Annotated in this window: 45 protein-coding genes and 1 pseudogene; 22 read left to right on the forward strand and 24 right to left on the reverse strand. The window is 68.8% G+C overall.

The window, feature by feature from the left end:
* Positions 1 to 166 (reverse strand): annotated as a pseudogene (locus BM436_RS38800) (IS481 family transposase); the annotation flags it as partial.
* Positions 167 to 476: 310 nt separating this feature from the next.
* Between BM436_RS38800 and msbA the strand changes: the two are divergent.
* Positions 477 to 2297, forward strand: a complete 1821-nt coding sequence (gene msbA / locus BM436_RS32195) for a lipid A export permease/ATP-binding protein MsbA (RefSeq protein ID WP_093560564.1) — start codon at positions 477 to 479, stop codon at positions 2295 to 2297.
* 7 nt (positions 2298 to 2304) lie between these two features.
* Here msbA and BM436_RS32200 read toward each other — a convergent pair whose 3' ends face one another.
* The gene (locus tag BM436_RS32200) at positions 2305 to 3405 is read right to left on the reverse strand and encodes an AI-2E family transporter (RefSeq protein WP_093560566.1); all 1101 of its coding nucleotides are present in this window, start codon (positions 3403 to 3405) and stop codon (positions 2305 to 2307) included.
* Positions 3406 to 3478: 73 nt separating this feature from the next.
* Complete coding sequence (locus tag BM436_RS32205) at positions 3479 to 4330, reverse strand: c-type cytochrome (RefSeq protein WP_093560568.1); 852 nt, start codon at positions 4328 to 4330, stop codon at positions 3479 to 3481.
* A gap of 81 nt (positions 4331 to 4411) precedes the next feature.
* Between BM436_RS32205 and BM436_RS32210 the strand changes: the two genes are divergently transcribed.
* The 3 genes from BM436_RS32210 to ctaD are packed head-to-tail and all read left to right on the forward strand — an operon-like array spanning position 4412 to position 8243.
* Complete coding sequence (locus tag BM436_RS32210) at positions 4412 to 4783, forward strand: c-type cytochrome (RefSeq protein ID WP_229490928.1); 372 nt, start codon at positions 4412 to 4414, stop codon at positions 4781 to 4783.
* A gap of 2 nt (positions 4784 to 4785) precedes the next feature.
* Entirely contained in the window at positions 4786 to 5733 is a 948-nt protein-coding gene (locus tag BM436_RS32215; RefSeq protein WP_093560570.1) for a cytochrome c oxidase subunit II, read from the forward strand.
* A complete protein-coding gene (gene ctaD / locus BM436_RS32220; RefSeq protein ID WP_093560571.1) occupies positions 5730 to 8243 on the forward strand; it encodes a cytochrome c oxidase subunit I in 2514 nt (837 codons plus the stop codon). The genes BM436_RS32215 and ctaD overlap by 4 nt, the downstream gene beginning before the upstream one ends.
* Positions 8244 to 8249: 6 nt before the next feature.
* Here the strand turns inward: ctaD and BM436_RS32225 are convergent, their stop codons facing one another.
* Positions 8250 to 9008, reverse strand: coding sequence for a DUF481 domain-containing protein (locus tag BM436_RS32225; protein ID WP_093560572.1), 759 nt, complete (start codon positions 9006 to 9008; stop codon positions 8250 to 8252).
* Between the two features lie 148 nt (positions 9009 to 9156).
* Complete coding sequence (locus BM436_RS32230; RefSeq protein ID WP_093560573.1) at positions 9157 to 9915, reverse strand: SDR family oxidoreductase; 759 nt, start codon at positions 9913 to 9915, stop codon at positions 9157 to 9159.
* 108 nt (positions 9916 to 10023) lie between these two features.
* Here BM436_RS32230 and BM436_RS32235 point away from each other — a divergent pair, with 108 nt between their 5' ends.
* A complete protein-coding gene (locus BM436_RS32235; RefSeq protein ID WP_093560575.1) occupies positions 10024 to 10956 on the forward strand; it encodes a LysR family transcriptional regulator in 933 nt (310 codons plus the stop codon).
* Between the two features lie 168 nt (positions 10957 to 11124).
* Here BM436_RS32235 and BM436_RS32240 read toward each other — a convergent pair whose 3' ends face one another.
* Positions 11125 to 11595, reverse strand: coding sequence for an Lrp/AsnC family transcriptional regulator (locus tag BM436_RS32240; protein WP_093560577.1), 471 nt, complete (start codon positions 11593 to 11595; stop codon positions 11125 to 11127).
* A 96-nt stretch (positions 11596 to 11691) separates the two neighbouring features.
* Between BM436_RS32240 and BM436_RS32245 the strand changes: the two genes are divergently transcribed.
* Positions 11692 to 12027, forward strand: a complete 336-nt coding sequence (locus BM436_RS32245; protein ID WP_177307699.1) for a hypothetical protein — start codon at positions 11692 to 11694, stop codon at positions 12025 to 12027.
* 3 nt (positions 12028 to 12030) lie between these two features.
* Here BM436_RS32245 and BM436_RS32250 read toward each other — a convergent pair whose 3' ends face one another.
* The 8 genes from BM436_RS32250 to BM436_RS32285 form a co-directional block, all read right to left on the reverse strand.
* Positions 12031 to 13071, reverse strand: coding sequence for a prenyltransferase/squalene oxidase repeat-containing protein (locus BM436_RS32250; protein ID WP_177307701.1), 1041 nt, complete (start codon positions 13069 to 13071; stop codon positions 12031 to 12033).
* A gap of 2 nt (positions 13072 to 13073) precedes the next feature.
* The gene (locus tag BM436_RS32255) at positions 13074 to 14198 is read right to left on the reverse strand and encodes a hypothetical protein (RefSeq protein WP_093560581.1); all 1125 of its coding nucleotides are present in this window, start codon (positions 14196 to 14198) and stop codon (positions 13074 to 13076) included.
* On the reverse strand, positions 14195 to 14383 hold the full coding sequence (locus tag BM436_RS32260; protein ID WP_093560583.1) for a hypothetical protein: 189 nt from the start codon (positions 14381 to 14383) through the stop codon (positions 14195 to 14197). The genes BM436_RS32255 and BM436_RS32260 overlap by 4 nt, the downstream gene beginning before the upstream one ends.
* Before the next feature lie 10 nt (positions 14384 to 14393).
* Complete coding sequence (locus BM436_RS32265) at positions 14394 to 15224, reverse strand: polyprenyl synthetase family protein (protein WP_093560585.1); 831 nt, start codon at positions 15222 to 15224, stop codon at positions 14394 to 14396.
* A 154-nt stretch (positions 15225 to 15378) separates the two neighbouring features.
* Positions 15379 to 16677: an NCS2 family permease gene (locus BM436_RS32270; protein ID WP_093560587.1), complete on the reverse strand. Its 1299-nt coding sequence runs from the start codon at positions 16675 to 16677 to the stop codon at positions 15379 to 15381.
* A 37-nt stretch (positions 16678 to 16714) separates the two neighbouring features.
* On the reverse strand, positions 16715 to 18526 hold the full coding sequence (locus BM436_RS38605; RefSeq protein ID WP_093560589.1) for an ATP-binding cassette domain-containing protein: 1812 nt from the start codon (positions 18524 to 18526) through the stop codon (positions 16715 to 16717).
* A gap of 162 nt (positions 18527 to 18688) precedes the next feature.
* Entirely contained in the window at positions 18689 to 20560 is a 1872-nt protein-coding gene (locus BM436_RS32280; protein WP_229490930.1) for a phytase, read from the reverse strand.
* Positions 20560 to 23088, reverse strand: a complete 2529-nt coding sequence (locus tag BM436_RS32285) for a TonB-dependent receptor (protein ID WP_093560591.1) — start codon at positions 23086 to 23088, stop codon at positions 20560 to 20562. Before BM436_RS32285 ends, BM436_RS32280 begins: the two co-directional genes overlap by 1 nt.
* Before the next feature lie 165 nt (positions 23089 to 23253).
* On the opposite strand from BM436_RS32285, the gene BM436_RS32290 reads away from it, so the two are divergent.
* The 3 genes from BM436_RS32290 (at position 23254) to BM436_RS32300 (ending at position 27307) form a co-directional block, all read left to right on the forward strand.
* A complete protein-coding gene (locus BM436_RS32290) occupies positions 23254 to 24162 on the forward strand; it encodes a GGDEF domain-containing protein (protein WP_093560593.1) in 909 nt (302 codons plus the stop codon).
* The gene (locus BM436_RS32295; RefSeq protein WP_229490932.1) at positions 24159 to 25184 is read left to right on the forward strand and encodes an AraC family transcriptional regulator; all 1026 of its coding nucleotides are present in this window, start codon (positions 24159 to 24161) and stop codon (positions 25182 to 25184) included. The genes BM436_RS32290 and BM436_RS32295 overlap by 4 nt, the downstream gene beginning before the upstream one ends.
* A 101-nt stretch (positions 25185 to 25285) precedes the next feature.
* Complete coding sequence (locus tag BM436_RS32300; RefSeq protein WP_093560595.1) at positions 25286 to 27307, forward strand: sensor histidine kinase; 2022 nt, start codon at positions 25286 to 25288, stop codon at positions 27305 to 27307.
* 18 nt (positions 27308 to 27325) lie between these two features.
* Here BM436_RS32300 and BM436_RS32305 read toward each other — a convergent pair whose 3' ends face one another.
* The gene (locus BM436_RS32305; RefSeq protein WP_093560597.1) at positions 27326 to 28447 is read right to left on the reverse strand and encodes a hypothetical protein; all 1122 of its coding nucleotides are present in this window, start codon (positions 28445 to 28447) and stop codon (positions 27326 to 27328) included.
* A gap of 204 nt (positions 28448 to 28651) precedes the next feature.
* Here BM436_RS32305 and BM436_RS32310 point away from each other — a divergent pair, with 204 nt between their 5' ends.
* The 3 genes from BM436_RS32310 to BM436_RS32320 are packed head-to-tail and all read left to right on the forward strand — an operon-like array spanning position 28652 to position 32113.
* Positions 28652 to 29002 (forward strand): STAS domain-containing protein, encoded by a 351-nt coding sequence (locus tag BM436_RS32310; protein WP_093560599.1) that lies wholly within the window; start codon positions 28652 to 28654, stop codon positions 29000 to 29002.
* Complete coding sequence (locus BM436_RS32315; protein WP_093560601.1) at positions 28999 to 29967, forward strand: MBL fold metallo-hydrolase; 969 nt, start codon at positions 28999 to 29001, stop codon at positions 29965 to 29967. The genes BM436_RS32310 and BM436_RS32315 overlap by 4 nt, the downstream gene beginning before the upstream one ends.
* A gap of 25 nt (positions 29968 to 29992) precedes the next feature.
* Positions 29993 to 32113 carry a SpoIIE family protein phosphatase gene (locus BM436_RS32320; protein ID WP_093560603.1) on the forward strand — a complete coding sequence of 707 codons (2121 nt, stop codon included), beginning with the start codon at positions 29993 to 29995 and terminating at the stop codon, positions 32111 to 32113.
* A gap of 85 nt (positions 32114 to 32198) precedes the next feature.
* Here BM436_RS32320 and BM436_RS32325 read toward each other — a convergent pair whose 3' ends face one another.
* Both BM436_RS32325 and BM436_RS32330 read right to left on the reverse strand, forming a co-directional pair.
* Positions 32199 to 32795 (reverse strand): OmpA family protein, encoded by a 597-nt coding sequence (locus tag BM436_RS32325; protein WP_229490934.1) that lies wholly within the window; start codon positions 32793 to 32795, stop codon positions 32199 to 32201.
* Positions 32792 to 33256 (reverse strand): FecR family protein, encoded by a 465-nt coding sequence (locus BM436_RS32330; RefSeq protein ID WP_093560607.1) that lies wholly within the window; start codon positions 33254 to 33256, stop codon positions 32792 to 32794. The genes BM436_RS32325 and BM436_RS32330 overlap by 4 nt, the downstream gene beginning before the upstream one ends.
* Before the next feature lie 39 nt (positions 33257 to 33295).
* On the opposite strand from BM436_RS32330, the gene BM436_RS32335 reads away from it, so the two are divergent.
* Positions 33296 to 33733, forward strand: coding sequence for an ATP-binding protein (locus tag BM436_RS32335; RefSeq protein ID WP_093560609.1), 438 nt, complete (start codon positions 33296 to 33298; stop codon positions 33731 to 33733).
* An 8-nt stretch (positions 33734 to 33741) separates the two neighbouring features.
* Here BM436_RS32335 and BM436_RS32340 read toward each other — a convergent pair whose 3' ends face one another.
* Both BM436_RS32340 and BM436_RS32345 read right to left on the reverse strand, forming a co-directional pair.
* Positions 33742 to 35220, reverse strand: coding sequence for a methyl-accepting chemotaxis protein (locus BM436_RS32340; RefSeq protein ID WP_093560611.1), 1479 nt, complete (start codon positions 35218 to 35220; stop codon positions 33742 to 33744).
* Positions 35221 to 35316: 96 nt separating this feature from the next.
* Positions 35317 to 38016, reverse strand: a complete 2700-nt coding sequence (locus BM436_RS32345; protein ID WP_177307702.1) for a PAS domain S-box protein — start codon at positions 38014 to 38016, stop codon at positions 35317 to 35319.
* Between the two features lie 187 nt (positions 38017 to 38203).
* Here BM436_RS32345 and BM436_RS32350 point away from each other — a divergent pair, with 187 nt between their 5' ends.
* Together BM436_RS32350 and BM436_RS32355 are read left to right on the forward strand one after the other, a co-directional pair.
* A complete protein-coding gene (locus BM436_RS32350; protein WP_229490936.1) occupies positions 38204 to 40942 on the forward strand; it encodes a polysaccharide deacetylase family protein in 2739 nt (912 codons plus the stop codon).
* Entirely contained in the window at positions 40942 to 42141 is a 1200-nt protein-coding gene (locus BM436_RS32355; protein WP_093560616.1) for a glycosyltransferase, read from the forward strand. Before BM436_RS32350 ends, BM436_RS32355 begins: the two co-directional genes overlap by 1 nt.
* Here BM436_RS32355 and BM436_RS32360 read toward each other — a convergent pair.
* The gene (locus BM436_RS32360) at positions 42138 to 43559 is read right to left on the reverse strand and encodes an MFS transporter (protein ID WP_229490938.1); all 1422 of its coding nucleotides are present in this window, start codon (positions 43557 to 43559) and stop codon (positions 42138 to 42140) included. The genes BM436_RS32355 and BM436_RS32360 overlap by 4 nt on opposite strands.
* Before the next feature lie 128 nt (positions 43560 to 43687).
* Here BM436_RS32360 and BM436_RS32365 point away from each other — a divergent pair, with 128 nt between their 5' ends.
* Complete coding sequence (locus BM436_RS32365; protein ID WP_093560618.1) at positions 43688 to 44584, forward strand: LysR family transcriptional regulator; 897 nt, start codon at positions 43688 to 43690, stop codon at positions 44582 to 44584.
* Between the two features lie 19 nt (positions 44585 to 44603).
* On the opposite strand, the gene BM436_RS32370 is transcribed toward BM436_RS32365, so the two are convergent.
* Entirely contained in the window at positions 44604 to 45674 is a 1071-nt protein-coding gene (locus tag BM436_RS32370) for a flavodoxin family protein (protein ID WP_093560620.1), read from the reverse strand.
* Between the two features lie 327 nt (positions 45675 to 46001).
* On the opposite strand from BM436_RS32370, the gene BM436_RS32375 reads away from it, so the two are divergent.
* Genes BM436_RS32375 through BM436_RS32385 form a run of 3 tightly spaced genes read left to right on the forward strand, consistent with a single transcriptional unit; the run spans position 46002 to position 49758 of the window.
* Positions 46002 to 47402: a class I SAM-dependent methyltransferase gene (locus BM436_RS32375; RefSeq protein WP_093560641.1), complete on the forward strand. Its 1401-nt coding sequence runs from the start codon at positions 46002 to 46004 to the stop codon at positions 47400 to 47402.
* 6 nt (positions 47403 to 47408) lie between these two features.
* Entirely contained in the window at positions 47409 to 48743 is a 1335-nt protein-coding gene (locus BM436_RS32380; RefSeq protein WP_229490940.1) for a sensor histidine kinase, read from the forward strand.
* 25 nt (positions 48744 to 48768) lie between these two features.
* Positions 48769 to 49758: a response regulator gene (locus tag BM436_RS32385; RefSeq protein ID WP_093560622.1), complete on the forward strand. Its 990-nt coding sequence runs from the start codon at positions 48769 to 48771 to the stop codon at positions 49756 to 49758.
* An 8-nt stretch (positions 49759 to 49766) separates the two neighbouring features.
* Here the strand turns inward: BM436_RS32385 and BM436_RS32390 are convergent, their stop codons facing one another.
* A complete protein-coding gene (locus BM436_RS32390) occupies positions 49767 to 51092 on the reverse strand; it encodes an amidohydrolase (RefSeq protein ID WP_093560624.1) in 1326 nt (441 codons plus the stop codon).
* A gap of 121 nt (positions 51093 to 51213) precedes the next feature.
* Between BM436_RS32390 and BM436_RS32395 the strand changes: the two genes are divergently transcribed.
* Positions 51214 to 51561 (forward strand): hypothetical protein, encoded by a 348-nt coding sequence (locus BM436_RS32395; protein ID WP_093560626.1) that lies wholly within the window; start codon positions 51214 to 51216, stop codon positions 51559 to 51561.
* Positions 51562 to 51585: 24 nt separating this feature from the next.
* A complete protein-coding gene (locus BM436_RS32400) occupies positions 51586 to 51933 on the forward strand; it encodes a GFA family protein (protein WP_093560628.1) in 348 nt (115 codons plus the stop codon).
* Between the two features lie 19 nt (positions 51934 to 51952).
* On the opposite strand, the gene BM436_RS32405 is transcribed toward BM436_RS32400, so the two are convergent.
* On the reverse strand, positions 51953 to 54358 hold the full coding sequence (locus tag BM436_RS32405; protein WP_177307704.1) for a S8 family serine peptidase: 2406 nt from the start codon (positions 54356 to 54358) through the stop codon (positions 51953 to 51955).
* 250 nt (positions 54359 to 54608) lie between these two features.
* On the opposite strand from BM436_RS32405, the gene BM436_RS32410 reads away from it, so the two are divergent.
* Positions 54609 to 55172, forward strand: a complete 564-nt coding sequence (locus BM436_RS32410) for an RICIN domain-containing protein (RefSeq protein WP_093560632.1) — start codon at positions 54609 to 54611, stop codon at positions 55170 to 55172.
* A gap of 191 nt (positions 55173 to 55363) precedes the next feature.
* Here the strand turns inward: BM436_RS32410 and BM436_RS32415 are convergent.
* Positions 55364 to 55528, reverse strand: a 165-nt coding sequence (locus tag BM436_RS32415; RefSeq protein WP_177307706.1) for a transposase, incomplete at its 5' end; no start/stop codon positions are given.

Raw genomic sequence — 55528 nt, forward strand, 5'->3', positions numbered from 1 at the left:
CCCGATGCGAACGGTCTTGCACGTCATCGCGCTTGAGCCACTTGGCGGCGGTCGCCTTGGTGATGTTGAACACCTTTGCCGCCTCGTGGGCGGTCAAGCCGGAGGCTTTGATCTCCTGGCGGATTTTCGGCGTTGTGCGGGCCTGCGGATGAATGCGTGTGCTCATGCTCTCTGACGCTCAGGTGTGCTGCTGCGGTGGGTTGGCGACCGCTTCGGAAAACCAGCGATCAACTCGTCAAGCACGGCCTTGGCACGGAGCAGAGGCATGCTGCGACGGGGGATATGATCGCATGAAACTAAACAGCTAACATGTCGTGATTCGGATCGTGCAATTTTATTCGCTCCTGTTGATGTTGGTGGAGTTTAAGCGATATCGGATGGACAGCGCCGCAGGCCGGAGGATAGGCCAGAACCCCATGTGCCGCGGCGAGGAACACGGTTACAATGCTGTCTTTAGCCCACAACCAAGTTTCCTAGTGCAAAGCCGTCAACTCTACCTCCGTCTGCTGAACCAGTTCCGTCCCTATCTCGGCGCCATGATCGCCACGCTGGTCGCGGTCGGCGTGGCGTCGGCCACCGACGTGTTGCTGATAGCGCAGTTGCAGAACGTGGTGGACGGCGCCGGCGGCGCGATGGGCGCCGCGATGGGACCGCCCACCGGCCTGCTGGGCATGGTGCGGGGCTGGATGGATTACCTGCTGCCGGACAAGTCGGCGCAGGCGGCGCTGTGGAGCATCCCGCTGGTGATCGTGTTGCTGGCGTTCCTGCGCATGGTCAGCAGCTTCTCGGGCGACTATGGCTCGGCGTGGCTGAGCAGCCGTGTGCAGGCCAATCTGCGCGAGGCCATGTTCGCCCGCATCCTGCGCCTGCCCAACCGCTATTACGACCAGTCCTCCACCGGCACCACCTTGTCGCGCGTGGCCTACGACGCCAGCCAGGTGGCCCAGGCCGGCCTGAGTGTGGTCAACGTGTTCGTGCGCGATTCGGTCGCCACCATCGGCTACCTGGTCTCGCTGATCACCATCGACTGGCAACTGGCCTGCTTCTGTTTCGGCCTGCTGCCACTGGTGGCGTTGGTGGTCACGGTGGCGGGCCGGCGCATGCGCCGCCTGGCCGAAGGCGCGCAACAGGCCATGGGCGAGCTGACGCGGGTGCTGGACGAGAGCATCGGCGGCCAGCGCGTGGTGAAGATCTTCGGCGGCCAGCCGTTCGAGGAGCGGCGCTTCCACAAGGTGGTGAAACACAACCGCCACCTGGCCGTGAAGCACGCGGCCACCGCCGCGCTCAACTCGGGCGCGATCATGATGCTGGTGGGGATCACGCTGTCGGCAGTGATCTACTTCGCGCTGCTGCGCGCCCGCGCCGGCGCGCTGACGCCGGGCGCCTTCGTGGCCTTCATGGGTTCCCTGATGGCGATGCAGTCGCCGATCAAGAACCTCACCAAGATCAACGAGCCGCTGCAGCGCGGACTGGCCGCCGCCAAGTCCGTGTTCGGCCTGATCGACGCGCCGGCCGAGGTGGACCAGGGCACGCGCGAACTGAAACGGGCCGAGGGCCGCATCGAGATGCAGGCGGTCGGCTTCCACTACAACGCCGCCGATCCGGACGCCGCGCCCGCGCTGCGCGAGGTCTCGCTGGACATCGCGGCCGGCGAGACGGTCGCGCTGGTGGGCGGCTCGGGCAGCGGCAAGACCACGCTGGCCGGCCTGCTGCCGCGCTTCTACGACGTGGGTAGCGGTGCCATCCTGCTCGATGGCCACGACCTGCGCGAATACAAGCTGGCCGACCTGCGTTCGCAGATCGCGCTGGTGAGCCAGGATGTGGTGCTGTTCAACGACACGCTGGCCGCCAACATCGCCTATGGCGACGCGGCGCCGGACCTGGCCCGCATCGAGGCGGTCGCGCGCGCGGCCTATGCGCACGACTTCATCCAGAAGCAGCCGAGGGGATATTTGACCGAGGTGGGCGAGAACGGCTTGCGCCTGTCCGGCGGCCAGCGCCAGCGCCTGGCGATCGCCCGCGCGCTGTACAAGAACGCGCCCATCCTGATCCTGGACGAGGCCACCAGTGCGCTGGACACCGAGTCCGAGCGCCAGGTGCAGGCCGCGCTGGAGGTGCTGATGCGGGGCCGCACCACGCTGGTCATCGCGCACCGCCTGTCGACGATCGAGAAGGCGGACCGCATCGTGGTCATGGAGTCCGGCCGCATCGCCGAAACGGGCAGCCACGAGGCGCTGCTGGCCAAGGGCGGCCACTACGCCCGCCTGTACCAGACGCAGAAGCAGGTCCCCGCCTAGCGGCCCGCTAGTCCTTGGCCTCCGCCGTTTGCTGGGCCGGCGGCTTGACGCGGTCGCCCAGCACATCCTGCACGTACAGCATGACGACCAGCACCATCAGCACGGCCGTCATCGGCGTGGCCAGGGCCACGCCCGCCATGCCGAACACGGTGCCGAACATCAGCTGCATGGCGATGGTCAGCGCGGGCGGGATCGAAATGGTGCGCTGGTCGATCAGCGGCTCCACCAGGTAGCCCTGCACCAGTTGTATGCCGCCGAACAGCAGCAGCACGTACAGCGCCTGTTCAGGGCTGGACGAAAAGGCGATCAGCAGCGCGGGCACGCCCGCCATCAACGGTCCCAGGTAGGGAATGAAATCCAGCAGCCCGGCGATGATCCCCAGCAGCAGCGCCAGCGGCACGCCCAGCAAGGCCAGGCCCACGCTGGTCATGATGCCCGCCACCAGCATGGACAGCGACTTCCCCAGCAGCCATTTGGACAGGGTGGCGCCGATTTCGGCCAGCACTTCGCGGGCACGTGCGCGCTTGTGCGGCGGCACCAGCCTGACCATGCCGTCGATGTACAGCTGCGGCTTGGCCGCGAAGTAGATGCCGGCGAAGAGAATGATGGCGACGTTGCCCAGCGCGCCCAGCACGCCCGAGAAGAACAACCCGGCGTTGGGCACCATGGCGGCGAGCTGGCGGCCGATCTGCGCCGTGCTGGGCATTTCGGCCAGCAGGCTGCGCAGGCGCGGATAGCGCTCCAGTTCAGCACGCACTTGTTCCAGCGACGTGGGCACCACCTTCGCCAGGTGCGCTGCCTGCTCGGACAGTTGCGGCGCCATCAGCCAGCCGCCCGCGCCCAGGAGTCCGAACAGCAGGAACACCACCAGCGCCAGCGACAGCGTGTGCGAACGGACGCGCAGGCGGCGCTGGACGATGCCGCTCAGCGCCTGCAGCAGCACGGCGAACAACACGCAGGCGAAGATCAGCAGCAGCGCGTCCGCCGCGAACCACAGCCCGGCCAGCGTCAGGAGGAAGAGGGCGGCGATGCCGTCCATCAGCACCACGCGGTGCAGGAACCCGCGCTGGCTGGTATCGGCCGCCTGTGGTGTGTGCTCGTCGCTCATGGCTAATGATTGCGCATTTTCGCAAGCGGTGACGCACAGTGCGCTTTCGGGCCCGGCCCGCGACGATACAGCGCTAACGCAGGGTTTGCAGATAGGCCGCGATGTCGCGCGCGTCCGCCTCGGACACGCCAAGGTTGGGCATGGCGGTGCGCGGGTCGGTTCGCTGCGGATCGCGTATCCAGCCCACCATGCCGTCGAAGGAGTTGGGCACCCGGCCCGCGATGAAGCGGCGCGCGGCCACGCCCGCCAGGGGCGGACCAACGTAGACGCGGGAGCCCGTCACGCCGGGGATCAAGTGGCAGGCGTGGCAGGCGTACTGGGTGAGGGCGACGCGGCCGCGCGCGGGATCGGGTATGGCCGCCGGCGCCGGCGTGGCATCCTGGGCCGGCGGCGCGTCCCCACGCGCCATGGCCGCGTAGGACCGGGTGTCTAGCCTGGGCAGCTCCGCGAGGAAGGTCACCACGGCCCACAGCTGCTGCTCGCTCAGGTGATATTCCCAGGCCGGCATGCCGCTCATCTTGATGCCGTGCCGGGTGATCCAGTACAGTTCCTTGGGCTGCCAGCGCCGGGCCGCGTCGACCAGCGGCCCCGGCACCGGTTGCATGCTTTTGCCGAACGGTTCCTGCGCCACGCCAGGCGCGCCGTGACAGGCCTGGCAGTGGGCGACGTAGAGCGAGGCGCCCTGGCGTATCAGCGCCGGCGTGGAGGCGGGCGGCGGCGGCGCGGCGCTGGCCCGGCGCCGCACCCAGGCGTGCATGGTTTGCTCCAGCACCGTGTGCGTGATCTGGAAGTGCTGGTCGGTTGAACTCACGTTGTACCAGCCGCCGAACGCCATTCCCCCTCCCACCAGCGCCGCGAGCGCGGTCAGTCCGGCGACGGTGGCGGCCATGGTTTGCAGGATCAGGCGGCGGCGGTTCGATGGCATGGCACCCCTGTTCTATTGAATAAAAAGCCATAGTGCATTTCTTGTATTATAGCTATTCCTTCAGTTTTGCCAGGAACCGCTGTGCAGCCGTATCCGACTATTCTCGCGCTGATACTGGGCACGGTCATGCTGGCCGGCTGCGGCGACGGCGTGCCCGCGACCAGGGTTCCGGGGGGCAACGCCGAGTTGGGCAAGCGGCTGATCGAGCGTTATCAGTGCGCGTCCTGCCACCGCATCCCCGGCGTGGCGGGACCGAACGGCGACACCGCGCCCGCGCTGGACACCTTCGGCCGCGCCAGCTATCTCGCCGGCCACGTGCCGAACTATCCGGACGCCTTGCAGCGCTGGATCGTCGACCCGCCGGCGGTCAAACCCGGCACGCTGATGCCGGCCATGGGCGTGGCGCCCGGCGACGCACGCCACATGGCCGCGTATCTCTACACGTTGCGCTGACCATGCATTCGGTCCTCGATCCCGCCGGCCCGGACGCCGCCCTCATCGCGCGGATGTCGTGGCTGCTGATTGCGGGCGCGGGGGCGATCTTCCTGGCCGTGATGGTTCTGATGGCGCTCGGCCTGCGACGCAAGGCCGGCGCCATCCGCGCCGCGTGGTGGCTGGGCGGTGGCGTGCTACTGCCTTTGGTGGTGTTGACGGCGCTTTATGTCTACAGCACTTGGCGCAGCGCGCAATTGACGGATCAGACCTCGCATCGGGCCATGGTGGTGTCGGTGACCGCGAAAATGTGGTGGTGGGAGGTGCGTTACAAGGGCGCGGCGGGCGAAGACGTGGTGCTCGCCAATGAACTGCATATTCCGGTCGGCCGGCGGGTCTACCTGGCCCTGGCCAGCAGCGACGTCATACACAGCCTCTGGATACCCGCGCTGGCCGGCAAGGTGGACATGCTGCCGGGGCGCGTGAACGGTCTCACGGTGTTGGCCGGCAAGCCGGGGTTGTACCTGGGCCAGTGCGCGGAGTATTGCGGCGAACAGCACGCGCGCATGGCATTGCATGTGGTGGCCGAGCCGCCGGCGGACTTCGACGCGTGGCTGGCGCGCCAGGCGCTGCCGGCGGCCGTGCCGCTCAGCGCGCCGGGGGATGCCCAAATCGATACCGGGCGCCAGGCCTTCCAGCAGCGCTGCGCCGCCTGCCACGCGGTGCGCGGCCCAAGCCGGGGCGAGGGCGGTGCGGCGGCCACGCCGGGCGGCGTGTCGCTTGGACCGGACTTGACCCACGTTGGCAGCCGGCTTTATCTCGCGGGCGGCACGCTGGCCAACAGCCGCGCCGCGCTGGCGAAATGGATAGCCGATCCGCAGGCCCACAAGCCCGGCGCGCGCATGCCCGCCGCCGGCATGGATGCCGCGACCATCGAGGCGCTGGCCGCCTATCTGGAGCATCTCAAATGAGCGCCACGCCGCCGCTGCCCAACAAGCTTCCGCGTCCCCCCGGCGAACTGGAGGCGCTGAAACGCGCCTGGAAGACCCCCACCGGCTGGCGCTATCTCACCACGGTCAACAACACCAACATAGGCCGCCTGTACCTGGGCACCGCGCTGCTGTTCTTCCTGCTGGCCGGCGTGCTGGCGCTGTTGATGCGGCTGCAACTGGCGGTCCCGAACAACACGCTGCTCAGCGCATCCACCTACAACCAGGTGTTCACCATGCACGGCACGGTGATGATGTTCCTGTTCGCCATACCCGTGGTGGAGGCCTTCGCCGTCTACCTGCTGCCCAATATGCTGGGCGCGCGCGACCTGCCGTTCCCGCGCCTGTCCGCCTACGCCTTCTGGGCCTATGCGATAGGCGGCCTGGCGTTCTTCTGCACGCTGTTTTTCGGCCTGGCGCCGGACGGCGGCTGGTTCATGTACCCGCCGCTCACCGGCAAGCAATACTCGCCCGGCCTGGGCGCGGACTTCTGGCTGCTGGGCATAGGCTTCATCGAGATCTCGGCCATCGCCGGGGCGATAGAACTGATCGTCGGCATTCTGTTCACGCGCGCGCCCGGCATGACACTGCGGAAGATGCCGGTGTTCGCCTGGTCCATGCTGGTGGTGGGCGCGATGATCGTGTTCGCCTTCCCCGCCGTGATCGCGGGCACCGCCCTGCTTGAGCTGGAGCGCGCCTACGACTGGCCGTTCTTCATCGCCGAGCGCGGCGGCGACCCGCTGTTGTGGCAGCACCTGTTCTGGTTCTTCGGCCATCCCGAGGTGTACATCATCTTCCTGCCCGCCGCCGGCATGGTGTCCACCATGCTGCCGTCCATCGCCGGCACGCCGCTGGTGGGGCGGGGCGCCGTCGTGGCCTCGCTGCTGGCCACGGGCGTCATCAGCTTCGCGCTGTGGGCGCACCACATGTTCACGGCGGGACTGGGCCTGTTCTCGGCCAGCCTGGTGTCCGCCGCCAGCATGCTGGTGGCGATCCCGGCCTCGGTGCAGGTGTTCGCCTGGATCGCCACGCTGTGGCGCGGCGCGGTGCGCTGGTCCGCGCCCGCGCTGTTCATGCTCGGCTTCCTGTGCATCTTCGTGCTGGGCGGACTCACCGGCGTGATGGTGGCCGTGCTGCCATTCGACTGGCAGGTGCACGACACCTATTTCATCGTCGCCCACCTGCATTACGTGCTCATAGGCGGCATGCTGTTCCCCGTGTTCGCCGGCATGTACTACTGGCTGCCGCTGCTCAATGGCCACCGCATGTCCGAGCCCTTGGCGCGCTGGGTGTTCGGCCTGATGTTCGGCGGCTTCAACCTGGCGTTCTTCCCCATGCACGTCACGGGCTTGCTGGGGATGCCGCGCAGGGTCTACACCTACACATCGGCAATGGGCTGGGACGGCCTGAACATGGCGTCCACCATAGGCGCTTTCGTCTTCGCGGCCGGCGTGCTGCTGTTCACGGTGGACATGGTGCGCACGCTGCGCAAGCCGGAGCGTGACAAGGGCAACCCCTGGAGTGCCGCGACGCTGGAATGGCTGCCCAGCGAGGACTACGGCACGCGCAGCATCCCGAACGTCACCAGCGACGATCCGCTGTGGGAACAGCCCTCGCTGCCGGAGGAGGTGGAGCGGGGCGCGCATTGGCTGCCGGGGACGGCCACCGGGCTGCGCGAAACCATCATCACCACGGCGGACGACGCGCGGCCCTGGTATGTGCAGGTGCTTCCCGGCGACAGCTGGTGGCCCTTCGTGGCGGCGGCCGGCACCGCCGGCTTCTTCCTGCTGTTGACGGTGAAAATGACGGTGCCGGCCTGGCTGTGCGGCGTGGCGGCCGTGGTGGCGGTGGTCGCCTGGCTATGGCAGACCGACAAGCCGCCGCCGCTGGCCATGGCGCAGGCGGCCGAGGGCGTCAGTCTGCCGGTGGGATCGGCCGGCCGCGCGTGGCACTCGTGGTGGGCCACCATCATCATGCTGGTGGTGGACGGCGCCATCTTCGCCTCGTTCGCCTTCGCCTATCTGCACCTGTCGATGAAGCTGGAGGTGTGTCCGCCGCCGGGGGCGGTGATGGCGGAGCCGTTCTGGCCCGCGCTGTCGGCCGGGCTGCTGCTGGCGGGGTCGGGACTCATGGCGCTGGCCAGCGGCGCGGTGCGCCAGCCGGGGGGCAAGCAGCGCGGCCTGCGCTGGCTGGTGGCCGGGGCGCTGGCCTGCATGGTGGGGTCGTTCTGCTGCGAGCTGCTGGGCCAGCCGCTGGCGCCGACGCGGGACGCGTGGAGCGCGGCGGTGGCCGTGATTGTCGCCTACCAGGGATTGCACGTGCTGCTGCTGATGCTGGTCGGGCCCTACCTGATCGCCCGCTCCGCGCACCGCCACCTCACGCCGTCCAGCCGCGCCACGATGGACAACTGCGTGCTGGTCTGGCACTACACCACGCTGCAGGGACTGGCCGCCGCGTTCGCGCTGCACGCGGCGCCGGCCTGGATGAACTAGCGGGGATTAGAAGGAATAAACCAGCGTCAGCGAGGTCTGGGTATCGGTGTTCTTCTTGTCGTCCGGGACACTGGTGTCGTTGCGGGCGATGAAGGCCGCCTTCATCTGCATGGTGCCGTTGATCTTGGTGCTCAGCGCCGATTCCGCCTGCGAGTGCATGTTCGCCGTGCCTTTTTCCACGCTGACGGTCTGCGTGAACATCGCCGATGGGCTGACCTGCCAGCGCACGGCGGCGGCGCCGCGCACCGTCAGGCCGTTCTCGGATTCGCCGGTGGCGCGCGTGCCGCTGAAATAGCCCGGGCCCAGTTCCACGTCCAGCGACTTGTCGCGCGACTTGTACCAGCGCGAGCTGTGACCGACGGAGAGCGAACTGTAACGGGTGTAGGCGCCGAAGCGGTCGTCGACGTGGGAACCGAGCACGAACAGCTTCTTGTTCGGGTCCAGCAGGCGGTACGCGGCCTTGGCGGACACGGTGAAGCGTTCGGCCGAGCGGGCGCGCCGCTTGTCGCCGTTCTGGGCCAGCGTCTCGTCTTCCTTGAAGTAGCCGCTGAACAGATACTCGTTGCTCCACTCTTCCAGTTCCTGGCGGGCGTCGATCTTGCCCGTGATGGAGGTGCCGACCGTGTTGCCGGTGGTGGTGATGGCGCCCAGTTCCGCGGAGGTGTTCCAGGTGCGGTCGGGGATGTCTTGAGCGGCTGCGCCGCCGTGCGCGACGGCCAGCGTCAGCGCGAGCAGGGGGATCGAGTGCTTGGAGATCAGTGTCATGTGCGAGTGTGCCGCCGCCGCGCGGCCTGCATGGCAGGCCGCGTGGCGCAGGCAATCCGGTCAATTACGATGAGCCCGCATTGTACCCGAATGGTACCGGTCACATCGCACACGATACGTAACGAATTGTCACGGCGCGGCCATCCCCTCAAGCCGCGAAGCCGCCGTCGATGTGCAGGCTGGCGCCGGTGACGAAGGCCGCCTCCGGGCTGGCGACATAGGCCACCATGCCGGCGATTTCGTCCGCGTGGCCGTGGCGAGGGATCGCCATCAGGCCGTGCATCACCTTGGCGAAGTCGCTGGTTTCCGGGTTCATGTCCGTGTTCACCGGGCCGGGTTGCACATTGTTGATGGTGATGCCGCGCGGCGCCAGGTCGCGCGACAGGCCCTGCACCAGGCCAAGCAGCGCGGATTTGCTCATCGCGTAGACGGCCCCGCCGGCGAAGGGCATGCGCACGGCGTTGGTGCTGCCGATGTTGACGATGCGGCCGCCCTGGCCCATGAACGGCAGCACCGCCTGCACGGCCACGAACACCGCGCGCACGTTCACCGCCACCGTCAGGTCGAAGTCGGCCAGCGCGAACTCGCCCACGTCGCCCATGCGCAGCACGCCGGCGTTGTTGACGAGGATGTCGATTTTGCCGAAATCGCGCGCCACCTGGCCGATGGCCGCCGTCAGCGCGGCGGCGTCGCCCGCGTCGGACTGGATGGCGATGGCGCGGCCGCCTTCCGCCTCGATGTCGGCCACCAGCGCCTGCGCCGTGTCGGCCGAGCTCTGATAGGTGAAGGCGACGGTGGCGCCGCCGGCCGCGAGGCGGCGCACGACTGCCGCGCCGATGCCGCGCGCGCCGCCGGTGACGAAAGCGGTTTTGCCGGCGAAGGTGGTGCTGCTTGGGGTGGTGGTCATGGTGTTCTCCGTTTGCTTGGTTGATGAAGCGAGTATGGTCCGGAAATTAATGCGCCGGTAGCCGGCAATCGGTTATCGCAGTTTCAACCAACGGTATAAAATAGCCCCATGGAACCCTTGAACTACCTCGCATCCTTCATCCAGAGCGCCGAGACCGGCAGTTTCTCGGCGGCGGCGCGTCGTCTGGGCCTCACACCGGCCGCCGTCAGCAAAAACGTGGCGCGGCTGGAGGCCAGCCTGGGCTTGCGCCTGTTCCAGCGCAGCACCCGCAGCCTGACGCTGACCAGCGGCGGCGAGCGCTTCCTGCATCAGGTGGGCGGGGCGTTTTCGACGGTGCAGGAGGCCATCGCCGGCGTGGCCAAGGACGACGGCCAGCCGGCCGGCGTGCTGAAAGTCGGCATGGCCCTGGCTTTCGGGCGCGAGCACCTGTTGCCGCTGCTGGACGATTTCCTGCTTCGCTATCCCGGCGTGCTGCCGGATTGGCATTTCGACAACCATCCTGTGGATCTGGTGGGCGGCGGCTTCGACGCGGCCATCGGCGGCGGCATCGTCCTCTCGCCGGGCGTGATCGCGCGCGAACTGTTGCGGACCGACCTGCTGGTGGTGGCTTCGCCGGAGTATATGAAAGGCCGGGCGATGCCGGACCATCCGACCGAGTTGGCGCGGTTCGACGGTATCGTGCGCCGCTCCGCCAGCACCGGCCGCGCCAAGGTCTGGACGCTGCGCCACGACGATGGCGACGAGGGCCAGGCGCTGTTGCGTCCCCGCGTGATCTTCGACGACCCGGAGGCGATGGCCTACGCCGCCATGCGCGGCATCGGCGTCGCGCTGCTTCCCATGCCCCACGCCGCGCGCTGGCTCAAGTCCGGCGCGCTGCTGCGGCTGCTGCCCCGATGGCGGGGCGAGGCGGGGACGGTCTCCATCTACTACCCCAGCAAGAAAATGCTGCCGGCCAAAACCCGCGCCTTCGTCGACCACGTGGTCGAGCATTTCCGCCGCCCCGAGGTGGCGGCGGTGTTCGACAGCGGCCGCTATCGCTAGCTGCGCTCAGAGGCTGAGAGTTTTTCGGGCGTGCCAGAGCAGCGCGCCAGAAAGTGGCCGATCGAGGCGCAAAGCACAGCCATAGCTCGGGCTATGGCGAGCATTTGCAACGACGAGCGGGCACTTTCTGGCGTGATGAGCGGGCATGATCGAAAGACTCTCAGCCTCTCAGGGTTCGACCGAGTGGGCCCGTTTCAGGCAGCGCAGCACGAAGGTGGAGCGGCTGTGGCGTATGCCCGGCAGCTTGTAGAGCTTCTTGCGCAGGAACTCCTCGTATCCCGCCGTGCCCGCGACCGCCACCTTGATCAGGTAATCGTAGTCGCCCGTCAGCAGATAGGCTTCCATCACCTCCGGCAGTTCCGACAGCCCCTGGCCGAACTTGATCAGCATGTCGTCGTCATGCCGCTCCAGCGTAACTTCGATGATCACCGTGTCCGGCAATCCGAGCGCCTGCTGGTTGAGCAGCGCCGTGTAGCCCTCGATGACGCCACGCTCCTCGAGCGCGCGCACGCGGTTCCAGCACGGCGTCGTGGACAGGCCGACCTGTTCGGCCAGCTTGGTGTTGCTCAAACGGCCGTCGCGGCGCAGCGCCCGGAGGATGCGGCGGTCGGTTTCGTCGATTTCTGGATGGGAATTCATGATTTTCGATGATCTGTGGAAGAATATTCTTCATTCTACAATTATCCGGACAATATTTGGATGCCTATTCCATGGCTGGGGGATTATAGTTATTGCATGAAAACCACAACCCTACACCCCCAAAAAAGCCTGCGCTTCTGTGTAGAAGCGGACGCAGCCCTCTCCACGCTCGAGAACGCGCTCGCGATTGTGCGCCGGGCCGGGATTGAACTGGGTGGTCTGCGAATTAGCCCTGGCGAGGAGGGGATGGATGTGTGGATGCGGCTGTCTGCCCCGGAGGAGGATCTTCTGACCCTGTGCCGCCAGCGCCTGAACAATGTCGTCGGCGTGCTGGCGATCCGCGAATTCCCGCGCCCGGCCGAGGCGCCGGCGCCGGCGCAGTCGAACCCGCCCGACATGCGCGCCATGGCCGCGCGCCTCGCGACGGGATAGCGTTCAGCCGTATCGCCGCAGGCAATCCCGATAGAGCGCCAGCGCCGCCATGGCGGCGGCGGTGCTGAACACGCCATGCTGGTCGCGCACCAGGCTGCCCGTGCCCGGCCGGCCCACTTGGTATTGCCCCAAGTCCGGCGACGTGCTGCCCGGCGTGGGAATGCGCAGAATGGGAGCGCCGCCCCAGTGACCGCCGCGCTGGGCATCGAGCAGCCAGCGCGCCGCCGCGTGCGCGGCGTCGTCGCAGCGGCGATCCGGCCAAGCCAGCAGCGCCGACAGCGCCATGGCGGTGGAGAAGGCGTGGGGTGGCGCGCCCGCGTCGCCGAAACCGCCGCCGGCCTGCTGCCGCGCCAGCAGGCCGGCGGCCGCGGCGCGCCATATGCTTGGCGTCAACCGCCGGCCGGCCGCCAAGGCCCGCAGCGCCTGCGCCGTCGCATAGGCGTTTCCCTGCCACCAGTAGGAGCTCCACAGGCCTTCGGGGTCTTGCGCCCGGACCAGCTCCGCCAGCACTTGCCGCACGTGCGCGTGGCCCACCAGGCCATGCAGCATCAGGGCCTGGACGGCGACGGCGGACACGCGGGTGTGCATGGCGCGCCAACCCGCGGTCTGTTCCGGCGCCGCCTCGACGTAGCGTTCCATCCCGTCCTCGACCGCATAGGTCGCGTAACCCGGGCCCTGCGCGTGCCGCTGGACATAGGACAGCGCCCGCAGCACCATCGAGGGCTTGACGATGGTCGCCGTCGACATCGCGAGCAGCACCCAGGCGGTGCTGTCGCAGTCCGGCGGCACCTGTTCGTTGTACGCCCATCCGCCGGATGGACGCTGCCGCCGCAGCAGCGCGGAGAGGGTTTCCGCGCAGGCGCCGCGCAGCACGCCGGAGCTGCCGGCGCAATAGGCGACGAAGCCGGAAACCCAGTCCGCGCTTTCGCCGGCCAGCGTGTCGAAGTCGCGCCACAGCAGATCGGGACCGCGCGCGTCCTCGAGGTAGGACGCGGCGGCGGCGATCGCCGCGTTCAGCGTCGCCGTCGTCGCGGGCGTCGCCATGGTCATTCCAGCCACATGCGGACGTGGCAGGCCAGCAGGCGGTCTAGGTCGCCCGCCTTGTCCGGCCCGCCGAGTTGCAGCGCGGCCCGGACGCACAACAGCGAGTCGCGGATGGACGCCGCCGCCGCGACGATGTGGTCGCTGTCGATCAGCGCCGTCAGATTGCCGCGTATGTCGGACGGCGCGTAGTTCTCGGCGCGCGCCAGCAGCGAGTTCAAGGCGCCGCCGCGGGAGTCGCCGATCACGTCGACCAGGTCGTCCGTGAGCCAGAATATGGTCCCCATCTCCGTGGCAAGGTTGTCGGCGAGCGCGGTGTTGAAGCCGCTCGGGTCCGGCAGCGCGCAGATCGCGCTGATGATGAGGAAGGGCAGCGCCGATTTCGCCCTCGATATGTCCAGTCTTTCCTTCGCCGTGGCGGCGTCCGCGCGCGAGGAACGCATTTCGGCGGCGTAGGCGCTAGCCAGCAGGGAGGCCAGGCGCTTGAAAGCCGGGCCATCGGCGCCGGCGGCGAGCCGGTACAGGCGCTGGTAGACGGCGGCGATGGTCTGCAGCAGCAGCCGGATCTCGGGCGCCTCGCTTTCCAGCGCGGCGGCGTTCAGCGCGCCGGGGCTGGCGGCCCCGGAATGCAGCCGCTGGAGCGTGCCGGAATTGAAGTGGGAGGCGAATTCCGGTATCAACTCCGGTTGCGCGTCGTGCAGGAGGTCGAAGATGGAAATGCCGAAATTGAACAGGCCGCAGGTTTCCGAGATCGTCTCGTCCACCTGCGCGCCGGCGGCGCGCTGCAGGGCGTCGCCCAGGCCATGGCCGAAGGCCAGCGCCATCGGCGTGGAGGACTTGAAGCGCCGGTTGGCGATGCCGAACATGGACGGCGACATCAACCAGCGCCGGTCGTCCGCGGCCAGGGCCTCGGACAGGAGGCCGTCGCGCAGCCTCTCGCCGCGCGCCTTTTGCGCCTTGCGGAAGGCCATGAAGTCCGGGGTGGCGGGCCATAGCTCCGCCGCCTCCAGGGCGTTCACCAATGTGCGGCGCCCGCGCAGCCAGATTTCATCGAGCAGGAAGCCGACCGGCCATTCGCTGGTCCGCTCATTTGCCTGGGCGCTGGTCCGGCCCGGTGCCGCCGCGTTCATGGCCGTTCTTTCTCGATCAGCGGCCGGCTGCCGAGGTAGCGGTTGGCCTTCATTTCCAGCTCCCGCATGGAGCCGACCAGCGGCCGCGGTTTCAGTTGCGGGATCCGCGACACCGTCTGGTCGTATTCCGCGTGGCTTCTTACGTCGTGCCGGCCGTCCTGACAATTGCCGCTGATCCAAGACATGGTGTTTCTCCTAATTGGACATGACAGTTTCCGCTTCCGAGGCGATTTGCTGCGCAAATTGCCGGAACCAGCCCTCGAGGCATACCCGCGCCCGCGCCGGCAATTGTTTCAGGGCGTCGCGCGCGCTTGCCAGATGCCGCTCCAGCGCCTGCGACGCGGCGCCCGCCTCGCGGTCATCGCCGGCGTCGACGCAATCGTCGTGCGCCTGATAGGCTAGACCAACCGCGTGTCCGAAAGTTTCGTAGGCGTGGGCGATGTCTTCGTGGCGGTCCATCGGCAGCACCGCGACCCGGGCGGCATAGCCGAACAGAGAGGCGGTCTTGCGGGAGTTGACGAGGGGATCCTGCGCGTTGGAGGGCAGCTGGCCGCTGCACATGATGCCCACGATGGTGGACTGGCCGGCGATCGCCTCTATCCGTTTCGCCGCTGACACCGGCGTCGCGCACAGGGCGCGGAAGGCGGCCGCCAGTATGGCAACGGCGAGCAGCTCCGCGGCGGCCACGCCGTGCACCACGTGGAAGCAGGGCTTGTTGCGCCTGAGCAGCGCATTGCCCATCGAGGGCAGGTCGTCGAGCAGCAGGCTGGCGGCGTGCACCAGCTCTATGCTGACCGCGAGCGGCAGGACCTGCATTTGCGGCACGCCCGCCGCGCGCCCGATTTCCAGGCACAGCCTGCCGCGTATGCGCTTGCCGCCGCTGGTGGCGTAGCCGGCGAGCGGTATCAGCGACTTGGGCAGGGACGAGGCCAGGGCGCGCTCCATGCCGTCGTTCAACAGCGTGCACATTTCCCCGGCCGGATCGCGTGCGGCGGCGGCCCCCGCGACGTGTTGGCGTCCATTCATAAACGCTTCCCCAAGAATGACTAGTCTGTGGGATATGGTGTGCGCGATGGGAAACGGGCGCTTGACGGCTGTCACGCGCCGGGATGCCGGAAAAGGGTGGGGCGCCGCGGCCGTATCGTGAGCGGACGCGGCGGAATCGCAAAAATCAGCCGGATCAGCCCGGCAAATAGGCGTACTTGAAGGCGAACACGATGGCGATGATCCACACGATGGGCTTGACCTCGCGCGCGCGGCCGGTCAGCAGCTTGAGCACCGCGTAGGTGATGAAGCCGAAGGCGATGCCGTGGGCGATGGAATAGGTGAACGGGATCAGCATGGCGGTGATCGCGGCCGGCACGCTTTCGGTGGTTTCGCCCCAATCCAGGTCGGCCAGGTCGCGCAGCATCAGGCAGGACACGAACAGCAGCGCGGGCGCGGTGGCGTAGGGCGGCACCACGGCCGCCAGCGGGGAGATGAACAGGCAGGCCAGGAACAGCACGGCGACCGTCAGCGCGGTCAGGCCGGTGCGGCCGCCGGCCTGCACGCCGGAGGCGCTTTCCACATAGGCCGTGGTGCTGGACGTGCCCAGCAGCGAGCCGCCCACGATGGCCACGCTGTCCGCCAGCAGGGCCCTGTTCAGGCGCTCCATCTTGCCGCTGACCAGCAGGCCGGCGCGGGCGGCCACGCCCATCAGGGTGCCGGTGGCGTCGAACAGTTCCACCAGGAAGAACACCAGCACCACGTTGACGATGCCGACCGACAGCGCGCCCTTGATGTCGAGCTGCAGCAGCGTCGGCGCCAGCGACGGCGGCGCGGAGAACAAGCCATTGAACTTGTTGCCGCCGAAGACGAAGCTGAGGATGGTCACCAGCACGATGCCGATCAGGATCGCGCCCTTGACCTTGAGCCGGTCCAGCGCCACGATCAGCATGAAGCCGAAGATGGCCATCAGCGCCTGCGGCTTGTGCAGGTCGCCGGCGCTCACCATGGTGGCGGGGTTGGCGGTGACGATGCCGGCGCTTTTCAAGGCGATCAAGCCCAGGAACAGGCCCAGGCCCGCCGTGATGGCGGTGCGCAGCGAGTGCGGGATGCCGTTGACGATCATCCCGCGCAGCCCGAGCAGGCTGACCACCACGAACAGGCAGCCGGAAATGAACACGGCGCCCAGCGCGGACTGCCACGGCACGCCCATGCCCAGCACCACGGCGTAGGCGAAATAGGCGTTCAGGCCCATGCCCGGCGCCATGCCGATCGGGTAGTTGGCGTACAGCGCCATGATCGCCGTTCCCAGCGCCGCCGCAAGGCAGGTGGCGACGAACACCGCCTCCTTGGGCACACCCGCGTCGCCCAGGATGGCCGGGTTGACGAAGATGATATAGGCCATGGTCAGGAAGGTGGTGACGCCGGCCACCAGCTCCGTCCTGACGTCGGACCCGGCGTCGCGCAACCGGAACAGTTTTTCTGTGATCGACATCGCCGCTCCCCAATGTGGTTATATGAAGATGAGCATATCACTTCCCGCTCTGGCGCCAAATCCCGTTCTCACACGCCAGCTCGTGGGTGGGGCCGAGCGCGTCCAGGAAGCGACGGTCGTGCGACACCACGGCGATCGCGCCGGGATAGGCTTGCAAGGCCTGCTCGACACCGCGCACCGAGGCCAGGTCCAGGTGGTTGGTCGGTTCGTCCAGCAACAGGAGCTGGGCCGGGTCCTTGCGCCATAGCGCGCAGGCCAGCGCCGCCTTCAGGCGCTCGCCTCCGCTAAGCAGTCCGGCGGGCGTTTGCGCCTGGGCCGCGTGCAGGCCGAGCAGCGACAGGTGGCTGCGCAACACGCCCTCCGGCAGCGGCGATTCCAATTGGCGCAGGCGCTCCAGTACGGTGAGGCCGGGTGGGAGCAGGGCGGACGCGTGCTGGTCCAGCCAGGCGTGGGGCACGGTGGCGCGGCACTGGCCGGAGGCCGGCGGCAGCAGGCCCGCCAGCATTTTCAGCAGCGTGGTCTTGCCGCAGCCATTCGGGCCGGTGACGGCCACGCGCATCGGGCCGGCCCAGACCAGGTCGAGCTCCCGCTGAAAACCAGAGGCAAAACCAGGGGACAGACCGCCCGCGCCACACGCCGTCGCAAATGCATGGGACGGTGAACGCGGGTCTGTCCCCGGTGGACGCAGGCCGGTGCGAACCCCAGGCAACGGGAACGGCGGCACCGCCCTATCGAACACGGCGACCCGCTTGCCCTGCGGGACGGCGGCGCCGGGCAGCATCAGCGCCACCGGCGCCGAGGGCGCGACCCTGGCCGCCGCCGCGCGCACCGCGTCGTCCAGCGCGGCGCGGGTCTCGGCCTGCCGCTGCGCCTCCCGCCCCGCGTGGGCTTGCGCATTGTTTTTCAGCTTCCCGCGCAGGATGGGCGCGATATTGGCCTCCTTCCCTGCCTTGTTGTTGCGTGCCGCGCGCGCCAGTTGGGTGTCGTGCCGCTTGCGCAGGCTGCGCAGCGCGCTTTCGCGTTCCGTGCGGGCGTGTTCCAGCGCGGCCCGCGCGGCTCCGGCCTCGGCGTCGCGCCGCGACTGGTACAGGCTGTAGTTGCCGCCGTAGCCGCGCAGGCCCGTGGCGTCCAGTTCCACGATGCGCTCCATCGCCTCCAGCAGCTCCCGGTCGTGGCTGGCGACGATCATACCGCCGCGCCAACGCAGCAGGTTCGCGCGCAGCCAGTCGCGGCCCGCCCGGTCCAGGTGATTGGTGGGTTCGTCCAGCACCAATCCCTGCGCGCCGGAAAGCAAGGCGCCCGCCAGCGCCACCCGCATCAATTCGCCCCCGCTCAGGCCGGCGGCGGGATCGCCGGGACGCAGCCGCGCCAAGCCGCATTCGGCCAGCGCTTGGCCGAACTCCGCCTCCACATGCCAGCGCCCGTCCAGCATATCGAGGTCGGAGTCCAGGGCGTCGCCGCCTTCAAGCCGCCGCATGGCCTCGAACAGGGGCGCCAGGCCGGCCACCCTGGCCACCGTGGCGCCGCAAGCCGCGCGCACCTCCTGCGGCACGTAGGCGACGGCGCCACGGCGGAGGATGGAGCCGGTCCACGCGACGTCGGGCGCCGCCGCCTGGCCGGCCAGCGCGCGCGCCAGCACGCTCTTGCCGGTCCCGTTGGCGCCGACCAGGCCTGTGCGTTCGGCTTGAAATGTCTCGTCCAGGCGATCGAACAGTACGCGGCCGGACGGCAGCACGGCGGAAAGCCGGCGCAGGGTGATGGAAAAGACAAGGGAACTGGCGCCCGAGGGCGCGGGCGCGTCGGACGGCGCCGGGATCACCGCGTGCGCGGTGTCGGATCGATAAGCCATATGTAAGCTCCAGGCAGGATGCGTCTCCACGACGCGTCATTCGCGATACTTGCGATCTCTTGCTGAGTGGGCTTACATGGTCATCGGCGTGTACTCCGGAAAATGAAAAACGCCGCCGTTTTTTGCGGCGGCGTTCGCAGTTTAGCGAGTTTCAGGCACGTGTCAAGGGAGGCCGAGCGCGCTGGCGATGTCGGACCAGGCCACGTACTTGAAGTTCTGCGGCCCGTCCGGCAGGCGCTTGTAGCCGTCCTGCACCACCAGCATGCCGCTCGCGTATGGCCCGCCCAGATTGGCCGAGCTGACATCCAGGCCGTCGGTCTCGGAGGCGCCGTCGATGCCCAGGGCCGCGTTCACGCCGATGCGGAAGCGTCCGCGCACCTTGTGGGGCGGCAGCGCGTCCAGCACCACGTAGCTGTTGTCGCCCTGGCTGGACACCACCAGGTAGGAAGCGGCCGCGCCGTGGTACAGCGACATGCCTTCGACGTCCGCCTTCAACTGGGGGCCGACCGGCAGCACCATTTTCAGGGACGCCGGCGCGTCGCCGGACGCCGCGAGCGTCCACACGCCGCGCTTTTCCTCGCCGATGAACAGGCGGCCGGTGCGGTCGTCCGCCACGCAGCCCTCGGGCTGGCTGGCCACCCTGAAGCTGCGCAGCAGCGTGCCGGCGTAAGCGCCGTTCTGGCGGGTGATGCGATAGTGCTTGAACAGGCCGTCCTTGTCGTTGACGAAGGCCTCCAGCCCGCCGCCGGCCGGTTGGTAGGTGCAAACGCCGTAGATCTTCTCCATGCCGGTGGCGAAGCGCGCCGCTTCGGCGACCGTGCCGCCGGCATCGATGGTGAACAGGATCAGCGTGTTGTCGTCGCGCTGGGTGGCCACCGCCAGGTCCAGGCGGGCGCCGTCGAGCAGCACGTTCTGGCGCAGGTCCACATTGTTCAGGCGGCCCACTTCCAGCAATTGCGTTTGCGCGCCTTTCAGGTCGTAGACCAGCAAGCCCTGTTTCTTGTTCGTGCCCAGCACGCGGCCGGCATCCGGATCGGTTGCGTGGACCCAGATGGCCGGGTCGTCGGCCGCGTCCCCGAGGCGGGCGACGGGCTCGGTCTGCATCCGCGGCAGGACGATGGCGGTGGGCGGCAAGCCCTGCGCCGCGGAGGATGGCCAGGCCAGGGGCAGTTGGCGCCAGTGCCCGCCATCCTCGTCCGCGAGCAGCAGCTCGGGCCCGTGGCCGCCGCTCCGCGCCGTCAACGCGCGCGCGCCGGCCGGGGACTTCAGGGCGCGCGGGGGCAATGCGTGCCAGTGGCCGTCCTGGATGCGGAAGGTGTGCAGCTTGCCTCCCTTGCCATCGAGCGCGGCGGCGCCGCCTGGCAGCAGCGTGATCGCGGCCGCGCCGCCGGCCATGGCGCCGAACGGCGGACGCAATCCCAGCGCCTCGCGTCCGCCGGCGCCTTCGGCGTCGGCGCTGTAGGCCCACAGTCCCATGCCGGACTCGCTGGCCAGCAACGTCGCACTGCCGTCGTCCACCTTGCAGTGATGTACGCGCGGCGGCAAGGCCAGGCGCCGCACCAGCCGGCGCTCGTCGCCCCGCATCAGCCATTGCTCGGCCTGGCCATCCTTGGCGACCAGGAACAGGTAGTCGAGTTCCTGCGCGTCGCGGTACAAACAGGCCGCCTCCACGCCGAAGTGCGGCGCGGGGAAGGGCGTTTGCGGCCGCATGGCGCCGGAACCCAGGTCGATATCCACCAGGCGCGGCGTCTCGGTGTTGGAATCGACGGCCATGGCGAGCACGCCGCCGGGGCGGGGGCGCGTGTCCAGGTGCTTGGCGCGCATGGACACGCGGCCGCGTTCCGCGCCGGCGGCGTCCAGCAGGCGCAGGCCATGCTTGTCCAGCGCGAGCCAGCCGCCATCCGGCATGGCGGCCAGTTCCGCCGCCATGGCCATGGACGCGGGCAGCGCGGCCGGTGTCGCCGCGCCCGCGTATGGCGTGGCCGCCAGGTGCGCCGCGCACAACGCGGCGGTGAGTATGGTCTTGTGCATCATCAGAGCAAGCTGGCCTTCAAGGTGATTTTATAGGTGCGGCCGTACTGCTCGTACTGCGCGTTGTGGTTTTTCACGCCCTGGTAGACGTAGTACTTCTCATTGTTCAGGTTCGCCGCCTCGAACTGCAGTTGCAGCTGTTTGGTCAACTGCCACGCGAACGACAGGTCCAGCTGCTTCTGGCTGTCGACGATGCGGTCCTGCGCGGGATTCAGGATGTCCGATCCCAGCTCCAGCAGGTAATCCGACTTGTAGTTCAGCGCGAGGCGGGTGCTGACCGGGCCGTGCTCGTAGCCCAGCATCAGGTTCAACATGCGGTCCGACTGGCCCGGCATGGCGATGCCGCGGGACAGCTGCCTGCCGGCCTTGACATCGTGGCGCGCGATGTTCGCCTTCGAATCGCTGAAGGTGGCGTTGGCGCCGGCGATCAATCCGTTCCACGGCGCGGGCAGCATGCGCAGTTGCTGCGACCAGGCCAGTTCCAGGCCTTTCACGCTGGCCTTGTCGCCATTCGCGTAGGACGTGGCGGTGGCGTAGCCCGCCCACTGGCCCGTGCCCGCCAGGTTGGTGGTGTAGGTGAAATTCCTGATGTCCGTGTGGAAGGCATAGGCGGAGACGACGCCTTCCGAGCCCAGTACGCGTTCGACGCCCAGGTCGAGGTTGCGGGCCCGCAGCGGCGCCAGGTCCGGATTGCCGATGGTGGCCTCGGTGGCGCTGGCCAGCGTGATGCCCGGCGCCAGCTGGCTGAAGTTGGCGCGCACCACGGCCTTGGTGACGGCGGCGCGGATGCTGGTGTGTTCATCGGCGTCGTAACGCGCCTGCAGCGACGGCAGCCAGTTGGTGTAGGAGCGCTCGCGGCGCACCGGCGTGATGGCCGCGCCGTTGATCTGGGAGCCGCTGGCCTCGAAGCCGGTGTGCTCGGCCCGCACGCCGGCCAGCACGCGCCACGCGTTCCAGGCCAGGCTGTCCTGCACGTAGGCCGAGTCGATGTCCTCGCTCATGTCGAAGTCGTTGATGCTGGATTCGGCCGCCAGCCGCGCCGCGTTGCGGTCCAGGCCCGCGACGCGGGCGCGCACCTGCGCCGGATCGATCGCCGCGCCGATGCGGCCCAGTTTGTAATCCAGTTCGTTCTGGCCGGCGAAGGCGGCGAGGGCGGTGGAACCGGCGCCCCAGTGGTTGCCGCTGGTGGCCTTGGCGCTGTTGTAGGTCCACTGGTTGGTGTCGCTGTCCTTGTCGCGGCGGCTGGCCTTGGCGCCGAATTTCAGCGTGTTGCGCACCTCGCCCGTGTCGAATTCGCGCGACAGGTCGAAGCGCGCGTGGCGCTCCTTGTCCTTGGAATAGCGCTGCTGCAGCGTGATCGCGTTCAGGCTGTAGTTGGCGGCGTCGAACAGCGTGGCGGGACCTGTCAGCGATGGCTGCGCGCCGTTGGTGAAGCCCACGCCGGCGAAATTGGCGTTGCCGCGGAAGCGGGCGTCATTGATGGATTCCGGTGTGTCCTCGTCCGCGCTGCTGCCGGCGGCTTCCACCCGCAGCAGCGAGGCGCCGAGATTCTGTTCGGTGCCGATGGTGGCCGAGCGGATCTCCTGCGTGTATTTGCGCTGGCGCAGCCGGCGTTCCGCGCGCGCCGCGGTGGTGGCGCCCTCCGTCACGCCGCCGCCGGCGATGTTGCCGATGGTGAGGCGGTCGCGCACCTCGTCGTCGCTGAAGCGGCTGAGCAGGGTGCGCAGATACCAGTTGCCGCCCGTCTCCGGGCGATAGTCGACGTTGGCGGCGGCCGCGCGGCGCTCGCGCACGGGCAGGTAGTCGCGCAGCTCGAAACCGGTCAGTTTGTCGCCGTCCCAGGCGCCGCCGGTCTCCACGTTGTCCGAGCCGAACTTGCGCTTCTCGCCGCTCACGCCGACGGCCACGCCAAGCTTGCCGTCCATGAAGCGCCGGGCCCACAGCAGTCCGGCGCTGGGGCTGGTCTGGCCGGAGTTCTGGTCGCGGCTGGCGGAGCCGGACACGGACAGCAGCTGGCCGGGCAGGTCGAAGGCCGACAGCGTCTTCACCTCCACGCTGCCGCCCAGCGAGTTCGCGTCCTGGTCCGGCGTCAGCGTCTTGCTCACCTCCAGCGAGCGGATCAGGCCGGCGGGCAGCACGTCCAGCGCCACGGCGCGGCGGCCGGCCTCGGGGGAGGGCAGCAGCGCGCCGTTGATGGTCACGCTGTTCAGGTCCGGTCCCAGGCCGCGCACCGTGATGTAGCGGCCCTCGCCCTGGTCGCGCTGCACGGAGACGCCGGGCAGGCGCGCCAGCGCCTCGGCCGCGTTCTTATCCGGCAGGCCGCCGATGTCGTCGCTGCTGATGACGCTGACGATGTTGTCGGCCTTGTCCTGCGCCGCGATCGCCTTCGACAGGCTGGCGCGCTGGCCCGTGACGATCACGGCGCCCGCCATGGCGGTGCTTTCGGCCACCTGGGCCTGCGCGCCCAGCATGGCGAGGACGCCGAGGCTCAAGGCCGAGAGGCGGAAGGTCTGTTCTTTTATGGTTTTCATGGTGTGCTTGTGTGCGGGGATGGTTGGGAGAACGCAGCGCATTGTGCGGACCGTATATGTCCGTTGCGTTACAAAGCCCGTCCCGCGGGTGAGCCGTTTGCACCTCCCCCGTTGCTCCCGGCCGTGTCATCAAGCGGTCACCTTGCGCCGCTATGCTCGCGGCCCATGTTGAAACTACATCGCCCCTACCTGCTGCTGGCCGCGCTCGGCCTGGCCCTGATGCCGCTACCCTATGCCCTGAACGGCGCGCTCAAGGCCGCGCACCTGTGGAAATGGCTGGACATCTTTTGCGAGGGCGGCACCGCCGCCATGGCCGGCATCTGGTTCCTGATCACGCTGAGCAGCCGTCCCGGCGGCCTGGTCACGCGGCTGCTGGCGCTCGGGCTGGCGGCCATCATGCTGGGCTCCTGGGCCGACTGCCTGGACGAGGTATACAGCGTGTCCAAGGACGCGCTGTGGGACAACTGGCTGGAGGCCCTGATGCCGCTGGGGATGCTGACCCTCACGGTTGGCATGTATCACTGGCGCCAGGAACAGTTCAGCCTCAACGAACACCTGCAAAAGCGCGAGCGCCTGTTCCGCGACCACCGCGCCTTCGACCGGCTGACGCAGCTGGCCGGCGCCGGCTACCTGCGCAGCCAGATCCGGCTGGAGCACGAACGCAATCCGTCGCAGCCCTGCGCGCTGGTGCTGCTGGACATAGACGGTTTCCACCGCATCAACCGCGCGCACGGGCAGAAGGAGGGCGACCGCGTGCTGCAGGCGGTGGGCCACATGCTGCTCCTGAACCTGCGCAACCAGGACCTGCTGTGCCGCTACGCGGGCGACCGCTACGCCTTGCTGCTGCCGGGCACGGACGCCGCGGAAGCCGACGAACTGGCGGCGCACCTGTGCGCCATGGTGGCGGGGATGCGGCACGCCGGGCGGCAAGGCCGGGTGCCGGTCAGCCTGCGCCACGCCTGCACGCTGGCCGACGGCGACCCGGAGGCGCTGCTGGCCAAGCTGTCCGGCACCGTGGACAGGGCCGCGCGGGCAAGCGCGCCGGACGGCCTTCCGTCGCGGGCGACGGCGTGATCACCTGCCTGGCGCCGGGCGAGGCCAGCATCGTGGCGGCGCACCAGCCGGCACTGGTGCTGGAATACGCCGCCAGCAGGGACTTGGCCGTGCCGGCCCTGTGGCGCGGCACCGGGCTCGATGGACCCGAGCCGCCGCCGGCGGACCTGCTGCTCGCGCCGCCGCAGTACCTGCAACTGCTGCAAAACGCCGCCCGCCTGCTGGACAGCCCGGACACCTCGTTCATGCTCGGACAGCAGATGCTGCCCGGCGAATACGGCCCCGCCAGCGGCGCGCTCCAGCACGCGGGCTCCCTGCGCGAGGCGCTGGGCCTGCTGGAGGACTGGCAACCCGTGCTGTCGCCATTGCTGCGCCCGCGCCTGAACGTGGAGGGCGGGCTGGCGGCGCTGTACTGGACGGACTGCCACGGCGCGCCTGGCGCGCTATCCCTGCTGGCGGAGATGCACATGACGGCCGTGGCGGCGATGTGCCGCTGGCTGGGCGGGGAACGTCTGCCTTGGCGCTTCTGTTTCAACCGCACGCGCCCGCGCCACACCGAGCAGCACGAGGTGCACTTGGGGCCGGAGCTGCGTTTCGACTGCCACCTGGACGCCATGCTGATCGACGCGGCATGGCTGGACCGGCCCTGGCCCGGCGCCAGCGCGGAGGTGGTGGCGGCGAACGTCCGCGCGGCGCGCGCGCTGCCGCCGCGGCTCCCCAGCCTGCCCACCGCGCTGTACGACTATCTGCTGGCGCGCGTGGGCGGCGCGCCGACCCTGGAGCGGGCCGCCGCCGATTTCGGTGTCAGCCCGGCGACCTTCAAGCGCCACCTGGCGCGCCACCACACGCACTTCCAGGCGGAGCTGGACCAGGTCCGCACCCATGTCGCGCTCTACCTGTTCCAGACGCGCGGCGCGGACAACGAGGCCGTCGCCCGCCACCTCGGCTTCCACGACGCCGCCAATTTCCGGCGCTCCTTCAAGCGCTGGACCGGTGTGACGCCCGGCCTGCTGCGCGACAGCCTGCTGGCGGCGCCGGCCTGAGGCGCGGGCTATCCGCTGCTCCCCACGCAGCCAGACCGTGACCGGCCGTCCCGCCCCCATGCGCGTTGTACAATGCGTCGTTCCCCCTCCCCGTCGCGGCGATGAAATTACGTACCCATTACTGGCTGCTCGCTTTCTGCATCGTGTTCCCGGTCGCCGTTTTCTGCAGCATCGCGCTGGATATGCTGCTGTCCTCGCAACGCGCGCAGTCGATGAACCATATCGAGGAAAGCGCGCGCTCGGCGGCGCTGGAGATCGACGCCGAGGTGCGCCGCGCGCAATCGGTGCTGCGCACGCTGGCCAATTCCCACGCGCTGGCGAGCGGCGACATGCGCCGCTTTTACGCGGAGGCCGGCGCCGCCAACGCCGGGGAGGGCGGCTGGATCATCCTGTACGACGGCGAGGGCCAGCAGTTGATCAACACCCGGCTGCCCTTCGGCGCCGATCTGCCCCGGCGGCCGGACGTCGACGTGCTGCGCAAGCAACTGGCCAGCGGGGCCGGCGTGGTGTCGGCCGTGAAGTGGGGCCCGAGCCTGAAGCGCCAGTTTGTCGCCGTCGAGCAGCCCATCACCACCGCGACCGGCGCCAGGCACGTGATCGCGCAGGCCTTCGCGCCGGAATACTTCACGCGCACCTTTTCCGGGCGGGCGATCCCGGCCAGCTGGCCGATCTGGGTCATCGACGGCAACGGCGCCCTCATCGCGCGGCGCGACAAGGGGGATGGGAAAACGGGCCACCCGGTGCCGGCGGCAGTGCTGGCCGCCGTGCGGGCGGCGCCGGCCGGCGCGCTGCGGCACGAGGCGCCCGACGGAACCGAGGTGTATGCCTATTTCGTCCATTCCGGCTTGTCCGACTGGGCCGTGATCGTGGGCGCGCCCGTGTCCGAGGTGGACGCGCGGGTGCTGGAGGGCATGTCGGTGGCCATCATCGGTTTCCTGATCGCGATCGTGGGGGCGGTGTCGCTGGGCGTGCACACCGGCCGGCGGCTGGTGCGCTTCGTGTCCGGCGCGTCGAACGCGGCGCGGGGGCTGGGCGGCGAGGCCGCCGTGGTCGGACTGCGGCATTCGAACATCGGCGAGATGGAGGCGCTGAACGAGGCGATACGCGAGGCGGACGCGCGCCTGCGCCGCGAGATGGCGTCGCGCACCAGGGCCGAACGCGAACGAAACGAATTGCTGGAGCGTGAGCGCGCGGCGCGCGAGACCGCCGAACAGCAGAACGCGGCCAAGGACGAGTTCCTGGCCATGCTGGGCCACGAGCTGCGCAACCCGCTGGCGGCCATCACCAGCGCGGTGGCGGTGCTGGACCACGCGAGCGTGCCGGGCATGCCGGCCGAGGCGGGCACGCGCGCCCGCGAGGTGCTGCGGCGCCAGACTTCGCACCTGGGTTCGCTGGTGGACGACTTGCTGGAGGTGAACCGCGCGCTGATGGGCAAGCTGGCGCTCAATTGCCAGCCGCTGGACTTGGCCGACGCCCTGCGCTGCTGCCTGGAGACGCTGCACGCCGGCGGCAGGCTGGCCGCGCACGGCTTGGAGGTGGCCGCCGCCAGCGCGCCGGTGCTGGCCGACGCGACGCGGCTGGCGCAGGTCATCGACAACATCCTCGACAACGCCATCAAATACAGCCCGCCCGCCACGCTGATACGCGTCGCCGTGGCGCGCGACGGCGACGCCGCCGTGCTGACGGTGCGCGACGAGGGCATGGGTATCGCGGCGGATCTGCTGCCGCATGTGTTCAAGGTGTTTGTGCAGGGCAAGCAGAGCTTGCAGCGGGTGCAGGGCGGCCTGGGGATCGGGCTCACCCTGGTGCGGCGGCTGGTGGAGATGCATGGCGGGACCATCGTCATCGCCAGCGCAGGGGCCAACCAGGGCACCACGGTCACCGTGCGGCTGCCGCTGAACGTGGCCGGCGAGGCCGGGGCGGGCAACGCGGGCAAGGGGGATCTTACGGCTGCTCCAGACAACGCGGCCGGGGCGGATTTTACGACTGTTGTGGCTGTTGCGGCTGGCACGGATGGCGGGATCCACGCGGGCAAGGCGGAGACCGCGGCCGGTGAGGCCGCAACGGGCAATGCGGTCGTGGGTGCGGTGCGCGACGTGGCGCCGTCGGCGTGGTGGCGCTAAGGGCCCGCGGGCCCCGGCCTACAGGTGGAACAACTGGCTGTAAATACGCGCCGCCATCAGTCCGGTGGGCTGGTGCTGCGCGGCCGGCGACATCAGCCGCGACAGCGTCGACATCGCCTCCTCCTTGCTGTCGGACGCGGCCAGCCGCGCCTCCAGCAGCCGCAGCTCGCTGCCGATCGCCTCCCACGCGTGCTCGTCGGCGGGGAAGTGGTGGCGGATCACTGGCCGGTCGTGCAAGCGCGTCTCGGCCGGCGCGTAGCTCGCGGCGCGCGGCGGCGGCGCGTCCAGCGGGTCGCGCGGCGGCATCACCGCCTGCGGACCCGGCGTGGCGGCGGGCAGCGGCAGTTGCGCCACCAGCGCGTGCAGCTTGAATCCCTCGTCCACGCCGCGGTAAAAGGTGACGGGATCGGCCACGCGCGCCATGATGCCGCGCAGGCTGAACAGCGCGGACGGCCCGCTGCCGGCCGCCTGGCCCGGCTCGGCGAAGGCGTCCGCGTCGATGCCCATTTCGTTCAATTCATAACGCGCCACCAGCAGGGCGGTGCAGGGTTGCTGCCGCGCGATGTTGTAGCCGATCAGCTCCGGCAGGTAGGCGTCGCAGTGCTGCGCCAGCGCCAGTTCGACCGCCGCGCCGCGGTAGCAGGCCTCCGGCAAGTCCTGCACCAGCGGGCATCCGTTGGATTCCAACAACGCCTGGTAGCGCAGGTATTGGTTGTTGGCAGGCACGCCGTCGCCCAGCAATTCCAGATAGCTGCCTATCATGGGCTGGAAGTCCATGTCGTTCCAGCGTCCGATCACGCCATACAGCGAGGCGCCGGCCGTCAGCCGGGCCGGGGCGGCGGCGCCCAGGAATTGACGCGCCTGCGCAACATTGGCGAAGTGCCGGCGCGGCGCGCCGTCGTCGCGTTCGCACTGGTAGCGCCGGTAGGCCGCCAGCGCGCCCTCGGCCTCGCGTCCCAGCCAATCGCCCAGCAATTCATAGTGCGGAGGCAGGCCGTCCGCCCGCGCCGCCGCCTGGTTCAGCTGCCTGCCCAGGTAGTGTTCGGCGTCGGCGGCCCAGGCCGTGTCGCTGTGTCCCGCCAGGGTGGTGTAGATGCGCCGCGTCGCATCCTGGTTGAGGGCGGCAACGTTGTTCTGCATGGCTGTCTCGACAATGTAGTTTTTTCCAGTATGCAAAATAGTGCTTTCCATGCGTAGCGGCCAGCAACCCGCCCACTTGTAAGACTACGCTGACAATGGCAAAAAATCATGTAAAAAAGTAACACTATGATGTAGCGGTGGTACACTTCAATGATGGCAGTCAACGTTTGGCTGCGTTGTCTAACGCATCACAGGTGTCACATCATGGAACTGCAACCTCTCGCTACCGAACACGCCACCATTTTGCGCCCGGAAGGCCGCATCGACCACACCCACGCCGACGCCTTCAAGCAGGCGCTCGATTCCCACCTGGGCGATTGCAAGGCGGGCGGTTGCCGCCTGGTGATTGACCTGGGCGGCGTCACCTACATCAGCAGCATCGGTTTGCGCGCGCTCATGCTCGCCATTAAACAGGTAAAAGCCCAGGGAGGGCGCATGGTATTGGCCGGCATGACGCCGCTGGTGCTGGAAGTGTTCAAAATCAGCCGCTTCGACATGCTGTTCGAGATATTCCCCGACCAGGATGCGGCCTTGGCCGCGCTGGCGGCGGCATGAAGGCGCGCATCTGGGGCGCAAGGGGCTCGCTGCCCGTTGCGTTGACGCACAAGCAGATCCGCGCCAAGCTGGTCACCGCGCTCGAGGGCGCCATCGGCCGCGGCCTGGACGACAGCGCCAAGATCGCCGACTACATCGACAACCACCTGGGCTTCGAGGTGCGCGGCACCTTCGGCGGCCATTCCAGCTGCGTCGAGGTGGAGGCGTGGGACCCGGACACCACCCAGGAACACGTGATCCTGGACATGGGCAGCGGCGTGCGGCCGCTGGGCGGCTCCAAGCTGGCCAAGTACGGCCCGGGCAAGCCGCAGACCTACCACGTGTTCATGTCCCACCTGCACTGGGACCACATCATGGGCTTCCCCTTCTTCACGCCGGCCTACATCCCGGGCAACCGCATCGTCATCCACGGCTGCCACGCGGAGCTGGAGCGGGCCTTCCGCCGCCAGCAGGAGGCGATCAGCTTCCCGGTGACGTTCGACCAGCTGGGCGCGAAGATCGAGTTCCGCCAGATGGAGCCGGGCGTGCCGGTCGAGATCAACGGCCTGCGCGTGACGGCCAAGCTGCAGCTGCACGCGGGCGACTCCTACGGCTACCGGCTGGAGCACGGCGGCCAGACGCTGATCTACAGCACCGATTCCGAGCACAAGCTGGAGGACGAGGCCGAACGCCAGGCCTTCGTCGACTTCTTCCGCGACGCCGACCTGGTGATCTTCGACGCCATGTATTCGCTGGCCGACGCCATCTCCGTGAAGGCGGACTGGGGCCACTCGAGCAACGTGGTGGGCGTGGAGCTGTGCCAGCTGGCGCGGGCGCGCCGCCTGTGCCTGTTCCACCACGAGCCGATCTACGACGACGCCCAGATCGCGCGCGTGCTGGCCGAGACCCGGCGCTACGCCGAGATCACCGGCGAGGCGCCGCTGGAGGTGCTGGCCGCCTACGACGGCATGGAAATCGACCTTTGACCACGGCGGCTCCGCCGTCCCCGACATGCAGCGCTACCTGAATTACCTGCCGGCCGGCCTGCGCGTGCGCGGCCGGCCCACCGCCTTGCTGCTGACGCTGCTGTTCGGCATCATGCTGACCTCCACCGGCGACGGCCTGCTGCCCGGCCTGCGCCTGGCGCTGTTCGACGGCTACCAGCGGCTGATGCCGCGCGCGCGCGAGGCCGCGCCGGTGCAGATCGTCGCCATCGACGAGGCCGCGCTGAAGCGCTACGGCCAATGGCCATGGCCGCGCACCCGCCTGGCCGAACTGATCGAGCGCATGGGCGAGCTGGAGCCGCTGGCCATCGGCCTGGACATCTTCATGCCCGAATCGGACCTGACCTCGCCCGAGGCGCTGGCGGCCCGCCTGCCGGAGGGCCAGGAGGGGCTGAAGGCGGCGCTGACGGCCATGCCGCACTACGACGACTTGCTCGCCAGCACCATCCGGCGCCACCCCATCGTGCTGGGCGCGGCCGGCTTCGCCGTGCCCATGCCCGGCTCCACCACCGCCGTGCGCGCCTGGCCGGTGCTCACCACCGGCGGCCAGGCGCAGCCCCACGTGACCCAGTTCCCGCAGGCGCTGGCCAGCCTGCCCGCGCTGCAGGCGGCCGCCAGCGGCCAGGGCCTGCTCACCACCACGCTGGAGCATGGCGTGGTGCGGCGCGTGCCGCTGGTGGCGGCGGTGGGCGAATCGCTGCTGCCGTCGCTGTCGCTGGAACTGCTGCGCGTGACCACCCGCATGCCGGCCGTGACCCTGGAGGTCGGCGGCGGCGGCGTGAAGAACGTGTCGATCGGCGAGCTGGTGATCCCCACCCAGCCCAAGGGCGACGTGTGGGTGCATTACAGCCGGCCCGCGTACGACCGCTACGTGTCGGCGCTGGACGTGATGGAAAAGCGCGTCTCGCCCGAGCTGCTGGCCAACAAGATCGTCATCGTCGCGTTCACCGGCCTGGGCCTGATGGACTTCAAGACCAACGCCCGCGGCGACTTCATGCCCGGCGTGGACGTGCACGCGCAGCTGATCGAAAGCTTCTTCGACGGCCGCTTCCTGCAGCGTCCGGACTGGATGCGCTGGGCCGAGTCGGCCGCGCTGGTGATGTGCAGCCTGTTGCTGATCTGGATATTGCCGCGCCTGCCGCTGCGCACCGCGGTCTTCGTCGGCCTGGGGTTGTCGGTGGCGCTGTTCGGCGGCGGCGCGGCGGCCTTCGCCTACGGCGGCCTGCTGTTCGACGCGGCGGGCGTGTGGCTGGCCATGTTCGCCACCAGCATCAGCCTGCTGGCCAGCCTGTTCGTCAACGAGGTGCACGAGCGGCGCCGCAGCGACCGTTCGCTGCAGATGGTGCGCGAAACCGCCGCCAAGACGGCCGGTGAATTGAACGCGGCGCGCCGCATCCAGATGGCCAGCCTGCCGGTGCCCGCCGTGGCCTTCCCCGGCGAGGGACGCTTCACCGTGGCGGCGCTGCTGGAGCCGGCCAAGGAGGTCGGCGGCGACCTGTACGACTTCTTCCCGCTGGACCGGCGCCGCGTGCTGTTCCTGATCGGCGACGTGTCCGGCAAGGGGCTGCCGGCCAGCCTGTTCATGGTGGTGGCCAAGGCCCTGTCCAAGAGCATCGCGCTGCGCGACGCGGCCGGCGAACCCGATCTGAGCGACATCGTCAGCCGCGCCAACCGCGAGCTGTTGCGGGAAAACCCGGAGATGCTGTTCGTGACCGCCATCGCCGGCATCCTCGACGCCGACACGGGCGAACTCCTGCTGTGCAACGCCGGCCACGACGCGCCGCGGCTGGTGCACAGCGACGGCGAGCTGGAACGCATGCTGCCGGCCGACGGCCCGCCGCTGTGCGTGCTGGACGATTTCGAGTACCCGGTCCAGCACTACCAGCTGCGGCCCGGCGACAGCTTGTGCCTGACCACGGACGGCATCTCCGAGGCCATGGACGAGCAGGGCACGCTGTACGGCGTCGAGCGGCTGGACGCGCTGCTGGCGCGCACCCACGGCCTGGGGCCCGAGGCGCTGGTGGCGGCCGTGCGCGAGGACGTGCGCACCCACGTGGGCGCGGCCGAGCCGTCGGACGACCTCACGCTGCTGGTGGTGCGCTGGAACGGCTTCCGGGAGCCGACTTAGCCGGCCTGGCCGGCCGGCGGTCCGGTTCGCCCGGGCCGCGCTCCGCAAGCCGGATACGCACGCCGGAGGCATGCGCCGGCGCCCCTTAGCGGACGCGGATCTCCACGCGGCGGTTGCGCTGTTCGGCCTTGCCGTCGGAGGTCGCCACCACCGGCTCGCGCTCGCCGCGGCCGGACACGCTGATGCTGTCGGCCGGCACGCCGGCCTCGATCAGCAGCAGCTTCACGTGTTCGGCCCGCTTCAGCGACAGCGCGTCGTTGAAGGCGGCGGTGTCGACCCGGTCGGTGTGGCCGATGACGATCACTTCCGGGGCCGGGCGCCGCGACATGTCCGCCTTGATCTGCGCCAGGCGGGCGGCCGACTCGGGTATCAGGTTCTCGGTCCCGGTCTCGAAGTACACGGTGAACACGGCGGCGCCCTGGGGCAGGGCGGCCAGCGTGGCGGCGTAACGGGCGCGCACCTCGGCGGCGTTTTCGGCGCCGGCGCTGATCGCCTGCGAGCGGTCCACGGCGGCGCTCTGGTAGGGGCGGTCCAGCACCGCCTCGCCCTTGGCCGAGGTGACCACCACGGCGCTGGGCCGGCCGTCCTGGCTGGGCAGCAGCGTGATGCGCTCGGCGGGACCGGAATTATGCTGGGAGATGGCGGCGATGAGACAGACGATCCAGACCAACGCTCCCATCATTGCTCCCCGACTTCAATCACGAACTCGGTGCCGCGCACGCCCAGCACGGTGCTGGGCGTGGTGAACTTGACGGCGCCGGGCGATTGCTTGGCCAGCTTGCCCGAAATGACGGCCAGCGTGCCGCGCTTGACGGAGGCGTCCAGCGCGCCGGCGTGGGTGGTGCTGTCGAAGGCGAACTTGTCCAGCGCCAGCGTGGTGTTCGGCCCCAGGGCCAGCAGCGTCTCGTCGCGCAGCGTGATGCCGGCGCTGCCGTCCACGCCGGTCACGATGCGGTCGCTGGGCAGCACGGTGGCGCCCACCGGACCGGCCATTTTCCGGCCCTCGCGCTCGATGGTGACGCTGCCCTTAGAGGTTTTGATGACCCCGGCGGGGTTGGCGGACGCCGCGTGGGCCGCCGGCATCGCGAAAACGCCACAGGCGGCCAGCATCGCTGTAACAGTTTGTATTTTTATTGTGCTCATGATCACCCCCAACTATAGACATTCCGATAATATGCTCGAATGGAACAAAAAGGAACCAGTAGCACCGAAAGCGGGATAAATATTGGCACGCGTTTCGAAGCCAGGCTGGCGCTCGTCCCGGTGGTGATGGAGCTGGTGGCGGCGCAGATGCGGCACGCCGGCGCCGAGCCGGACGCGGTGCTGCGCGCCGAGCTGATACTGGAGGAATTGTTCCGCAACAGCGTGCTGCACGGCTATGGCGGCGACAGCGACAAGCCGGTCTGGGTCGCGGCCCACGCCACCGGCTTCTGCTACGAGGACGAGGCGCCGGCCTTCAATCCGCTGGCCGAGCGCCGCGCCGCGCAGGAACCGAACCCCGATCTGCCGATCGAGGACCAGCCGATAGGCGGCGCCGGACTGTTGCTGATAAAAGACATGGCGCGTAGCGCCGACTATCAGCGCTCCCACGGCCGCAACCGTCTGTTCTTCGAGGTCTGAGCCGGGTCTCAGAACTTGGTGAACTGCGTCTCGTCCAACTGCCCGCCGCCGGCCGCCAGTTGGGCGACGCGGACGGGACGGCCCTTGACCAGCGTTGGCTTGCCACCCTTGCCACCTTTACGCTGCGGCGCCTCCGTCTCGCCGCCGTAGCGCTTGAACATCGCCATCAGCTGCGCCAGCTGGTCGGCCTGGGCGCTCATTTCCTCCGATGTGGCGGCCAGTTCCTCCGAGCTGGCGGCGTTGAGCTGGGTGGTCTGGCTCAGCTGGCCCACCGCGCCGTTGATCTGCCGCACACCGGACGACTGCTCCTCCGACGCCGCCGCGATCTCCTGCACCAGGTCCGAGGTCTTGCGGATGTTCGGCACCATGGCGTCCAGCAGCAAGCCCGCCTCGTCGGCCAGGTGCACGCTGTTGGCGGCCACCTGGCCGATTTCCTGCGCCGCCACCTGGCTGCGCTCGGCCAGCTTGCGCACCTCGGCGGCGACCACCGCGAAGCCGCGGCCGTGCTCGTGGGCGCGGGCGGCCTCGATCGCCGCGTTCAGCGCCAGCAGGTTGGTCTGGTAGGCGATATCGTCGATGATGCTGACTTTTTTGGCGATTTCGCGCATGGCCGCGGCGGTGGCCTTGACCACCTCGCCGCCCTTGGCCGCCTCCCGCGCCGCCTGGGTGGCGATGCCGTCGGTGACCCTGGCGTTTTCCGCGTTCTGGGTGATGGAGGCCGTCATCTCCTCGATGGAGGCGCTGGTCTCCTCGACGCTGGCGGCCTGCTCGCTGGAGGCCTGCGACAGCGAACCGGCCGTCGCGCTCACTTCCTGCGAGGCGCCGGCCAGCACCGCCACCACGTGCTGCACGTCGCGCACGATGCCGCCCAGGCTGCGCGAAATCCACACCGCCAGCACGCAGCCCAGTACCGCGATGATGGTCGCGAAGGACAGGATCCAGCGCTTGGCCGTCTCGGTGATGTCGCGCATCTGCGCCGAGGCGGCGCGGGTCTCGGTGGCGTTCAGCGCCAGCAGCTTCTCGCTGGCGCTGCTGATGGCCGCGTCGGCGCCCTTGGCCGCCTTGTCCAGCTCCGCGATGCCGGCGCCTTTCTCGCGCATGGCTTCCAGGTTGGCGATGTGGCCGGCGTAGTCCTTGGTGGCCGTCGCGATGTCGCCGAGCAGCGCCTGTTCCTGGGACGAGTGCGCGCCGCTGGCCTGGTAGGCCGCCAGGCTCTTTTCGATGTCGGCCAGGTCGCCGCGGAATTTGACGGCGTTGTCGCCGCCGCGCAGGATGTAATTCTTGAAATGGTGCACCGCGTGGCCGTGGGCGCTCACGATGTCGAGCACGGCGTCCTTGCGGGCCAGGGTGACGGTCTCGAAACTGTTCCAGTTGCTGTGCATGTTGGCCAGGTTGGCGAAGGCCAGCCCGCCCAGCAAAATGACCATCACGACGATGCCGCCCAGACCCCAATGCAAGCGCGTTTCCATTCTCATCTGTTTCAGCATGACCCGCTCCTATCGATGCCGCCCCGGCTAGGCGTTGGTTCATTGTGACGGATTTGCGCGCGGCGATTCTCTCGAAAACTCACATGGCCAAATACTTCAGGCCGGAACCGTATCCACCACGCAACAATTTCGTCCCTGCCGTTTCGCCGCGTACAGGGCGGTGTCGGCGCGGGCGACCAGGCTGGCCTGGGTCTCGCCGTCGCCGTTGTACAGCGCCACGCCCAGGCTGGTGGTGACGACCATGGTGCCGTCCTCGATCGCCATCTCCTCGCGCACGGCGGCGATGATCTTGCCGGCCAGCGCGGCGGCCTCGGTGCCGTCGCTGAGGTGCTCGAACACGATGACGAACTCGTCGCCCGCCAGCCGCGCCACCAGGTCGGTGGCGCGCACGGAGCGCAGCAGGCGGCTGGAAAACTCCTTGAGCACGGCGTCGCCGGCGCCGTGGCCGAGGGTGTCGTTGATGGCCTTGAAGTTGTCGATGTCCAGGTAGGCCAGCGCCATCGCGCCGCCCTGGCGCTTGCTGCGGTCCATGGCCTGGCCCAGCACCTCCTCGAAGCGGCGCCGGTTGGGGATGCCGGTCAGGGTGTCCAGCCGCGCCAGCTCGTTGAGCTGCCGCTCCACGGCCTTCAGGCGGCTCACGTCGTTGTTCAGGGCGTACACGCCGGCCACGCCGCCGTCGGGCCGCTGGTCCGGCACGAAGGTGGTTTCCAGCGTGCGCACCTCGCCGTGCAGCAGCGCGCGCAGTTCGAAGTTGACCACCTCGCCGCGGAAGGCGCGCTCCAGGTAGGGCTTGATCTTGGCGTATTGCCGCTCGCCCAGCACGTCCAGCAGGGGCCGCGCCGCGAGCGTCGCCGGATCGACGCCCAGCCAGCTCTGGTAGGTCGCGTTGCCGAAACGCATGCGGTGCTCGCTGTCCACGTAGGAGATCAGCGCCGGCAGGTGGTCGGTGATCAGCTTCAGGCGCTTTTCGCTGGCCGCCTGCGTCAGCTCGGCGTTCTTGCGCTGCGTGATGTCCATGGCGAACAGGTAGAAACCGGCCACTTCGCCGTCGCCGCCGATGTCGGGCACCAGGTCTATCATCAGGTGCAGCTGGCTGCCCAGTTCCACCCGCTCGCGCTCGACTCGGATGCGCTCGCCGCGCAGGGCGGCGTCCAGCTTGTCCTGCCAGTCGGCCGCCACCTCGGCGCCGAACACCTCGGCCATGGTCTTGCCCAGCATGGCGCGCGGGTCCTTGCCCAGCAGGTACTGGTAATGCTCGTTGGTGAAGCGGTAGCGCAGGTCGCGGTCGATATAGGCCACCAGGGCCGGGATGCTGTCGGCGATCACGCGCGCGCGCCGCTCGCCGGCGGCGATCCGTTCCTCGTAGGCGACGCGCTCGGACACGTCGTGCAGGAAGGCGGTGGCCAGGAAGCCGCCGCCGTGCGGCACCGAGCCCAGCGACAGCTCGACCGGGATCTCGTGGCCGTCGCGGTGCAGCGCCGTCACGCGCACGCGGGTGTTGACGATGGGGCCCTCGCCGGTGCGGGCGAAGTGCCGCATGCCGGCGTTGTGGGCCTCGCGCATCTTGTGCGGCACGATCAGCCCGGCCACGCCGCGGCCCACGGCCTCGTCGCGGGTCCAGCCGAAGGTCTGCTCGGCCTGCGCGTTCCATTCGGTGATGTTGCCGTCCGAATCGCTGCTGACGAAGGCGTCCGGCGCGTGCTCGAGGATGTTGCGCACCAAGGTCTCGCTGTCGCGGGTGCGCTGCTCGGCGGCGGCGCGTTCGGCCATCAGCGCGTGCAGGGTGTCGCCCAGTTCGCCGATCTCGTCCCGGCGGCTGGTGCGCAGCGCGGCCAGGTCGGAATCGCCCTGGCGGATGCGGGCCAGGCTGCCGCGCAGCCTCTCCAGCGGCGCCATCAGGCGGGCGATCGCCAGCCAGGCCACCACGCCGGCGACGGCGGCGAAGGCCGTGGCGGCCAGCATCGCCTGCCGCCGCAGCGCGCGCATGGGCGCCATCGCCTCGGCCGTGGGATAGCGGGCGCCGACGATCCACTGCGTGGTGCGCAGGCGGCGGTAGGCGTAGATGCCCGGCTCGCCGTCCTTGTTCTGCGCCTCGGTCCAGCCCTCGAAGCCGGCCAGCGCCATGTCGGTGGCCTTGTTGGTGCCGGGACGGGCGTGGATGTGCTGCAGCAGCCGGCTGGGGGTGGGGTGGTGGATCAGGATGCCGCCCGCCGTCATGATGAACATGAAACCGGTCTGCCCCGGCTTGAGTGCGTTGATGGGACCGAAGAAGTCCGATTTCTGCAGGTCGATGCTGCCGGTGATGACGAAGGCGACGTCGCCGGCGCTGTCCAGCACCGGCTGGGTCAGCAGCACCACGGGCCGGCCGGAGATGCGGCTGATGAAGGGCGCCGAGATCAGGCCTTTCCTGGTCTTGAGGGTCTGCTCGAAATAGGGGCGGGCGTTGGCGCTGACGCTGTTCTCGTTCAGGTCCGGACGCAGCGTGGCGACCATCGCGCCGTTCCGGTCGAAGGCGACGATGTTGAAGAACTCGCCATGCACGGCCGGGCGCGCCTTGAGCGCGGTCTGCAGCGCGGCCGGATCGGTGTGGATGCCGACGGGCAGGCCTTCTGGCAGCGTGGCGAGGATGGCGCGCTTGGCTTCGAGCTGCTCGTCGACATAGGCGGCGGCGCTGGACAGGACGGCGTATTGCTGGGTGCCGATCACGGCCTTCATGTCGCGCTCGGCCAGCATCAGGGCCACGCTGGTGACGATGGTGGTGGCGGCCAGCACAAGCAGGATGACGACGGTCGTCATCCGGGATTTCAAGGTACGAGGAAGGAAACCCTTTATGGCCATTAGTTATCTACCTGTCATTTCTTTAGGCAGGAGTATTGCACACCCGGGGGGCGCTAGCCATGGCTATTTTGGGACGTTGCCAAGTAGGCAAATCGCGGCGCCTGCCCTACAATTGCTGTACCGCACAACAACCAGGCGCCATCACGTGATTTCCAAGCCCGCAATCCTGGCGGTTTCCGCCGCCGTGGCGGCCGCCATCGCCGGCGGCTACCACCTGTCCCGCCGTCCCGCCCAGCCGCCTTCCGCCCCGTCCACCCAATCGGCGGCCGCGCCGGCGGCGCTTCGGCAGACCGACGCCCTGGCGTCCCAGCTCAAGGACATCCTGGCCGCCTACCGCAAGACCATCGTGCTGCTGGCCGACGAACAGGGCATGACGCCGGGGGAGCGGGCGCAGGCCACGGCGGTGGGGCAGGGCCTGTTCCACGACAACCAGGAGCGCATCGCCCAGGCCGACGCGGCGCTGGCCGCGCTGGCGGGATCGGGCGGCGCGGAACGCCACGGCAAGCTGGCCGCGCTGCTGGACTATATAGAAGCCGATCCCGCGCTCTACGACGCGGACCGCCTGGCATTCCGCGAACTGCTGCAGTCGCTGCAGGGGCATGTGGCGCGCGACAGCTCGCTGCCCGCCATCAAGCTGCACAAGCGCATCTCGGAGGACATGGACGCGCTGGCCGAGATCGAGCGCAACTACGACAAGGAGATCCGCCAGATCTTCGGGCGCTACGAACAGCGCGGCATCGCGCTCAAGCGCGAGCGCTGGGACGACTATGTCGCGCACCTGAAAAAGCTGTACAGCCGCGAGGCCATCCTCAAGGAATACGGCGTGGTGATGCCCTACCAGGGACCGCAGCCGGGCGGCGAACCGGCGCCGGCGCCGCCGGCGGCGGACACCGGCAAGGCCGAGGAGGGCGAGATCTTCGGCACCTCGCTGCCGAAAAAGACGGTGGTGCTGACCTTCGACGACGGCCCGCACAAGCGCTACAGCGAGGAGATCGGCGCCATCCTCAAGCAGTACGGCGTGCCCGCCGTGTTCTTCAACGTGGGCCGCAACCTGGGCAGCCTGGACGAGGCCCGCAAGCCCAAGCTGAACGGCGGCGCGGAGGTCAGCCGCAAACTGAAGGCGGCAGGCTACACGCTGGCCAACCACAGCTTCAGCCACGCGCAGTTGTCCAAGCAGACCGGCGGCAAGCTGCAGGCCGAGATCCTCGACACCGACGTGCTGCTGAAGGCCATCGACGCCGACCGCTCGCCGCTGTTCCGCTTCCCCTACGGCGCCCGCAACAGCGAGGGCATGGCCGCGCTGGACCAGGCCAGGCTGAAATCCGTGATGTGGAACATCGACTCGCTGGATTGGGCCGACCCCGTGCCCAGCTCGATCGCCGACCGCGTGCTGAAAACGGTGGACAAGGAAGGGCGCGGCATCATCCTGTTCCATGACATCCACGAGCGCACCGTGAAGGCGCTGCCCGCCATCCTGGACCGGCTGGTGGCCGAGGGCTACCAGTTCGCGGGCTGGGACGGCAGCCGCTTCAAGGTGGCCGGCTCCGCGTCCGCGCCGGAGGCCGCGCCGGTGGCGGCGGGCTACGGCAATTCCTGGGCCATCGTGGTCGGCATCGACGACTACGCCAAATGGCCCAAGCTGCAGTACGCGGTGCGCGACGCGCAAGGCGTGCGCCAGACGCTGATCGACAAATTCGGCTTCGCGGCCGAGCGCGTGGTGACGCTGAAGAACGGCGAGGCCACCCGCAATGGCATCCTCGGCGCCTTCCACGACAAGCTGGCCCATGGCGGCGTGCAGCGCAACGACCGCATCTTCGTGTTCTTCGCCGGCCATGGCGCCACGCGCAAGCTCAGTTCCGGGCGCGACCTGGGCTACATCGTGCCGGTGGACGCGGATCCGAACCAGCTCGCGACCGACGCGATTCCGATGACGGAGATCCAGAACATCGCCGAAAGCCTGAACGCCAAGCACGTGCTGTTCGTGATGGACGCCTGCTACAGCGGGTTGGGATTGACGCGCGGCGGCGGCTCGGCCTCCTTCCTGCGCGACAACGCCAAGCGCATCGGCCGGCAGATGCTCACAGCCGGCGGCGGCGACCAACTGGTGGCCGATGGCGGCCCGAACGGCCACTCGGTCTTCACCTGGACCTTGCTGCAAGGCTTGGGCGGCAAGGGCGACTTGAATGGCGATGGCCTCATCACCGCCACCGAGCTGGCGGCCTACGTGGCGCCGGCCGTGGCGGGTGTCTCCAGCCAGACGCCGGCCTTCGGCAGCCTGCCCGGGTCGGAGGGCGGCGACTTCGTGTTCGAGCTGCCCGCGGAGACCGAATTCCTGGGCGCGGCCACCGCGCAGCTGTCCAACGACGCGATCGCGATGAACTCGCGGCTGGAGGCGTCCGGGCAACCTGCCGCCGCGCAGATCGCAGCCGCGCAGGCGCCCGCGGCGCGGCCGGTTCCCGTCACCGTGAAAGACCTGCAAGGCAACGAGCAAAAGATCATCCCGCCCGCCGCCGTCCCGGTGTCGGCCCGCCTGCTGGCCCAGCGCGCCAACGACCGGGGCCTGCAGCTGTACAAGGAGAAGCAGTATGCCGCGGCGGAGGCGCAGTTCACCGAAGCCCTCAAGCTGCGCACCGATTTCGCGCTGGCCGCGAACAACCTCGGCTTCGTGTTCTATAAACAGGACCGCTACAAGGAGGCCGCGCGCTGGTTTGAAAACACCATCCGCATAGACCCCTCGCGCGCCATCGCTTACCTGAACCTGGGCGACGCCAGCGCGCGCTCCGGCGACACGGCCCGCGCCAAGTCCGCCTACAACACCTATCTCGCGTTGGCGCCGGCCGGCGGCGGCGCCGCGTACGCGAAACAACAGTTGGAGAAGCTGTAATGGCGCATTTCCACCTGGCCTGGGAACTGGGCGGCGGGCTGGGACACGCCGGCCGGTTGAAAATGATCGCCCAGGCCCTGCTGGCGCGCGGCCACCAGGTCAGCCTGGGCCTGCGCGACCTGGGCCAGACCTACAACGTGCTGGCGGACCTGGACGTGGCCAAGTTCCAGGCCCCCGTGTGGCTGCACCGCACCGAGGGCATGCCGCCCAACCAGGCCAGCCTGGCCGAGGTCTTGCTGACCTGCGGCTACCTGGAGCCGCGCGGCTTGGCGGGAATGGTCGATGGATGGCGCTCGCTGTTCACCCAGCTGAAGCCGGACCTGCTGGTGGCCGATTACGCCCCCACCGCGATCCTGGCCGCCCGCACCATGGGCATGCGCAGCGCGTCCATTGGCATCGCGTTCTCCAGCCCGCCGCCGCGCCAGCCGCTGCCATGCCTGCGCGACTGGGAGGGCATACCGCCCCAGCGGCTGGCGTCCGCCGAGGCGCGCGTGCTGAAGGTGGCCAACGGCGTGCTGTCGCATCATCGCGCCGCGCCGTTCGCCTGGGCCGCCGACCTGCTGCTGGGCGACGCGCAGTTGCTGAACTCGTGGCCGGAACTGGACCAGTATGGGCGCCCGCCATCCTCGGTGGCCTGGCACGGACCCCTTTTCCTGCCGAGCACCGGCGTGAAGCCGCAATGGCCGGTCGGCGAGGGGCCGCTGGTGTTCGCCTATTTGCGGACTGTCGATCCCAATCACGCCGCGGTGCTGGCCGCGCTGGCGCGGGAGCCTTGCCGCGTGCTGTGCTATCTGCCGGAAGTGGCGGCGGGCAGGGCGCCGCCGGTGATGTCGCCGAACATCGCCTACGCCAGCGGCCCGGTCGCCATGGGGGACGCGCTGGCGGCGGCGCAGCTGTTCGTGACGCACGCCGGGGATTCCACCGCCCAGGCGCTGCTGGCCGGCGTGCCGGTGATGATGCTGCCCATGCAGCTGGAACAGTTCCTGACCGCGCGCCGGATCGCGGCGGCGGGCATGGGCGTCAACACCGCCGCATTGCCGCCGCCCTCGGACTGGGGCAAGGCCGTGCGGCACATGTTGTCCACGCCGGATTACGCCGCCGCCGCGCAAGCCTTCGCCGCCCGGCACGCCGGATACACCGCGGCCAAGGGCGCCGCCGACATGGCGCTGACTCTCGAGGATTTGGCGCGCGTGCACTAGACCAGCAGCACGTGTCCGCGGCGGATGGACGCAATGGCCAGCGCCGCGAGAATGAGTGCGGTGGCGATGCCAAACGTCAGCCGCATGCCGGCCGCCGCGGCCACCGTGACGGCCACCCCGTCCGCCGATCCCAGCGCGTACACCGCGCCCATGACCGAGGCCCCCGTGACCAGCCCCAGATTGCGCGACAGGTTGAGCAGGCCGGAGACGACGCCTCGCCGCTCCGGCAGAACGTCCGCCATGACTGCCGTGTTGTTGGCCGCCTGCAGCAGCGCGTAACCGGCGGTGACGACGGCGAGCGGCGCGATATACCCGGCCACGCCGTGCGCCGCCGCGATGGTCGCCAGCAGCGCCGCCCCGGTGGCCATGGCCATCAAACCGGCGATGGCCGCGCGGCCGGCGCCGAAGCGGTCCACCAGCCACCCCGCCGGCACACCCGCGAGCGCGGCGACGATCGGGCCGGTGGACATGACGAGCCCGACCCGCGCCGCGTCCAGCGCCAGCGCTCCGGACAGGTAGAAGGGTCCGACCACCAGCGTTGCCATCACCACGGTGGTGGCCAGCGCGCTCATGGCGAAGCCCGCCTTCAAGACCGGGTCGCGAAACATCGCCAGCGGTATCAGCGGCGATGCCGATTTGGCCTCCGCCCGCATGAACAGTCCGGCGCCGCACAGGGCCGCGCCCAGCAAGCCCGCGTTGATGGCGCCGAAACCGCCGTGTCCCACCGTCATGGCGAGGGCGTAGGCGGCCAGCGTCAAGGCAAGCAACAGCGTGCCGGCGTGATCGAATTCCGGGCGCCCGGTCCTTGGCCCGTCCGCCGGAAGGAAACGGTACGCCAGGACCAGTGCGAGCGCGCCCAGCGGCACGCAGACCTGGAAGAGCGCGGGCCAGCCGAACCAGGCGATCAGCGCGCCGCCCAGCGTGGGACCGAGCGCTGTGCCGACGGCGGACATGGTGCCCAGCAGCCCCATGGCGCCGCCCGTCTTCTCCTTGGGCACGGCGCCGGCGACAAACGCCATGGTCAGCGCCATCATGACGGCCGCCCCGGCGCCCTGGATGGCGCGCGCCGCGATCAGCAGCGCAAGCGACGGCGCGAGGGCGCACATGGCGGAGCCGGCGGTGAACACGGAGATGCCGCCGAGCATCAAACGGCGGCGGCCGACGAGGTCGCCGAGCCGTCCCGCGCCGACCACCAGGCTGGTCACCGTGAGCAGGTAGGCCAGCACCACCCACTGGACTTGCTGGAACGGGGCCTCGAAGGCCCGCGCCAGCGTGGGCAGGCCGACGTTGGCGATGCTGGTGCCCAGCGAGGACAGCAGCATGGACAGGGCGAGGCTGGCCAGCGTCCAGCGCACAGAAGGCGCGCTTTTGGAGCTTGCCGCCGCCGTGCCGGCTTGGTTTGCGATGATGGGTTTCAAGGGAGGTCCTTCTTGTGGGTACACTCCTTCGAACATTACGCCGCCACGTGGCATGGCGGAAGACGCAGCATTTGCACTTTATACGTGCATTAGACGCCATATCAGGAATTGGCGCGTTACAATCCGGCATGTCCATCCCTGATCTCAACCTGCTGATCACCCTCGACGCCGTGCTGGCCGAGGGCAGCGTCGCGGGCGCTGCCCGGCGCTTGCGGCTCAGCCCATCCGCGATGAGCCGGGCGCTGGCGCGTTTGCGGGACACCACGGGCGATCCGCTGCTGGTGAGGGCGGGGCGCGGCCTGGTTCCGACGCCCCGCGCGCTGGAACTACGCGAACGCGTCGGCCCGCTGGTCCTGGAGGCGGAGGCGGTGCTCCGGCCCGCCGAGCAGTTGGACATCGCGAAGCTGACCCGGACATTCACGCTGCGCACGCGCGAAGGCTTCGTCGAGAACTTCGGCGCGGACCTCGTCGCGCGCGCCCACGCGGAGGCGCCCGGCGCGCGCCTGTGCTTCGTGCAAAAGCTGGACAAGGAAAGCGCGTCCCTGCGCGACGGCAGCGTCGATCTGGAAACGGGCGTGGTGGGGAAGGTGACCGGGCCGGAAGTGCGGGTGCAGGCGCTGTTCAGGGACAGGTTCATCGGCGTCGTGCGCCAGGGGCATGCCTTGTGCGTCGGCGACGTCACGCCCGCCCGCTATGCGGCGGGCCGGCATATCAGCGTCTCGCGCAGGGGACTGGCCAAGGGGCCGATCGACGAGGCGCTGCTGGGTCTCGGGCTGGAGCGCGACATCGCCACCATCGTCGGCGGGTTCACGTCGGCGCTGGCGCTGGCGCGTGGTTCGGACCTGATCGCCAGCGTGCCGGAGCGGCACACGGGCAAGCTGCGCGATGGCATGCACGGTTTCCCGCTGCCCGTCCCGGCGCAGGAAATCACCGTGTCCATGCTGTGGCACCCGCGCATGGACGCCGATCCGGCCCATCGCTGGCTGCGGGGCCTGGTGCGCGACACCTGCGGCGCGGTGCGCTGACCGGGCCGGCGGACGCGGCCTATTTGGGCCGCGCCGGGCGGATATCCGCGTCAGGCTTGCGCAACTCTCCCGCCCGCAGCTTCTTCACCGCCACCGCCACCGCGGCGGCCACGTTGCACACCTCCTGCTGGAACTTGTCATCCTTTTCCAGCACGTCGTGGCTTTCGGCGTAGGACTCGTAATAGCCGAGATAGCGGTCCAGCTTGGCCTGCCTGCCCGCGTCGATCAATCCCATCCACTCCAGCCAGTCCGCCAGGTTGCGGCGCAGGCTTTCGATGCCCGCCACGTCGCCATGCACCACCAGCCCGAACGCGCGGTCCTTCAAATGCTTGGGATAGTCCCAGCCCGCCATTTCAATCGCCTTGGCTTCCACCGCCTTCTTGCCATGGGTGGTGGTGGGATCGGGATTGCCGCCGTCGGCGCACACCAGGCGGTCTATCATCAGCTTCAGCGGGCTGGGCGCCTGGTACCAGTACACCGGCGTGAGGATGATGACGCCGTGCGCCGCGACCCACTGCTCGTAGATGGCGTTCATGCCGTCGTTGGTCTGCCGCGTCGCGTGGTTGGGATAGCAGCTGTACGGCCAATGGCACAGCGGCATCGCCGTCGAAACGCAGCCCTTGCAGGGGTGGATGTGCTGGTCGTAGCCGGAGGTCAGCAGGCTCAGGTCCAGGATATCGACCTCGATTTCCCGCGCCTCCAGCGTCGAGCGCGCCCATTGCGTCATGCGCCAGGTCTTGGACATTTCGCCGGGACAAGTGCCGTCGTTGCGCGACGAGGCGCAGATCAGCAGCACCCGCGAGCGCGATGCGGGATCCTTCTGGACCCGCTCCGCCGCCAGCAGGCGGTCGCGCGTGGCGCGCCATTCGTCCGACAATTCGTAGGCGGGATCGGCGAACCCTTCGCCGGCGGCATGCTTGTGGGGCGCCTTGCGGCCCTCGTGATAGTTCCGCCAGGCCACTTCCTCGACCTGGTCCAGCGCCTCGCGCACCTGGTCGAACGTGGGATCGAGGAAGGAGCGGCGGAACTGCAGGTGGAACTCCTGGCGCTCCAGCGGGGCGGGCGCCTGGCCCTTGCGGATTTCGGTCATCACAGTCTCCGGTGGTTCACAACAGCTTGCCACCCGGGACGGGAATGCTCTGTACGCCAGCGTACCGAGTCGCCGGGCCCGTGTTGTTGTAAAAATGGAACGGATAAATCCAGTCGGAAAGACCAGTGCGTCAGCGGCCGGCTTGTGAAGAAAGCCATACGGATTAGCGACTTAAGCGTAGCTCCCCGCCCTGCGGAGTGTTAAATATTGCCGATTCACAATGTTGCGAATCGATCCACCCGCCAGTACACTCGGCCGTAAAGATCAGTACCCCAGCGCAGCGGCCACAAGCTTTCTGCCATTAATTCCGAACGGATGTACCTACACGTGTATTCGCAAAAGCAAATCGATCCAGTGGTGAGTTTCCTGAACGCGCAAGGCGCGCCGGTCCGGGGCACGATAGTCAAGCTGCGGCGCGAGGCGCTGGTGATGGAGGTGTACGACCCGCCCGCCATCGCGCAAATCAGCGAGCTCGCGCGGGCGTTGACGATAAGGCTGGGCGCCCGGGACGCCTATGTCGGCAAGGCGGTGGTCGTCGGCCTCGTCAACACCGGCCTGGCGGCCATGGTCACGCTGCGGCTGATGGACGCGTGGCGCGAACCGATCGAACTGGAGGACCGCCCGCCGGCGCCCGGCGCCGCGGGCCTGGCGTCGGCCGGCTTCGTGCGCGAGTGGGACGAGCGTCCCCGCATCCGTCCCGGCTACCAGGGCGCCGTGCACGAGGCCCGCGCTTTTCTGGCCGACATGGCGCGCTGGGCGGAGCGGGTGGACCTGGCCCCCGCGCTGCCGCGAGACGAGGACGGCCGCCTGCGCGCGGACGTGTTCATGGAGTTGGCCGCTCCCCTGGCCCTGCGCATCGGCCACCATCTGGACCGGCTCGACGCCGAAGCCGCCGGTGTGGAAGAGGAAGACTGCGCCGCGCACCGGGCCTATGCGCAGTCCTGCCTGCATCCGCTGTTGCTGCGGGCGCCGTACCCGGCCCGCGCCCTTGCCAGGCCGCTGGGCCACGCGGGCGACCACCACATGGTGAACCAGTTGCTGGAAGACCCGCGGCAAGGTCCGGATACCCACTTCCAAATCGTGAACGCCGCCTTCCTGGACACGCCGTTGGCGCGGGCGCAGCGCAACCGCATCGACCTGCTGGTGGAATTCCTGCGCGGCCGGGCCGACGCCGCGCGCGCCACGGGCCGCCCGTTCCGGGTGCTGAGCCTGGGCTGCGGCCCGGCGGTCGAAGTGCAGCGCTTCCTGCGGGAGTATGACGAGCCGCACTGGCTGTCGTTCGAACTGCTGGACTTCAGCGAGGCGGCGCTGGCCTGGACCCGCGAGCGCCTGGCGCCCCTGAACGCCAGCCTGCCGCGCCAGGTGGACATGGCGTACGCGCACGAAGCGGTGCACCGGCTGCTGCTGCGTCCCGTCGATGGCGGCCACTCCAGCTGGGAATTCGACGTCGCCTACTGCGCCGGCCCCTTCGATTACCTGACCGACAAGGTCTGCGCCAGGCTGACGGCGTATCTCGGCGCCCGCCTGCGCGGCGGTGGAAGCCTGCTGGTCGCCGGCACCCACACCGGCAATCCGGTGCGGCACGCGCTGGCGCATTTGCTGGAGTGGCACCTGGTCCACCGCGACGAGACGGCGATGGAGCGCCTGCTGCCGCCCGAGGCGCGGGAACGGCGGCTGTACACGGACGCCACCGGCGTCAATGTCGTCGCCGAAGCCACCTGGCTGTGATCCGGCGTGATTGAAGAGTTCAACAACAACTACGAGGCGGCGTTGCGCGCGTACCGCCTGCGCTTCAGCCGGGGCGTCGCCTACACCAGCATCGTGCTGGTGATGCTGGGCGTGGGCCTGGACTACAGCCTGTATCCGGAGGAGCGCTTCAACTTCGCCATGGCGCGGGCTCTGGTGTCCGGCCTGGTGCTGGGCGCGGTGGGCCTGCTGGACACCGAATGGGGCCAGCGCAACGTGCAGCGCCTGACCTGCGGCTGGCTGATGCTGCCGCAGCTGATGATAGGCTGGATGATCCAGCAGACCGAGGGCGCGAACTCCATCTACTACGCGGGCCTGAACCTGGCCGTGTTCGCGTCCGGCATCGCGCTGCAGTTCAGCGTGCGGCAATGCCTGGTGCTGGGCGGCCTGACCTATCTTGTCTATTTCGTCGCCTGTTACACCCATCCGGCCGGCGCCGAGTGGCGGGGCGCGTTCGCTGTCAATTCCCTGCTGCTGGGCTTCACGGCCGTCGCCAGCGCCATGTGCGCATTCTACAACGAGCAGGCGCGCTTCATGATGCTGCAGCTGAAGGGCGAGCTGGCCGACAAGAACAGCCAGCTCAAGCAGATCAACCGCGACCTGGCCGACATCAAGGGCCAGATGCTGCAGCAGGAAAAAATGGCCGCCGTCGGCACGCTGGCGGCGGGCCTGCTGCACGAGGTGAACAATCCGGTGAACTTCTGCATGATGGCGATCGACGTCGCGCGCGGTGAGCCGGCCGCCAAGGCCAGCCCGGCGCTGATGGAATGCCTGACCGACGCCAGGGAAGGCATGCGGCGGGTGCAGTACATCGTGTCCGACCTGAAGACCTTCGCCTACCGCAAGCAGGGCAGCGCCCACGAAAGCGCGCGGTTCATGTTCGCGCGCGCGCTGGAGTCGGCGATACGGCTGGTGGCCCATGAGACCAAGGACGTGAAGATCGAGCGCGACATCGCCTGCGACACGCTGGTGCACGGCGACGAGGCGGGCATCATCGGGGTGCTGATCAACCTGCTCGGCAACGCGGCGCTGGCCATGCGCAAGGGCGGCAGCGCCAATCCGCACATCCACGTGGGCGCCGTGGCGCAGGGCGCGCGGCTGAAGGTGACGGTGCGCGACAACGGCCCCGGCATCCGGCCGGAGCACCTGACGCGCGTGTTCGACCCCTTCTTCACCACCCGCGAGGTCGGCCAGGGCCTGGGCCTGGGGCTGAGCATCAGCTACGGCGTGATCCAGCGCCACGGCGGCACGCTGAGCGCCGACAGCGCGCTCGGGCTGTGGACCCAGTTCAGTTTCGACCTGCCGCGCGTGACCGCCGCTTAACCCATTGCCCACACAAGGAACGAGCATGACCGAAGCCACCCAACAGAATCCGGCCATCCTGTACGTCGACGACGAGCCCACCGCCCTCAAGTACTTCCAGCGCGCGATGGGCGCGCTGGCGCCGGTGATCACGGCCGCCTCGGTCGAGGAGGGCAGGCGGCTGCTGGACGCGTACGCGGACCGCGTCGCGGTGCTGGTGTCGGACCAGCGCATGCCCGGCGGCTACGGCAACGAGCTGCTGGGCCACGCGTGGGAGCGCCATCCGCACGTGGTGCGCATACTGACCACCGCGTATTCCGAGATGGAGCACACGGTGGAGGCGGTCAACCAGGGGCGCATCCACCGCTACATCCAGAAACCGTGGGACATCGAGGCCCTGCGCATGGAGCTGAGGCAGGCGCTGGAACTGGCGCGGCTGCGCAGGGAGCACGCGCAACTGCTGCGCGAGAAGCTGCTGGTGCGGCAAAAGCAGGTGACCACCGCGCGCATCGGCGCCGTGTACGCGCTCGGCGCCACCATCGCCGGGCAGGTGTCCTTCCTGCCGGTGGAGACCTACCTGTCGGCCGCGCTGGCGGCGGGCTTGACGCCGCCCGAGCCGGACTGGCTGCTGATCGACCATTCGGACCTGACCAGTTCCGAGGCCTTCCGCGGCGCCGCCTTCGGGCTGGCCGTGCGCGAGCACCTGGACGCCATGGCCAGGCGCTGTCCGGACGCGCAGCCGAGGCGCATCCTGGGCATGATGGTGGAGACCTTCGGCGACAGCTGCGGCCAGCTGGGCGACAACGGCGTGCTGTTCCACAAGCCTTCCGAACTGGCCGAGTTCCTGGAGACGCCGAGCGGCGACGTGGTGTCGTCGCAGCACGCGTTCTGGCTGGCGGCGCTGCTGTGGCTGGGGCGCCATGGCTGGTCGCTGCGCATCTCGGCGGGAGAGGGCGGCGGCGTCCAGGGCAGGCTGGAGCAGGCCGACGAGATGATGACGCCGGCGCAGCTGGCGGCGTGGGTGGAACGGTTTTAGCCGGGCCGCTACCCCTTCTTCATCAAGTCCATCAGCGCGATCACCGTCGCCTCCACCCCGGTGCGCACCGACTGCTCCGGCGTGATCTTGAAAATGCCGCTGTGATGCCCCGGCACCGGCGGCCCGCCCGCCTTGGCCGCGTCCAGCGCCGCCCTCGGCGTGCCGCCCACGCGGAAGTACACGCTGGGGATGTAGGGCGAGGTGGTGAAGCCCGGGAAGTCCTCCGCGCCCATGCCCAGGCGCGGCGCCTCGGCGTCCATGATGTCGGCGCCCATCTTCTCCAACCACACCTGCTTCAGGCGGCGCGTCAGCGGGATGTCGTTGACGGTGGGCGGCGCGGGATCGTCCACCTCGCGCACGGTGGGCAGCTTGTCCTCGGCCACGCCGGCCGCGCGCGCCGTGTTCAGCGCCACGCGGCGTATGCCGTCCAGCAGCAGCTTGCGGGCGGCGGGGGACTCGCTGCGCACCGTCATCTGCAGCACGGCCTTGTCCGAAATGATGTTGGCCTTGGTCCCGGCGTGGAAGGAACCCACGGTGATCAGGCCCGGCTCGCGCGGCGGCAGGTCGCGGCTGACCAGCGCCTGCAAGCCCATGACGATTTGCGCGCCGATCACCACCGGGTCCTTGCCCGTGTGCGGACTGGCGCCGTGCGCGCCCACGCCGTGGATCTCGACCTCCACCGTGTCCGCGCCCGAATACGGCGAGCCCTCCAGCACCTCCAGCTTGCCCAGTTCGTGCGGCGAGGACACGTGGAAGGCCAGCGCGTAGTCGGGCTTGCCGAAGCGCTGCCACAGATTGTCCTTCATCATGGCGATGGCGCCGCCCACACGCTCCTCGGCGGGCTGGCCGATCAGCATCAGCGTGCCCGACCATTGCGACTTGCGGGCCGCCATCTGGTGCGCCGTGCCCACCAGGCTGGTGATGTGGACGTCGTGGCCGCAGGCGTGCATGACGGGGAAGAGGTTGCCCTCGCGGTCCTTCTGCGTCACCTTGGACGCGTTCGGCAGGCCGGATTTCTCCTCCACCGGCAGGCCGTCCATGTCCGCGCGCATCATCACCATCGGGCCGGGGCCGTTTTTCATGATGGCCACCACGCCGGTGCCGCCGACGCGCTCGGTCACCTGGAAGCCGGCCGCGCGCAGTTCCTGCGCCAGGCGCGCCGCCGTCTTGGTCTCCATGAAGGACAGCTCGGGGTTGCGGTGGAAATAGTCGAACAGCGGGGCGAGATTCTGCGCATAGTCGCGCGCGACGGCCTGGTGCAGTTCCGACTCCGCCGCCAGCGCGGCGCCCTGGAACGCGCCCGCGCACGCCAATGCCATGATCAACCGTTTCATGTTCGTCCTTTCCACACAGTAATGATCAAACAATGTAGCATAGGACACCACGGAATGTGCGCTCAAGGCGTGGTGAATTTTGTATGATCGCCGATACCACAAATCCACCGGGAGTACTGTGATGCCACGAGGAGCCAGCCCCAAACGGGAACGCGAGTACAACGAGCTCGAAGAGAAGTTCGAGAAGGAAGGCCGCTACAAGGGCCGGGAAGAGGAAGTGGCGGCGCGCATCGTCAACAAGCAGCGCCGTGAACAAGGCGAGACCAAGGAGCAGAAGAAGACGGCGGCCCGGAAGGGCGGCGCCGGCGGCGAGCTGCCCATCGGCGACTACCAGAAGCTGACGGTGCCGGAGATCCGCAGCCGCCTGGACGAGCTCACCGCCGCCCAGCGGCGCAAGATCCGCAGCTTTGAGCTGGCGCACAAGCACCGCAAGGGCGTGCTGGAGGCGCTGGACAGACCGGCGAGATAATCCACCCATATAAAGGAGATCGACATGCTATATCGCGGCAGCTGCCATTGCGGCAATGTGAAGTTCGAAGTGGAGGGCGAGGTGACCGGCGCGCTTTCGTGCAATTGCTCCATCTGCCGCCGCAAGGGCGCGCTGCTGGCCTTCTTTCCGCGCGCCGCGCTCAAGCTGCTGACGCCGGAGGACGCGCTGGCGTCCTACACTTTCAACAAGCATGTGATCAGGCACCGCTTCTGCAAGACGTGCGGCATCCACCCGTACGGCGAGGGCGTGGACCAGAAGGGCAACGCCATGGCGGCGGTCAACCTCAACTGCCTGGAGGACTTCGAGCCGTCGTCGGTGCCGTTGCAGCACTACGACGGCCGGGCGCACTAAGTCAGCTGTCGCGTCATCCTTACGTTGGCGCGGGTGAGCCAGGGGTGGCGGGGGCGGCGGTCCTGCCCGGGTCGGGTGGCTCCACCGGCCGCAGCTGCCACGTGACCCGTCCAACCTCCCGCTCGCGCCAGATCTGCCGCGCCGTCACTTGATGGCTGTTGTCGCGCGCCTCGTCGGGGATCTGGACCAGCAGGCGCAGCGAGGTGCGGGACCTCGCCGGAAGCAGGATGTCGCCAAAACGCGACCGCCCGTGCGGGTTGACGGGGATGAGCGCCACTTGGCGTTCACCGTCGATGTCGACCCGCCCGACCTGGTGGCTCTGTTTGAGCAGTTCGTAGAACACCAGCGGCACCTCGAGCAGGCCCCTCGCGCCCTCGGGCAGTTTCAGCAATAGCTCCAGCGCCATGTCGCGGGCCTTGTCGGGCGCGCCCGGCATCAGGAACTTCAGCGCCTGGAAGCCCCTCGGGACCGTGGGATCGCCGATGTCGGGATTGTTGTCCTCGACGTTGAAGTTACGCGAGGTCACATTGTTGTTCTCCTGAATGAAACGCACGAAATTGTCCCAGTTCAGGAAGTCGGCCGGGGCGGGAGGCGGATCGGCGGAGTTGCCGATCAGCCCGACAAAGCAATAGTGGCCGGGACCGGGAATGTCCGCCTGGTTCCAGACGATGGCCGGCGCCACGGTCAGTTGCTCGCCTATGGGCACGGAGGGCAAGGTGGCGGTGCCCACCAGGGTCCACATGTCCGGCGTCACCAGCGTGGCCACCGGCGACCAATACACCGTCGCCTCGACGTTCGCGGCGGACGAGCCTCCCTGGTTCAATACGCGCACATAAATGAAATTGTCCTGGCCGGCTTCGGCCTCGTATCCGAGCATGGCGCTGTTCTCCGTCCCGCTGCCGGCCCCGAAGGCCAACTGGGGATCGGCCACCGGCGTCGGCCGCAGGATGATGTCCGGGCTCGCGCTCACCGCGCCGGTGTGCGGCTCGCCGGTGTCGCCGACGAAGTCGCGGATGTAGAGGTCGGGCGCGCTGTTGAAGACCGCGTCGAAAATATTGCGCAAATTCGGCATCACCCGGATCTGCGTCGTCTCGGTGGCGGCGGGTGGCGTGCCGGTCGCCGGATCGCTCAGCACGACGCGCACCTGGCGGGGGCTGAAGCGGGTGCCCAGCAGCGCCTCGGCGCGCCCTTGCACCGCCAGCGCCGCGCCGGTGATGATCGGGGACGCGCCGGACGTGCCGCCAAACCCCGTCGTGTAAATGTTGGTCGCCCCGGCCGAATCGGAGTTCAGGGTATTGATGTCCTGGCCCCAGGCATAGCAATCGATGCGCTTGCCGTGCGGCGCGTAGGGCAGGCGGGTGTGCGGCGCCGTCGAACTGGCCGCGGTGACGATGATCGCGCCGGAGTCGCGGAAGTCCGGATTGGCCGCGTCCCGGTTCAGGATGGCCCGTCCCGCCAGCGTCGTGTAGGTGTCCATGTTCAGTGGCGGCGTGGAGCCGTTGTTGGTGCCGTTCCCGCCGGCCTCCACCACGACGATACCCAGCGCCGTCGCCAGCCGGATGGCTTCGTACTCGGCATCGTAGGCCTCGATCGGCCCCAGCAGGCTGGTGCCATTGAGATAGACCTGCGCCTCCAGCAGCAGCACCTCGCCGAAGCCCAGGCTGGTGATCGCGGCCAGGATCGCGTCCGGGCGGGTGCTGCCGTTGAACGAGACCACGTTCACCGACGCGATGTTCGGAACGATGCCGACGCAGCCGACCGTGTTGTCCACCGCGCAGATTTCGCCCAGCACCGAGGTGCCGTGCGCGCGCGAACTGTTCAGTATCGTGCCATGCAACAGCGTCGCCCCGTGCGCGGCGATGTCTTCATGGTTCAGTGTCCAGCCCCGTTCCATGTCGATGAAGCCCTGCAAGGCGCCGTCGCCGCCCGCGAAGCCCCAGGCGTACTCGGCGTCGATGCCGTCCGGCGCGGGATCGAGGTAGCCCTGGTTCACGAAACGCGGATCGTCCGACCCGTTGACGAGCGGATCTGGCCCGGCCTGGTCGATATACGCGGTCTCGACACTGTTCCAGTTCAGCAGTGTCTTCACGAGCGCCATCAAGTCTGTTTCGGGTGGCGTGTCCGCGTAGTAGAAGGCGCCGAAGTCCGTCGCCCGGTAGCCCGGATCCATCCGCATCGCGCGGCGCGTCAGCTCCTGCAACTCGCCCGCGCCGAGATGGGTGAATACGGGGCTGAGCTTGATGCCGGGGAAAGCCCCGTTCAACTTCTTCCATGGACCGATGCCCGAGCGCTCGATCTGATCTTCAATGTTGGCCTGGCCGTCCAGGGCGACGCCCTCCCGAAACCGGATGACGACGCGCGGACGATCGAACCGCGCGTGGTTGGGTTGGTTGTCCCTGGCGCCAGTGTGGACCTGATTTTCCATTGTCTCCTCCATACACATCACTGATTAGCGGGCAATGCCGTGCGGGCGTCCGCAAGCCCGAAGGTTGGACTGCACGGAGGAGGATCGGTTCACGCAAGGGAGGGGCGGCCCGCTTCGGCCTTCCTCCAGCGGGACTGAACGCCTGAGGTCTCGCGTGGTCCAAGCTTTACTCAACAACGTCGAGACGAGTCGGGCCGATGTTGGGCGGTGGCACGGCGGTTCATGATCACTTCAACCCATGGAGGTTCATATGAGGCATTCCAATTCACAAAAACATCAGATCGTGTTTCGCAAGCTGGCCATCCCATGCGCCGCCATTGTCGCGGCGGCCTTGATGGGCGCGCTGCCCCGGGCCGCGCGGGCCGAGCAGGTCAACGGCGAACTGATGCTGGTCAACGCGAAAACGGCCAAGTGCCTGACGATCGCCGGCGGTGTCAGCACCGAGAACAACGTCGAATCCGTCCAGTTCGACTGTGACAGCGATCCGTCGCGCCGCTGGAGGTTGACGGAGACGGGCGGCGCGGGCATCTACCAGATCAGGAACGTGCCGACGGGGAAATGCCTGACGATCGCGGGCGGCGTGAGCACCGACAACAACGTGACGGCGCTGCAGTTCAACTGCGACGACCATCCGTCCCGCACCTGGCGCATCAGCGACGTGACCGGCAGCGGCCTGCACCAGATCAGGAACGTGCAGACCAACAAATGCCTGACCAATGCCGGCGGGGTGAGCACCGAGAACAATGTCAGGGCGCTGCAGTTCAACTGCGACACCGACATGTCGCGCCGCTGGACCATCAGGCTGAAGCTCTAGACGGGCGGTCGCCGGGCGCTAGCCCGGATATTTCATCAGTGAGTCTCTGCCCTGGCGAGATTCGGTGCAGAGGTGGCGAGGGTGCCCAGGTCGGCTGTTTTCGACGAGATTGAGGGGGAAATGGCAGCGCAAGACGCAATTTCCCCTACCCCCATTGTTTATAGCGTGCCGGGGACAGCACTTGTCATGCGCTATGGGGCCATTGCGCGAGCGGCGCTGATGAAGACGTGCTTGAGGGGATGCTGCGAGGCAAGCAGCACGCGCACGCGGCGGGTGTTGCGCACGATGGCCGCGCCGATTTTGAGCAGCTTGACGCGGATCGTCGCGGTGCAGGCTCGGGCCAGTTCGGTGCCGGC

This window comes from Pseudoduganella namucuonensis (assembly GCF_900116645.1).
GTDB lineage: Bacteria > Pseudomonadota > Gammaproteobacteria > Burkholderiales > Burkholderiaceae_D > Rugamonas > Rugamonas namucuonensis.

What these genes read in the sequence shown, in the direction of transcription:
- BM436_RS32270 (WP_093560587.1), bottom strand. Translation starts at nt 16,677, where the DNA reads ATGTCGATCACAGAAAAACTGTTCCGGTTGCGCGACGCCGGGTCCGAC.
- BM436_RS32365 (WP_093560618.1), top strand. Translation starts at nt 43,688, where the DNA reads ATGTCCATCCCTGATCTCAACCTGCTGATCACCCTCGACGCCGTGCTG.
- BM436_RS32395 (WP_093560626.1), top strand. Translation starts at nt 51,214, where the DNA reads ATGCCACGAGGAGCCAGCCCCAAACGGGAACGCGAGTACAACGAGCTC.
- ctaD (WP_093560571.1), top strand. Translation starts at nt 5,730, where the DNA reads ATGAGCGCCACGCCGCCGCTGCCCAACAAGCTTCCGCGTCCCCCCGGC.
- BM436_RS32400 (WP_093560628.1), top strand. Translation starts at nt 51,586, where the DNA reads ATGCTATATCGCGGCAGCTGCCATTGCGGCAATGTGAAGTTCGAAGTG.
- BM436_RS32310 (WP_093560599.1), top strand. Translation starts at nt 28,652, where the DNA reads ATGGAACTGCAACCTCTCGCTACCGAACACGCCACCATTTTGCGCCCG.
- BM436_RS32205 (WP_093560568.1), bottom strand. Translation starts at nt 4,330, where the DNA reads ATGCCATCGAACCGCCGCCGCCTGATCCTGCAAACCATGGCCGCCACC.
- BM436_RS32290 (WP_093560593.1), top strand. Translation starts at nt 23,254, where the DNA reads ATGTTGAAACTACATCGCCCCTACCTGCTGCTGGCCGCGCTCGGCCTG.
- BM436_RS32200 (WP_093560566.1), bottom strand. Translation starts at nt 3,405, where the DNA reads ATGAGCGACGAGCACACACCACAGGCGGCCGATACCAGCCAGCGCGGG.
- BM436_RS32405 (WP_177307704.1), bottom strand. Translation starts at nt 54,358, where the DNA reads ATGGAAAATCAGGTCCACACTGGCGCCAGGGACAACCAACCCAACCAC.
- BM436_RS32235 (WP_093560575.1), top strand. Translation starts at nt 10,024, where the DNA reads ATGGAACCCTTGAACTACCTCGCATCCTTCATCCAGAGCGCCGAGACC.
- BM436_RS32370 (WP_093560620.1), bottom strand. Translation starts at nt 45,674, where the DNA reads ATGACCGAAATCCGCAAGGGCCAGGCGCCCGCCCCGCTGGAGCGCCAG.
- BM436_RS32335 (WP_093560609.1), top strand. Translation starts at nt 33,296, where the DNA reads ATGGAACAAAAAGGAACCAGTAGCACCGAAAGCGGGATAAATATTGGC.
- BM436_RS32215 (WP_093560570.1), top strand. Translation starts at nt 4,786, where the DNA reads ATGCATTCGGTCCTCGATCCCGCCGGCCCGGACGCCGCCCTCATCGCG.
- BM436_RS32300 (WP_093560595.1), top strand. Translation starts at nt 25,286, where the DNA reads ATGAAATTACGTACCCATTACTGGCTGCTCGCTTTCTGCATCGTGTTC.
- BM436_RS32355 (WP_093560616.1), top strand. Translation starts at nt 40,942, where the DNA reads ATGGCGCATTTCCACCTGGCCTGGGAACTGGGCGGCGGGCTGGGACAC.
- BM436_RS32330 (WP_093560607.1), bottom strand. Translation starts at nt 33,256, where the DNA reads ATGAGCACAATAAAAATACAAACTGTTACAGCGATGCTGGCCGCCTGT.
- BM436_RS32305 (WP_093560597.1), bottom strand. Translation starts at nt 28,447, where the DNA reads ATGCAGAACAACGTTGCCGCCCTCAACCAGGATGCGACGCGGCGCATC.
- BM436_RS32390 (WP_093560624.1), bottom strand. Translation starts at nt 51,092, where the DNA reads ATGAAACGGTTGATCATGGCATTGGCGTGCGCGGGCGCGTTCCAGGGC.
- BM436_RS32265 (WP_093560585.1), bottom strand. Translation starts at nt 15,224, where the DNA reads ATGAATGGACGCCAACACGTCGCGGGGGCCGCCGCCGCACGCGATCCG.
- BM436_RS32345 (WP_177307702.1), bottom strand. Translation starts at nt 38,016, where the DNA reads ATGACGACCGTCGTCATCCTGCTTGTGCTGGCCGCCACCACCATCGTC.
- BM436_RS32320 (WP_093560603.1), top strand. Translation starts at nt 29,993, where the DNA reads ATGCAGCGCTACCTGAATTACCTGCCGGCCGGCCTGCGCGTGCGCGGC.
- BM436_RS32285 (WP_093560591.1), bottom strand. Translation starts at nt 23,088, where the DNA reads ATGAAAACCATAAAAGAACAGACCTTCCGCCTCTCGGCCTTGAGCCTC.
- BM436_RS32385 (WP_093560622.1), top strand. Translation starts at nt 48,769, where the DNA reads ATGACCGAAGCCACCCAACAGAATCCGGCCATCCTGTACGTCGACGAC.
- BM436_RS32225 (WP_093560572.1), bottom strand. Translation starts at nt 9,008, where the DNA reads ATGACACTGATCTCCAAGCACTCGATCCCCCTGCTCGCGCTGACGCTG.
- BM436_RS32230 (WP_093560573.1), bottom strand. Translation starts at nt 9,915, where the DNA reads ATGACCACCACCCCAAGCAGCACCACCTTCGCCGGCAAAACCGCTTTC.
- BM436_RS32325 (WP_229490934.1), bottom strand. Translation starts at nt 32,795, where the DNA reads ATGATGGGAGCGTTGGTCTGGATCGTCTGTCTCATCGCCGCCATCTCC.
- BM436_RS32315 (WP_093560601.1), top strand. Translation starts at nt 28,999, where the DNA reads ATGAAGGCGCGCATCTGGGGCGCAAGGGGCTCGCTGCCCGTTGCGTTG.
- BM436_RS32250 (WP_177307701.1), bottom strand. Translation starts at nt 13,071, where the DNA reads ATGGCGACGCCCGCGACGACGGCGACGCTGAACGCGGCGATCGCCGCC.
- BM436_RS32340 (WP_093560611.1), bottom strand. Translation starts at nt 35,220, where the DNA reads ATGCTGAAACAGATGAGAATGGAAACGCGCTTGCATTGGGGTCTGGGC.
- BM436_RS32260 (WP_093560583.1), bottom strand. Translation starts at nt 14,383, where the DNA reads ATGTCTTGGATCAGCGGCAATTGTCAGGACGGCCGGCACGACGTAAGA.
- BM436_RS32280 (WP_229490930.1), bottom strand. Translation starts at nt 20,560, where the DNA reads ATGATGCACAAGACCATACTCACCGCCGCGTTGTGCGCGGCGCACCTG.
- BM436_RS32255 (WP_093560581.1), bottom strand. Translation starts at nt 14,198, where the DNA reads ATGAACGCGGCGGCACCGGGCCGGACCAGCGCCCAGGCAAATGAGCGG.
- BM436_RS32240 (WP_093560577.1), bottom strand. Translation starts at nt 11,595, where the DNA reads ATGAATTCCCATCCAGAAATCGACGAAACCGACCGCCGCATCCTCCGG.
- BM436_RS32245 (WP_177307699.1), top strand. Translation starts at nt 11,692, where the DNA reads ATGAAAACCACAACCCTACACCCCCAAAAAAGCCTGCGCTTCTGTGTA.
- BM436_RS38605 (WP_093560589.1), bottom strand. Translation starts at nt 18,526, where the DNA reads ATGGCTTATCGATCCGACACCGCGCACGCGGTGATCCCGGCGCCGTCC.
- BM436_RS32410 (WP_093560632.1), top strand. Translation starts at nt 54,609, where the DNA reads ATGAGGCATTCCAATTCACAAAAACATCAGATCGTGTTTCGCAAGCTG.